General features: G+C 33.5%; 38 protein-coding genes. 22 read left to right on the forward strand and 16 right to left on the reverse strand.

Annotated features, from left to right (window positions below):
* Nucleotides 1–63: 63 nt before the first annotated feature.
* The 7 genes from Q0912_RS16915 to Q0912_RS16945 form a co-directional block, all read right to left on the reverse strand.
* Nucleotides 64–375 (reverse strand): antibiotic biosynthesis monooxygenase, encoded by a 312-nt coding sequence (locus Q0912_RS16915; RefSeq protein ID WP_299117331.1) that lies wholly within the window; start codon nucleotides 373–375, stop codon nucleotides 64–66.
* A gap of 33 nt (nucleotides 376–408) precedes the next feature.
* Nucleotides 409–1263, reverse strand: coding sequence for an SH3 domain-containing protein (locus tag Q0912_RS16920; RefSeq protein ID WP_299117335.1), 855 nt, complete (start codon nucleotides 1261–1263; stop codon nucleotides 409–411).
* 102 nt (nucleotides 1264–1365) lie between these two features.
* Nucleotides 1366–1785, reverse strand: a complete 420-nt coding sequence (locus Q0912_RS16925; protein ID WP_299117337.1) for a hypothetical protein — start codon at nucleotides 1783–1785, stop codon at nucleotides 1366–1368.
* Nucleotides 1786–1848: 63 nt separating this feature from the next.
* Nucleotides 1849–7437: an MG2 domain-containing protein gene (locus Q0912_RS16930; protein ID WP_299117339.1), complete on the reverse strand. Its 5589-nt coding sequence runs from the start codon at nucleotides 7435–7437 to the stop codon at nucleotides 1849–1851.
* Between the two features lie 184 nt (nucleotides 7438–7621).
* On the reverse strand, nucleotides 7622–8317 hold the full coding sequence (locus tag Q0912_RS16935; RefSeq protein ID WP_299117341.1) for a DUF6090 family protein: 696 nt from the start codon (nucleotides 8315–8317) through the stop codon (nucleotides 7622–7624).
* A 47-nt stretch (nucleotides 8318–8364) separates the two neighbouring features.
* Nucleotides 8365–9177, reverse strand: a complete 813-nt coding sequence (locus tag Q0912_RS16940) for a cyclase family protein (protein WP_299117343.1) — start codon at nucleotides 9175–9177, stop codon at nucleotides 8365–8367.
* A 134-nt stretch (nucleotides 9178–9311) separates the two neighbouring features.
* Nucleotides 9312–10391, reverse strand: coding sequence for an isoaspartyl peptidase/L-asparaginase (locus tag Q0912_RS16945; RefSeq protein WP_299117346.1), 1080 nt, complete (start codon nucleotides 10389–10391; stop codon nucleotides 9312–9314).
* Nucleotides 10392–10510: 119 nt separating this feature from the next.
* Between Q0912_RS16945 and Q0912_RS16950 the strand changes: the two genes are divergently transcribed.
* The 4 genes from Q0912_RS16950 (at nucleotide 10511) to Q0912_RS16965 (ending at nucleotide 15053) form a co-directional block, all read left to right on the forward strand.
* Nucleotides 10511–12064, forward strand: a complete 1554-nt coding sequence (locus Q0912_RS16950) for an aldehyde dehydrogenase family protein (RefSeq protein ID WP_299117348.1) — start codon at nucleotides 10511–10513, stop codon at nucleotides 12062–12064.
* A 5-nt stretch (nucleotides 12065–12069) separates the two neighbouring features.
* The gene (locus Q0912_RS16955; RefSeq protein WP_299117351.1) at nucleotides 12070–12321 is read left to right on the forward strand and encodes a hypothetical protein; all 252 of its coding nucleotides are present in this window, start codon (nucleotides 12070–12072) and stop codon (nucleotides 12319–12321) included.
* 168 nt (nucleotides 12322–12489) lie between these two features.
* On the forward strand, nucleotides 12490–13863 hold the full coding sequence (locus Q0912_RS16960; RefSeq protein ID WP_299117353.1) for a DUF1800 domain-containing protein: 1374 nt from the start codon (nucleotides 12490–12492) through the stop codon (nucleotides 13861–13863).
* Nucleotides 13864–13865: 2 nt separating this feature from the next.
* Nucleotides 13866–15053, forward strand: coding sequence for a DUF1501 domain-containing protein (locus tag Q0912_RS16965; protein WP_299117355.1), 1188 nt, complete (start codon nucleotides 13866–13868; stop codon nucleotides 15051–15053).
* A 225-nt stretch (nucleotides 15054–15278) separates the two neighbouring features.
* On the opposite strand, the gene Q0912_RS16970 is transcribed toward Q0912_RS16965, so the two are convergent.
* Genes Q0912_RS16970 through Q0912_RS16985 form a run of 4 tightly spaced genes read right to left on the reverse strand, consistent with a single transcriptional unit; the run spans nucleotide 15279 to nucleotide 18745 of the window.
* A complete protein-coding gene (locus tag Q0912_RS16970) occupies nucleotides 15279–16412 on the reverse strand; it encodes an ATP-binding protein (RefSeq protein ID WP_299117408.1) in 1134 nt (377 codons plus the stop codon).
* 32 nt (nucleotides 16413–16444) lie between these two features.
* Entirely contained in the window at nucleotides 16445–17074 is a 630-nt protein-coding gene (locus Q0912_RS16975; protein ID WP_299117357.1) for a hypothetical protein, read from the reverse strand.
* Nucleotides 17071–17829 carry an SDR family NAD(P)-dependent oxidoreductase gene (locus Q0912_RS16980; RefSeq protein WP_299117359.1) on the reverse strand — a complete coding sequence of 253 codons (759 nt, stop codon included), beginning with the start codon at nucleotides 17827–17829 and terminating at the stop codon, nucleotides 17071–17073. The genes Q0912_RS16975 and Q0912_RS16980 overlap by 4 nt, the downstream gene beginning before the upstream one ends.
* A gap of 52 nt (nucleotides 17830–17881) precedes the next feature.
* Nucleotides 17882–18745, reverse strand: coding sequence for an aldo/keto reductase (locus Q0912_RS16985; protein ID WP_299117361.1), 864 nt, complete (start codon nucleotides 18743–18745; stop codon nucleotides 17882–17884).
* A gap of 104 nt (nucleotides 18746–18849) precedes the next feature.
* Here Q0912_RS16985 and Q0912_RS16990 point away from each other — a divergent pair, with 104 nt between their 5' ends.
* From Q0912_RS16990 to Q0912_RS17055, 14 genes are all read left to right on the forward strand, one after another.
* Complete coding sequence (locus tag Q0912_RS16990) at nucleotides 18850–19419, forward strand: DUF4382 domain-containing protein (protein WP_299117363.1); 570 nt, start codon at nucleotides 18850–18852, stop codon at nucleotides 19417–19419.
* A gap of 161 nt (nucleotides 19420–19580) precedes the next feature.
* Entirely contained in the window at nucleotides 19581–20582 is a 1002-nt protein-coding gene (locus Q0912_RS16995; RefSeq protein ID WP_299117365.1) for a MoxR family ATPase, read from the forward strand.
* A 74-nt stretch (nucleotides 20583–20656) separates the two neighbouring features.
* The gene (locus Q0912_RS17000) at nucleotides 20657–21523 is read left to right on the forward strand and encodes a DUF58 domain-containing protein (protein WP_299117367.1); all 867 of its coding nucleotides are present in this window, start codon (nucleotides 20657–20659) and stop codon (nucleotides 21521–21523) included.
* A gap of 16 nt (nucleotides 21524–21539) precedes the next feature.
* Nucleotides 21540–23222: a hypothetical protein gene (locus Q0912_RS17005; protein WP_299117369.1), complete on the forward strand. Its 1683-nt coding sequence runs from the start codon at nucleotides 21540–21542 to the stop codon at nucleotides 23220–23222.
* Nucleotides 23222–24226 carry a VWA domain-containing protein gene (locus Q0912_RS17010; RefSeq protein ID WP_299117371.1) on the forward strand — a complete coding sequence of 335 codons (1005 nt, stop codon included), beginning with the start codon at nucleotides 23222–23224 and terminating at the stop codon, nucleotides 24224–24226. The genes Q0912_RS17005 and Q0912_RS17010 overlap by 1 nt, the downstream gene beginning before the upstream one ends.
* On the forward strand, nucleotides 24219–25256 hold the full coding sequence (locus tag Q0912_RS17015) for a VWA domain-containing protein (RefSeq protein WP_299117410.1): 1038 nt from the start codon (nucleotides 24219–24221) through the stop codon (nucleotides 25254–25256). The genes Q0912_RS17010 and Q0912_RS17015 overlap by 8 nt, the downstream gene beginning before the upstream one ends.
* Before the next feature lie 59 nt (nucleotides 25257–25315).
* Nucleotides 25316–26146, forward strand: a complete 831-nt coding sequence (locus Q0912_RS17020; RefSeq protein WP_299117373.1) for a tetratricopeptide repeat protein — start codon at nucleotides 25316–25318, stop codon at nucleotides 26144–26146.
* 98 nt (nucleotides 26147–26244) lie between these two features.
* Nucleotides 26245–28014: a BatD family protein gene (locus Q0912_RS17025; protein WP_299117375.1), complete on the forward strand. Its 1770-nt coding sequence runs from the start codon at nucleotides 26245–26247 to the stop codon at nucleotides 28012–28014.
* Nucleotides 28014–28772, forward strand: a complete 759-nt coding sequence (locus tag Q0912_RS17030) for an SH3 domain-containing protein (protein WP_299117377.1) — start codon at nucleotides 28014–28016, stop codon at nucleotides 28770–28772. The genes Q0912_RS17025 and Q0912_RS17030 overlap by 1 nt, the downstream gene beginning before the upstream one ends.
* Before the next feature lie 101 nt (nucleotides 28773–28873).
* Nucleotides 28874–29116: a hypothetical protein gene (locus Q0912_RS17035; protein ID WP_299117380.1), complete on the forward strand. Its 243-nt coding sequence runs from the start codon at nucleotides 28874–28876 to the stop codon at nucleotides 29114–29116.
* Nucleotides 29117–29219: 103 nt separating this feature from the next.
* Complete coding sequence (locus tag Q0912_RS17040) at nucleotides 29220–30812, forward strand: SulP family inorganic anion transporter (protein WP_299117382.1); 1593 nt, start codon at nucleotides 29220–29222, stop codon at nucleotides 30810–30812.
* Nucleotides 30813–30822: 10 nt separating this feature from the next.
* Nucleotides 30823–31605, forward strand: coding sequence for a universal stress protein (locus Q0912_RS17045; protein WP_299117384.1), 783 nt, complete (start codon nucleotides 30823–30825; stop codon nucleotides 31603–31605).
* A gap of 91 nt (nucleotides 31606–31696) precedes the next feature.
* Nucleotides 31697–33559 carry a SulP family inorganic anion transporter gene (locus tag Q0912_RS17050; RefSeq protein WP_299117386.1) on the forward strand — a complete coding sequence of 621 codons (1863 nt, stop codon included), beginning with the start codon at nucleotides 31697–31699 and terminating at the stop codon, nucleotides 33557–33559.
* Nucleotides 33560–33576: 17 nt separating this feature from the next.
* On the forward strand, nucleotides 33577–34206 hold the full coding sequence (locus Q0912_RS17055) for a carbonic anhydrase family protein (protein WP_299117388.1): 630 nt from the start codon (nucleotides 33577–33579) through the stop codon (nucleotides 34204–34206).
* Nucleotides 34207–34258: 52 nt separating this feature from the next.
* Here Q0912_RS17055 and Q0912_RS17060 read toward each other — a convergent pair whose 3' ends face one another.
* Complete coding sequence (locus Q0912_RS17060; protein WP_299117390.1) at nucleotides 34259–34777, reverse strand: CvpA family protein; 519 nt, start codon at nucleotides 34775–34777, stop codon at nucleotides 34259–34261.
* Between the two features lie 70 nt (nucleotides 34778–34847).
* On the opposite strand from Q0912_RS17060, the gene Q0912_RS17065 reads away from it, so the two are divergent.
* Both Q0912_RS17065 and pheS read left to right on the forward strand, forming a co-directional pair.
* Nucleotides 34848–35204, forward strand: coding sequence for a hypothetical protein (locus Q0912_RS17065; RefSeq protein WP_299117392.1), 357 nt, complete (start codon nucleotides 34848–34850; stop codon nucleotides 35202–35204).
* Nucleotides 35205–35260: 56 nt separating this feature from the next.
* Entirely contained in the window at nucleotides 35261–36280 is a 1020-nt protein-coding gene (pheS, locus tag Q0912_RS17070) for a phenylalanine--tRNA ligase subunit alpha (protein WP_299117394.1), read from the forward strand.
* A gap of 308 nt (nucleotides 36281–36588) precedes the next feature.
* Here pheS and Q0912_RS17075 read toward each other — a convergent pair whose 3' ends face one another.
* The gene (locus Q0912_RS17075) at nucleotides 36589–36990 is read right to left on the reverse strand and encodes a hypothetical protein (protein ID WP_299117396.1); all 402 of its coding nucleotides are present in this window, start codon (nucleotides 36988–36990) and stop codon (nucleotides 36589–36591) included.
* Nucleotides 36991–37118: 128 nt separating this feature from the next.
* Between Q0912_RS17075 and Q0912_RS17080 the strand changes: the two genes are divergently transcribed.
* Nucleotides 37119–37514: a hypothetical protein gene (locus Q0912_RS17080; RefSeq protein ID WP_299117399.1), complete on the forward strand. Its 396-nt coding sequence runs from the start codon at nucleotides 37119–37121 to the stop codon at nucleotides 37512–37514.
* Nucleotides 37515–37545: 31 nt separating this feature from the next.
* Here the strand turns inward: Q0912_RS17080 and Q0912_RS17085 are convergent, their stop codons facing one another.
* Both Q0912_RS17085 and Q0912_RS17090 read right to left on the reverse strand, forming a co-directional pair.
* A complete protein-coding gene (locus tag Q0912_RS17085; RefSeq protein WP_299117401.1) occupies nucleotides 37546–38142 on the reverse strand; it encodes an RDD family protein in 597 nt (198 codons plus the stop codon).
* A 10-nt stretch (nucleotides 38143–38152) separates the two neighbouring features.
* Nucleotides 38153–39154, reverse strand: a complete 1002-nt coding sequence (locus Q0912_RS17090; protein WP_299117402.1) for an NAD(P)H-dependent glycerol-3-phosphate dehydrogenase — start codon at nucleotides 39152–39154, stop codon at nucleotides 38153–38155.
* 212 nt (nucleotides 39155–39366) lie between these two features.
* Between Q0912_RS17090 and Q0912_RS17095 the strand changes: the two genes are divergently transcribed.
* A complete protein-coding gene (locus Q0912_RS17095; RefSeq protein ID WP_299117404.1) occupies nucleotides 39367–40311 on the forward strand; it encodes a nicotinic acid mononucleotide adenyltransferase in 945 nt (314 codons plus the stop codon).
* A 258-nt stretch (nucleotides 40312–40569) separates the two neighbouring features.
* Here Q0912_RS17095 and Q0912_RS17100 read toward each other — a convergent pair whose 3' ends face one another.
* Nucleotides 40570–40794, reverse strand: coding sequence for an IS1 family transposase (locus Q0912_RS17100; RefSeq protein WP_366125141.1), 225 nt, complete (start codon nucleotides 40792–40794; stop codon nucleotides 40570–40572).
* Nucleotides 40795–40886: the final 92 nt, after the last annotated feature.

The following is a 40886-nucleotide window of genomic DNA, read 5'->3' on the forward strand; positions in this document are numbered from 1 at the left end:
TGAGTACGACGAACCAACATCAGGACAAAGAAAAGAGTTTAAAGCCCATTTTACCTTGAAACGTTAGTCGAGTTTAAATTCATACTCTCGTTCTACTTTACATATTCTCACATTATACCAATTATACCATTGTTCGCGACCTTTTTGTTGTGCAAATAGATGTTCTGTGTTTACCTTCCAATTCTTAATTGCCTCTAAACTTTCCCAATAACTTACTGTAATACCTACATCACTTCTTGCACTGTCAATTCCTAAATAGCCTTGTTGTAGTTTGGCTAAAGTTTCCATTTTTTCAGCCATTTCAGCATAGCCTTCAGTAATTTCAGTTTGGGTTGATGTAAATATTACAGCAAAGTATGGTTTAAAGTTTTTCATATTCATTTCCCATGAAATTGGGAATCTTTTTAATTAAGAACCCTTAGGCATTTCAAATTCTATGATTTTTTCTGTGACGTTATCTTCAAAATCTGTCAAGATAAATTTAATAAAAACACGATTCGTAGTAACACTCACAGGAAAATCTTTAATATTCTCTATAGTCTTAACATAATTAAACCAATCCTCACCACATTTATCTACAACATCATCTTTTAAATCTTTTGCTGCTGTTTCAATAAAATCAATCCAATCTTTCTCGGTATATGATAAAGTTTCAAATGTATTGGACTTTAATTGTTTTAATGGCTTCCATTCAGTGTCATATTGCTTCCACTCATTGGTGTTGCATTTAGCATCAGCACTCATAAATGAGAAACTATTTTCATAACGTTGAAATAGGCTAACTTGTTTGTAATCGTTATCAATCAGAACAATGTTTTTTCCTTCTGGTGAATCACTTATATCAACATTTATAATTGCTTTTTCTTCACCTTTTAAATCATGGGTTCTTTTATAATCACTAGTAGCAAGATTCTTAATTTCTACCTTTACGTTATCAAGGTTTAATCGAATAGTTCTTGCGATTTTATTCGGTGATAAGTAGCCATTAAAAACATATCCTATGTGGTTTCTGGTTTCTACTTTTACCCATTTTCCGCTAATTTTCTCACCTCCATCTAATACTACTAAGTTCTTATCTGTTTCTTCTAATACTCCTATGGCTTCTCCATAGGCTAATTTCGTCAACATTTTTCCACTAACATCAGGTTGATCTCTAAGAGATAATCCACTTTCTGCTGCCACGTAAGCTTCTTCTTGTTGTGCTGTTGCTATTGCTACATTGCATACCAACGCGATCGCTAAAATCTTTTTTAAATAGTTCATAATTTCTTGTTTTTAAGTTAAACATTTTAGCGGTTTGTTTTTCTTAGGATTCTTGCCTGTCGACCGACAAGTGTTTAGTTTATGCTGAACTTGATTCAGTATCTAGTTATTTAGTTTTTCATTTATATATTTAAATAGTTTTGGAAATTCGTCCTTTACATAGGTTTCATCCATTTTTCCATCGTAATTATTGTCTCCATATTCTAATCCAACTCTAATCATACCTCGTAAGTTGTTTAATTCTCTTTTGTCAAAGTCATTGAGCATTTTTATCGTTTCAATTTCGCCTATTCTGTAAATTATTTGCGTAATTATATACCCAAGATCATATGAACCCTCACCATCAATATTTGGAAAATGAATTAACTTATTAAATGCTTCGGAATCTTTCTTCAATGATAATTTAATCAACGAGACTATTTGTTTATTTACAGAATACTCTTGATGACTAACTAAAGTGTATTCTAGAATTATTCCATCAACACTGTCAGTCTTACATCCTAAAAAGAATGTTGAACTCAAAATTAGCGCTATATTTAAAATTATTTTTTTCATAGTTGTCAGATTCCTGCCTACGCAGGAATTTTACTTCTCTACAGTGATCCATTGGCCTTTATTTCTTACTAAATAATCATCATTATCATACATGGCTTCAGCCTGTGCTCCTGGTAAATAATAAGTGCCTAAATAAGATGCGTTCAGCATTACTGTAAAGGTCTTCGTACCATATTTCCCATTTCTACTCATATCAAAATAGAAATTCACTCGGTCGTCTCGTATATCTGTAAATCGTGCTTGGCTCACGGTCGTATCCCCAAAATCTGTAAATCGTGTATTAACGATATCCCAACCTGATGGGAAAATTTGTGTTAATGCTACATCATTGACATAATCTCTGGTTAGGTTTGAAACACTAACCGTGGCCACAAAATCCTGACCTTGTTGTAACTTAGTCACATCAATTTTGTTGCCTTGTAAATCTTTATAAACGGTTGAGATAGAAAAGCCGCGTTGTTCAGCTAGTTCCTCTCCTAGCTTTAGTTTTCCAGAATTTAAAATGCGAATATAAACCCGATTATCTTTTCCGTTTGAAATACTTATTTTGTTTGCTCCATCATTTACAGGAATATTGCGCTGTGCAATGCCATTTTTGGTATCGATAGTTTCAGTTTTACCATTGATGGTGTAAGTGACTTTTAAATCTTTACCACCATTTTGCCTAATCATTTTTCCTAAAGCCAATAGGTTATATGCTGTAGTTTGCGTACTCATCCAACGGTCACTAGATAGAGATTTAGCAATGCTCTTTGCTAGATCTGTTTTCTTAGGATGATTAGTTAATAGCATGGTTTCAAGAGCCATTGCTCTATTTCTATATGTGGAACCATATGTATAATTATCCGCTTCATCAGCAACAAAATCAATGTTAGCCGATTTTGAAATGGCATCACTGGCTTCTTTTTGTCCTGCTAAGGCGTAAGCTGCCGCTAATCTCCATTTGGCATTGTTAGATATTTCCTCAAACTCTCGTAATCGATTCATACTCGCCAAATCAGGATTTCCTGCCAAAGCTAATGTGTATAGGCGATACGCTTGCGCAAAATCGTTATTTCTATTTCTATAGCTTGGTCTCCAGTTACGAGCTGCTTGCCTTTGATAGTTAATCCAATTGTTTTTAAAACTCAATGGTAATACAAATCCTTTTTCCTCGGCTTCAATCATAAAATGACCAGCATAACTTGTGCCCCAATCATTTACTGAGCTTTCACCCATCCAATATCCTAATCCCCCAGTGGCATTCTGAAAACGTCCTAACTTGCCAATAGCAATTTCGACATTGCGCTGCACTTGCTTTTTCTTTTTCTCTGTTAAATCAAATACATCTGCTAAGTATAATTGTGGAAATATACTAGAGGTCGTTTGCTCAACACAACCATGAGGATAGCGAATAAGATATTCCATGCGTTTTGAGAAATCCATTGGTGGTAAGGTTGAGAACTCAACAGTAGCATGGTTACTTCCTAGTACACCAAAGGTTGAAAAGTTTATCGTTTGGTTTCCATTGGCTTGTAATTCCTTATCAATAACACGAGAGGTCATTGGGTTTGGATTCTCAACATCAATTTCAATTTTATAGGTTGATTTCTCTCCATTTCCTGTTGCGACAACTTCAATTGTATTGATGCCTTTTGCTTTGGTCACATCCAGTTCAAAATAGACCATTTTTTCATCTGGTTTACTGAATTGTAAGGACTGTGTTTTGTTTCCTTTCACCGTAATTCCATCACTAAGTTTTACGGACAAATTCACGTTTTTCACTTTGTCCTCCATGGCAAAAACGGTAACTGGAAGCGTCACTTTTTCACCTGGACTTAATTTACGTGGTAAAGTCGCCAGAACCATTAATGGTTTTTTAACTTTTACTGATTTTTCAGTACTACCATAAGCTTCAGTATTATTATTTCCTGCTACAACCATAGTACGCACCGAGCCAACATAATTTGGCATTTTGAGCTGATGCGTTTTTATCTGCCCTTCTTTCAATAGGAATGGCCCTAAATACGTCACCACAGGTTTAAAGCGATTGGCTTTTTTATTCTTGCCTTTGGCAGCAGCTCCATCTCCACCAATAGCGAATACCTGATCTATGCTACCAGAATAAGCTCCTATAACATCATCAAAAATATCCCAGGTTTTTACACCTAAGGCTTCTCGTGCATAGAAATTGTTCCAAGCGTTTGGTGTTTTGAAACGCGTTAAATCTAAGAGTCCTTCCTCTACTACTGCAATGGTATAGGTCATCGCTTTGTTATTCTTTTCTGAGACCTTAACTTCATAAGGTTGTTCGGGTTTTATCACATCTGGCATATTGATTTGTGGCTCCAATTTTGTTGCTGGATTTTCTACCATCATTGGAATGACACCATACAAACGAATCGGCAAATCATTTGAGGTAATAGCATGTGGCTGTAATAATGAAATATTAACAAATACATTTGGAGCCATGCCTTTTGTCACCGGAATATCAATTGTTGTTTCACCTTGCTTAGTTTTTACCCATTGGTGTTGTAATACTTCAGTACCATTTTCTATGCTTACTAAGGCTCTGCCTTCAGTACCCGATGGGAAGGTTAATTTAGCCGTATCACCAACATTATAGTTTTCTTTATCCGTTGAGAAGACTAACATTTTAGCGGCTTCCTTGTCACCTGAAGATGAATTAGACCACCAGTTTTTATAGAAATAAGCCGTACGTCCCGTGGCATGTCCACTTGCAGGATCAAACACTCTAATTAAATAACGACCTCTGTCACTTTCTGGAATGTTGACTTTAAAACTCGCTTTTCCTTTGGCATCTGTATTAATAGAATATTGCTGAACAGGTCTATGATAATTACTAGATACATAGCTCGATAGGTTGTCATATGAGGAATTCCACCACCAACGCCATTCAATTCTATAAACTTTTACTTCTAAGTTGTTGCGTTGAATCGGTTTGCCATCTGCAGTTACGGTAGCTATATCAAAGGTGTGATCTTCGTTTGTATAATATGAACTGTAACGACTTGCTTTAGGTGAACGTAATCCCACAAAACTCTCGTAAGGTGCGTATGGTATGGTGAAAGCATCGAGTGAGAAATCCCCTCCATTCTCAAAAGCTCTGACTAGGAATTGCGCATTTAGCATACCTGGAGCATTATGTCCAATGTTTAATTCTGAATCTACTTTAGCATTTCCGTTAGCATCGAGATTGCCTTCAAAAACATTGGTTTCTTCAGTGTTGAATTTCTTTGTAGGGTCATTAAAGACATAGTTATTGTACCCTTTAAAACTTGTATAGGTTGTGGTGAATTTTGCCTTGACTTCTGCTTTTAAGTTTTTTGCCGGAGCACCATGCAACCAAGCAACATTTAAGTCACCTTCTAAAGTTTCTTTAACCTTTAGAACTTTCTCTTTAAAGTCCATTTTAATTTTGAGACGATTCGGTTTAACCGTTTCAATTTTTAGGTTTTTAGTAAAGTTGGCTCCACCAACAGACACTTTTGCATTGTAGTTTCCGGTTTTGTAATCTGAAGACGTAGGCACTTTAAAATCATAGAAGTTATTGATATTATCTACGGACACTTTTCTATACACCAGTTTACCAACAGGATCTGTGATTTCTAGCTTTACAGGATGACGTTTTGGTAACTTATTCGCTTTATCATTAAGCACAAAGGTTAAGAATAAACTATCTCCTGGTCTCCAAACACCACGCTCTCCATAGATGTAACCTTTTAGGCCTCGTTGTAAGCGCTTACCAGATACATCAAACTTACTTAGGGATAAAGAATTACCATCAAACAATCTTATATAGCTTACATTTTTACCTTTAGAAACAATGGCAAATGCAGCTCGTTTTTTAGAATCGAGTTCTATAATACCTTCACTATTGGTATTGCCTTTTGTCAATTCTTGTTGTTGATAGTTATATAAAGTGACTGAGGCACTTGCTTCAGGGTTTGTAGACAAAATATTAGTTACAGCAAAGAAGTAGGTATTATCATTGCCTTGCTTGGCAATAACACCAAGATTAGAGCCAATTATATTAAGTGATGCTGTTCTGTTACCATAATTAAAATACGAATCTGTACATGGATTGTTTCGATCTCTATATCTGTAATTGGTATTTCTATAGCTATAAGTTAAGTTATCCCAATAACGCTCTTCTCTTAATTCTTGTTCTTCTTCTGAAATATCGTCAGAAGCTACGACATCTTCTTCGTAATAATCATCGTAATAGTCATCATAGTAATCGTTTTCATCCACTTCTGTCGTTTCGGATTTAGAGGAACAATCGTATAGTGAATAGTATTTTTTATAACTCAATTCCACACGATAAATAGCACCAGCATCTGCTTGTAAATATTTAGATAAATCGATGCTATACGCCTTCCACTTGCCTGTATTTTGAGACTCGTCTTGTATTAAGGTAATGGTCTCTTTTGCAATACGACGACCCACATGTTTTATATGATACTCATTGTTGCTGTTCATATTGTTTTCCTGAAGGAATTGCAACACATTGTCTTCAATAATTTTGATGATACGTACATCAACTTTACTCAGGTTAACAGCTTCGAAATTGAATTTTAAATCTTTTGAATTTGGCAGAATAGAACCATTGCTTATTAAACGTACTTGTGGCTTAAGCTCTTCAAAGGTTAGTGTTTGCGTAAATGGATTTTTGAGTTTAAAGCCGTCCGTGTTTTTAATACCTGTAAACACATCCACTCGTATATCACCTACCAATTTGTTGTCTGGATAAACTTTTAAAACATTACCCTCGACAATATATCTTGGGTTTTTTACGTTTTCAATCGTCACCAAACCTGCAAAGTTTTGTTGCTTTTTTAAAGGATCTGAAAAATTAAGTGATAGGTATTGTTCGGGATTTTGATACACATTAGTTTCTACAATACTAAAGTTGTTTTTACCAGGAATAGTGATAAAATTTTCTCCTTTATTTTCGGCCTTAATGGCTTTACCATCCCAAGCAATGTCGATTTTACTATCCTCTATCTCACGTTTAATACTGTCTATTCTAAATTCAAAATATTTAGAAGGTTTTGGTTCTTCTAGCCAAACAATATTTAAGTCTTTTTTCTTCTGTTTTGCAGTTACTAATTGCTTAGCCTCTTCTAAAGTGATAGCATCTGAAGAGCGTAATTGTCCCAATACATATTGCCATTCCTTGCTATAGGATTGCAAATTGTTGGTCATAATGGTAAAACTTGGAGTTATGGTTTTAAATTCAAAGGTGTAGTTTTTAAATTCTTGAGGAATATCTTTATAAATGTCACCTAGTTTTACAGTAACCCCATAGGCTGTAGCAGGCTCTAGAGATTCATCTGGAGTAAACAATAGTGTGTGTTTGTTTAGCGCTTTTAGCGTTCCTTGTATATAAGGTCGTGTTTTAATTAAACTAACATCTAGTTCTTGCTCTGCTTCCCAGCCTTCAACATCTTGCGCCAAATTAATTTTAATAAGTGTTTTTACTGAAACCACACCAGAAGTGGTATAACTTATATAATCCCTATACTTAAAGATGTTATCCGTTTCTACGGGCTTTTTTTTACATGAAATAGCGATTACAATTAGAGCTAGGAAGGCAAGGTGCTTTTTGATTTGCATAGTGATGATGGTATTAAATAAAACTTCAGTAAAAAGAAGGGTAGGTACTTTCTTGTTAAATAAGTACGCCTATTTTTATTCGTTTAGATTTTGGGCCGTTGTTAAATTGTTCTTAAAGTTACAATTTATGCGTGTTACTAGTACAAAAATGCTATGGGATTTTTACTTGAAGTACCTGAAGGATTTAATCATTGTTTTTAGGTTCAGTTAATCTAACAATACCATTAATCATGGTTACAACTCCTTCCTCTTCCACGGTACTTATATTATTATGCAAATCGCCTATTCTTTGATTTATGAAGTTTCTGTGCCTTTTACTAAAAAAAGTCTTAGTGTTTTCTGGATCGTCTGTAAGATCAGGGTCAAAACTTGCTCTTGCCCAAGGACCATATTCATTAGTTAAAAAATTAACTGCAAATTGCTCCTCTTCTAAATAATCTTGCAAAACGTCCTTCCATGAAATTAAGTAACGTCTTAAAGTATCGTTTTTAATGAGGTCAAAAGAAGATGAATTTAAAAGTGCTTCAACGGTTCCGTTTTTAGGGTTGAAAGATTTGTTTCTCCACACCAAACGGTTATAAAACCTCATACTATCAGCAAAATGTGCATTAGAAACATTTCGTTGAGGGTTGTTTAAATCAAAAGTTCTTATAATTTTCTGTAATCTGGTGGCCGCATGTAAACTTACTTTGTTGAAACTAATTATTGAATCTAACTGTGCTTTGTTCGATTTAAAGTCTAAGTTTATTTCTTTCAAAAAAGCCTGTTCTTTTGAGCGTTCTTTTTTTTGCTCATTCCAGTTGTTAATTTGCAGTGCAATCAAAATTCCGATTACAACTAGAAGAATCTCGCCAATGGCGTATTTGAAGTATTTAGCCATTTGATTTTTTTGGATTAGTGAGCGGCGCATATGTTGGAAGAATTTAATCATAAGGATTCCTTCACTTTAGCAATAATGCGTAATGGTGCTCCACTACCGTCTTTTATTTTCATGGGTAATGCTATGACTTCAAAATCTTTTAATGGTAATTGGTCCAGATTTGTAATATTTTCAAAGGCTGGTATATTCTCTGAGAGTAGGATAACATGGCTTTTAAAATATTCAGATTGTCCATAATCAATACTAGGTGTGTCTATACCAATAGCACTTATACTTCTATTCTCAACTAGCCAAGTTGCAGCTTCTGGCGAAAGTCCAGGGAAATGCAATAGCTTAATAGCTTCTGGTCCACGTTGGTCTGTCCCCAGATATTTAAGCTTATCAGGATAGTGTTTAGAATGGCCTGTATCCAAAAGAACTATGACCCCTTCTGGGATTTGACCATTTATCTTTTCCCAGTTTGTGAAATCCTTTACACTTACTAAATAATCTGGGTTGTTATTAGTATTTGCTGTAACATCAACTTTTATGGCCTGGCCTATTAACTTTTCTAATGGAATTTCTTCAACTGATTGTTTTCCTTTTGAGAAATGTATAGGAGCATCTATATGTGTTCCGCCATGTTCAGCAGTTTCAAAATTGTTTGCGGCATAAAAAAAACCCTTATCGGTATCTCCTTTTGCTACTACATCTAATTTAAACTCTTTAGCGGTAACCCAATACACGGTTTCCTCAGAAAATGTATGGGTTAAGTCTATAATTTTAGTCTTAACGATTTGCCTTTCTTCTTGGTCTACAGACTCATTACAGGAAAAGGTTACACATAGAAAAGCGAATAAATAGTACGTGTTGAATTTCATATTTCGGAAATTTTGGTGTAAAAAGTTGATACAAAATATATGGTCACTTGTTTAGGATAAACAAGTAAATTAGGTTGATGGTATGTTTGAGGTCAGTTAATAATATGTGTATGAAGATAATGAAATGTTACAGATTATTGTTCGTAGATACCAATAGTCAACTCTCCCTTATCATTCATTGTAGCGCGATACATCCCTTTAGTATTAAAATTTGCAACCATATTACCATTCTTATCTACCGCTACGATGCCACCATCACCGCCTAATTTTTTAACCTTATCTAAAACTTGTTCAGTGGCTTCTTTTAAACTCAGGCCTTTATAATCCATTAGTGCAGAAATATCATGGGCTACCTGAGCTCTTATAAAGTATTCCCCCCAACCAGTACTCGATACTGCACATGTGGCATTATTAGCATAAGTACCAGAACCAATAATCGGCGAATCCCCTATTCTACCATAGCGTTTGTTAGTCATACCACCAGTAGAAGTACCAGCTGCTAAATTTCCATCTTTATCTAATGCAGCACAGCCTACCGTTCCGAATTTAGAATTTTTAATATGGGAATCATAGAACTGAAAATATGCAGATTCTGTATCTATTTTCCCTTCCTTTTTTGCTTCTCTTTCTTTAACACGTTTTAGAGATTCTAAGCGCCTATCGGTATGAAAATATTTAGGTTCTACTAGTGTTAGACCTTGTTCTTCAGCAAAGGTTTCTGCTCCTGTTCCAGAAAGCATTACATGCTTAGATTTTTCCATTACAGCTCTTGCTAAATTTATTGGGTTTTTTACAGTAGTTGTACCAGCAGACGCACCAGCATTTAGTGTTTTTCCATCCATTATAGACGCATCTAATTCGTTTGTTTCGGCATTAGTAAAGACTGCACCTTTACCCGCATTAAACAATGGAGAATCTTCCATGACGTTGATAGTTTTGGTAACAGCATCTATACTACTTCCCCCGTTTTTTAAAGCCTCATAACCAACTCTAATCGCTTCTTCTAGTTTTGCTTTGTATGCCGCTTCTTTTTCTGGCGTCATATTCTTTTTTAGAATCGTACCAGCCCCACCATGTATAATGATAGCAAATTCTGCTTTTTCAGAGCTTTGTTCTTTTTGTTCTTCAGCTTTATCTGTAGCAATAGAAGCGCTTTCATTTTTACAAGCTAAGCATGCGAATAGGATAAGAATGAGGGGAATAATTTTTTTCATGTCGGTTAGATTTATATATGCTTTAAAGTTACATTTTTAGAGTTCAAGCTTCAAGCAAAACTGAGTTTTTATTAGTAACTTCGCGTCAAAATTTAATAATTCATAAAAAATAAACATATATGGAAGCAGTTGCTACCGATTTCGGAATACATGAAGCTTTAAACCAGTTAGGTCTTAAAGAGATAAATGAGGGAACTTCAACAGGTTCTAATAATTTTTCTAATGGCGAAATTATTGAATCATACTCCCCAGTTGATGGTCAGTTAATTGGCAAAGTAAAATCAACAACCAGAGCAGATTACGATAAGGTAATGGATGCTGCAACTAAGGCATTTTTGGCTTGGCGAGACGTACCTGCACCTCAACGTGGTGAAGTGGTGCGACAGTTTGGAAATAAGCTAAGAGAATTAAAAGAGCCTTTAGGTAAATTAGTCTCTTACGAAATGGGTAAATCATTGCAAGAAGGTTATGGCGAAGTACAAGAGATGATAGATATCTGTGATTTCGCAGTAGGTTTATCCAGACAATTAAATGGGCAAACCATACCATCTGAACGTCCAGGGCATGTTATGAGAGAGCAATGGCATCCAATTGGTGTTGTTGGCATTATATCAGCATTTAACTTTCCTGTTGCTGTTTGGGCCTGGAATACAGCTTTAGCATGGATATGTGGTGATGTTTGTGTTTGGAAAGCCTCAGAAAAAGCACCTCTATGCTCTGTTGCTTGTCAAAATATTATTGCTGAGATTCTTAAAGAAAATAATTACCCTGAAGGGATTTCTTGTATTATAAATGGTGATTATAAAGTTGGTGAATTCTTAACTACTGATGCTAGAATTCCTTTAGTTTCTGCTACTGGCTCTACCAGAATGGGTCGCATTGTTGGCGCAACTGTTGCTGAGCGCTTTGGAAAATCATTATTAGAATTAGGAGGTAATAATGCGATTATTATTACACCATCTGCTGACTTAAAAGTTGTAGTTCCTGGTGCTGTTTTTGGTGCTGTTGGTACATGTGGTCAACGTTGTACAAGTACACGTCGTTTAATCATTCACGAATCTGTTTACGATAAAGTACGTGATGCTATTGTTGGTGCATATAAACAATTAACGATTGGTAATCCTTTAGATGAGAATAATCACATAGGTCCCCTAATCGATAAAGATGCCGTAAACACTTATTTAGCGGCTATTCAAAAAGCAAAAGCTGAAGGTGGAAACGTATTAGTAGAAGGCGGTGTTTTAGAAGGAGAAGGTTACGAAAGTGGTTGCTATGTTAAACCTGCAATTATTGAAGCTGAAAATCATTTTGAAATTGTACAACACGAAACCTTTGCTCCAATCCTATATTTAATGAAATATTCTGGTGAAGTAGAAAATGCTATTGCAAAACAAAACGGAGTTGCGCAAGGTTTATCTTCTGCGATTATGACCAACGAAATGAAAGAAGCCGAAAAATTCTTATCATATGCTGGTTCTGATTGTGGTATTGCTAATGTAAATATCGGAACTTCGGGTGCAGAAATTGGAGGCGCTTTTGGTGGTGAAAAAGAAACAGGTGGTGGGCGTGAGTCTGGGTCTGATGCATGGAAAGTTTATATGAGAAGACAAACTAATACTATAAACTATTCTGACGAATTGCCTTTAGCTCAAGGCATTAAATTTGACTTATAGTTATAATGAAAAGAAAAGACATCTTAATATTAATTGCAATAAATATTGTTTTAACAAACATCTTCGCCTATTTTGATTATGATGGAGAAGGTTTTAATTATATTATTGAGATGTGGCATCTTTTATTGATTAGTTTGGTAGTGTTTATGATTTTACCAATGGTACTCCTATGGTTTTTTAGAAAATCTAAATACAGGATATTAATTGCAAGTATTGGTTTTTTACCAGTCTTATTTTTAATTGGGTACTTATTGTAATAAAAACCAAACTAATTTCAAAATAGACATAACTGTTTTTGAAATAAGTAAAATAAAAAACCGTTTCTAACTTTAGGAACGGTTTTTTATTTATAGCTTTAAAAACTAAAGCTTCGGAATAGTTATTGTAGTGGTTAAACCATAACGTATATTCTAAGTCTAATCTACATGACACAAAAAGAGCTTCAGCATTTATATTGGCGTTCAGGTTTTGGTATAAACCCAAAACAAGAAATGTCTGGCAGCAATAATAGAAAGCAAGTTGTTGACAGGCTTTTTGAAAGCTCCAAAAACACGAGTAAACTAGACATCGATTTATCATATCTTGATGGTATTAACCCAATAGACCTAAAAAAATATCCTTCATTAGCCAAAGAACTTAGGGAAAAGAACAAAGCGCGTATACTAGACCTTAATCATGCTTGGATTGAACGGTTGATACACCCAAAAGAGCTTTTACGAGAACGCATGACCTTATTTTGGGCTAATCACTTTGTGTGCAGAGATAGAAATCCACAACATGCACAGCAATACAATAATACGCTTAGAATACACGCTTTAGGTGACTTTAGAACTTTTGTAAAAGCTGTTTCTAAGGAAGCAGCAATGCTAAAATATTTAAACGGAAAACAAAATAGAAAACGCAAGCCAAACGAGAATTTTTCCAGAGAGTTAATGGAACTTTTCACCTTAGGTGAAGGCCATTACTCTGAAAAAGACATTAAAGAAAGTGCACGCGCTTTTACAGGATATAACCACAATTTTAAAGGAGAGTTTGTATTTAGAAGGTATCAACACGATTATGGTTTTAAGACCTTTTTTGGTAAAACAAGTAAATATGATGGTGATACTATTATTGATAAAATACTCGAAAACAAACAATGTGCAAGATTCATATCAGATAAAATCTATCGCTATTTTGTCAACCCTACACCAAATAAAACACATATAGAGGCCATGGCAAATATTTTCTATAAGGACTATAACATAGAAAATTTGATGCGTTTTGTATTTATGTCTGATTGGTTTTATGACCAAGCCAACATTGGCGTAAAAATAAAATCCCCAATTGAGTTTTTGATTGGTATGGTAAAAACAGTTCCTGTAACATTTGAAAGGAAAAAAGATTTACTTGTTATTCAGAGGTTATTAGGTCAAATGTTGTTGGATCCTCCTAATGTAGCAGGCTGGAAAGGTCATAAAGCCTGGATTGATGCCAATACTATTATGACACGACTAAAACTGCCTTCTGTTTTGCTCAATAATGCTTTAATTTCTTTGAAGGAGTATGGTGATTTCAATGATAAATTTAAAAAACAATATTTTAAAAGAAGTAAAGGAAAACTCCCTTTTAAAACCATACCAGATTGGGAAGCGTTTTTAAATAATTTTAAATCTGTTAAAACGGATGATCTTGCTGATATAATTATTCAAGGTTCAATTAATAATGGCATAGCAGGTTATCTAAAAACATTGAGTAAATCCTCTAAGCGCGATTTTTGTGTGCAATTAATGTCCTTACCAGAATATCAAATGTGTTAGTTATGGATAGACGTAAATTTATAAAAGATTCGACATTAGCAAGCAGCTTGTTTTTTATACCAAGTTTTGTAAAGGCTTTCGAGTCTGTTGCTTCAGAGAGATTAGGTTATAAGCGATTGGTTATTGTACAATTAGCTGGCGGAAATGATGGGCTAAATACTATTATTCCCTATAACAATGATATCTACTTTAATGCAAGGCCACGATTAGCCATTACAAAGGGCATTATAAAATTAAGTGATGATTTAGGATTTCATCCCAGCTTAGCTCCCCTACAATCTTTGTTTGATAATGGCGAATTGTCTATCATCAATAATGTAGGTTATCCAAATCCTGTACGTTCACATTTTAGGTCAATGGATATATGGCAAACAGCGAGTGACTCAGATGAGTATTTACAAAGTGGTTGGCTAGGACGTTACTTAGATAAGCATGGTAAAAAACCTTATAATGCTATTGAGATGGATGAGCAATTAAGTTTGGCAATGAAAGGCGAGCGTTTTAATGGTATTGCTACAAATGATTATAAAGTTCTTTATAAGACCGCTAAAGATCCTTTTTTCAAAAGTGTACTGACCCATTATAACGATGCACATTTAAGCGAGCATAATTTAGGCTATCTCTATCAGACCATGATTGAAGCTAAGTCATCGGCTAAGTATATTTATGAGACTACTCAAATAAAAGCATCCCAACAAGACTATCCGCAGAACAAATTTGCTAAACAACTTAAAAATGTAGCTCAGTTTATAAGCTCAGACATAGATACAAAAGTATTTTACACATCTTTGAACGGATTTGACACACACGCTAATCAACAAAACACACAAACCAGATTATTAAAGCAATATGCCGAAAGTGTATCTGCTTTTGTAAAAGATTTAAAACACAACCAAAAATTTGAAGATACTTTGATTTTAACTTTTTCTGAATTTGGAAGACGCGTTAAACAAAATGCAGCTAATGGAACAGACCATGGTGCAGCAAACAATGTATTTGTTATTGGTAAAAACTTACGTAAACCTGGTTTTTATAATGATCTGGTAAGTTTAAGTAATCTAGACAGTAATGGCGACTTAAAATATGAGATTGATTTTAGAACTATTTACGCTACAATTTTAAGTCATTGGCTTAAGGCCGATGATACTATTATTCTAAACAACAATTTCGAGAAGCTTAATTTTATATAGACTTAACCTGTTTAATTAAATAAAAAACCTTGTTTCAAAACTACCTTAGGCAGTCGAAACAAGGTTGTATAATTGATTAATAGCATATCAAAGATGCAAGTAATTTTTATTTGTGCTTAAATTTTTTGATGAATGGTCGAAAAAAATGTATAATCTGTAGTGTTTTTGCAAGTGCTTCGATAAGATGCGAAAAACACGGATTAAATCTATGTAAATTCCGATAAACTAATTATACTTTACTTTCCGTAAAATTCTAATCGTTTCTTTATAAGACTTATAAAGTTCAGAATCATACTTTTTAATGTAAGGTTTAGCGTAATCTAATTTAGGTAAAGCATCATCAAAACCATTGAGATAGCAAATTAAATAACTCGCAGCTAAGTTTTCTAAATCTACCAGCTCATGATTACCTAATGTTATGCTCTTTTCGAGTTTTTCGAGAATAACATTATTGGTATTATAAATATGGTGCAGTACTTTTTTGTCAAATTGTGGTGGTTCAAAAACTAAATTAGCCTCTATAGAATAGTTGGCATTATTATCAAAGTGAATGGTTTTTTCTTCAAGTTTATAATATTTATACGATTGCTGAAGCCCTAGCCTAACATATTCAACAATTTTAAAGGAATCATCATCATAAAAAATAGCAACTTCGTCTAATGCCGAATAAAACAAACGTACTTGCTCGTTAATTAATTCAATATCTACACGAGAATAGAATATTTCGTCTTTAACATGCTTTTTATCACCAGACCAGCAGAGCACAAAGTATTCTTTAAAGACTTTGTATTGTGGGTTAAAATCTTTGCGTTTGTTCATAAAATCGAAAACACCATCGAGTGTTAATTGAATATTGTTTTGAGCATGATTTTCAATTGCCGAAACGATTTTTGAGTTAACGTCTTTAATTTCAATATCAAAAACTTTAGGCATACTCATACTACCATCTCTAAAAAAGACGGAACCTCCATAATACTTCCATATGTTTTTTCTTAGTGCTGTAATAGCTTCATTAGATCTAATAGTAACTAAACCAACCACCTTATCATCTGGTAAGTGTGGAAAAGGAATATTTTCGTATTGTACAATTGGGGGATTAGTTAAATACGCATTAATAAGGTTTTGAATTTTACTGTCATCAAAAAAATCAACACCAATAATTTTATTATCCTCGTCCTCAACACCAATAACGATATACGAATTATTTTTAGGATTACTATTAGAGAGTGCGCAGATATGCTTTAAGAACTTAGCTTTCCCTTCTTTATGACTAATATCTACCTTTCTTTTTTTATCATAAAAACTGTTCTCATCATTGTGAGCTAAAAGATTTTTTATAAGAAGGCGTTTGTTAATCATATGCATTTCCCTAGAAAGAGGGAACCTCATTATTAAAGTAGTTCAATTTCTTTTTTTAAATTCTTTCTAGCCTGATTTTCAAATTTCATTTTATAGGCTTCAGTAAAGTACAATGTTTTGCGTTCTAAAAAATGCTGAAGTACTTTTTTTCGATCTGGTCTATACATAAAATTAGGATAGATCTTATATTCTTTTCTAATTTGTTTCGTGTAATTTTCATAAATATTCCATTCGCTTCCAAGAATAGATAAATCAAAATCTAAAAGGTAGGCGTTGTCCTTATTGTTATTTAAAATAATTTCATGCTTTTTGGTCGAAATAATCAAATTTTGAATATTTTTTAGTCTTTTTTCTTCATAATTTAAAGTTCCAAGAGCTTTTTGGGCAAAAAGTGCACTTTTATTTTCGTTATCTTTTTTAGTAGATTTATAAATAACATCGTGGTACCAAATTGCAAAAATCAAAGCTTCATAATCTTCAATATTATTTCTAAAACTTTCTGCTTGTAAAAGCATATTTTGTATGTGTGAAAGGTTATGGTAATATCTGTTTTTATCAGAATAATGCTTTAAAAGATCATCCCAAAGTGCAGCAATTCTGGTTTGGTCTTCGGTGTATTTTGAAAACAAATCGAACCACTTAGATTTTAACTCGGTAATCATTGAGACTTCTTCACAATAGTAGAACTAGCCTGAGCAGTACAAAACATCAACACATCAGCAATATTAACATGTACAGGTCGCGATATAGCAAAATAAATAACCTCAGCCACATCTTCGGCCTGCAAAGCTTTATAACCTTTATATACATTATCAGCCATAGCATCTCCTTTAAAACGAACTTCAGAAAATTCGGTCTCTACCAAACCAGGGTTTATGGCGGTAACTTTTATTCCAAATGGGTTTAAGTCAATACGCATACCTTCTGTTATAGCTAAAACAGCATGTTTACTTCCACAATATACATTACCGTTTGGATAAACTTCCTTGCCTGCAGACGAGCCAATATTTATAATATGCCCAGATTGCCGCTCGGTCATTCCAGGAATTACGGCCTTACTTACATAGAGCAACCCTTTTACATTAATGTCCATCATAGCATCCCAGTCATCTAGATTACCCGATTGTATTGGATCTAAACCATGTGCATTACCAGCATTATTAATTAGGATATCAATATCTTTAAATTCCTCAGGTAAGGACGTTATAGATTCCAGAGTTTTTTCTCTATTACGTACATCAAAGTTTAGAGTATACACTTCGGTTTGTTTTGAGAGGGTTTTCTCAATACTATCCAGCCGTTGTTGTCTGCGGCCACACAAGATTAGGTTAATACCATGCTTTGCAAATTCTTCTGCAGTGGCTCTACCTATTCCGCTGGTAGCTCCAGTTATTAGTGCAACTTTTCTTTTATTCATTTTATGTCAGTTTAAAAGCCCTTTCTCATGGAGAGGGTTGAGATGGACCTTTCTAAGGTACTTTATGTCCTTGACCAGCAACTAAGATTAAAAACCAATCTTCTAGTTCGAGATCAATATTTGCTGCTTCTACTGCTTGAGTCAAACGTTCTTTATTTGTTGTTCCTATTACGGGATGAATACCTGCAGGATGTTTTAATATCCATGCTAATAATAACTGATCTTCAGTGGCATTGTACTTATTCATTAACTCACCCAATTGCTTGTGAATACGTCTGGTTTGCTCGTTATCTTCCCTAAAAACTGAACCCAAAGGAGACCACGCCATAGGTTTTATACCACAAGTTGTCATATAATCTAGTGTACCATCATGCATGGCAGAATGTTGCGTCAATGAAAATTCTATTTGATTAACATCGATATCCATGCGCAAACCAATCATATCCATTTGAGGCGCTGTGAAGTTGGATACCCCAAAATCTTTGATTTTTCCTTGTTTCTTTAAAATGGTAATCGCTTCTGCAATTTCTTCAGCTACCATTAACGGACTTGGTCTATGTAACAAGAGTAAATCCAGATATTCGGTTTCAAGGTTTTTTAAGGACGCTTCAACTGACCAGATGATGTAATCTTTACTATAATCATAGTGCTTTACCTTATTATCTCTATCATCGCACATATATTGAATACCACATTTAGAAATAAGTTGAATGTCTTCACGCTTTACTCCAGAATCCATAAAAGCCTTTCCAAAATCAGCCTCTGTAGTATAGGCGCCATAAATATCAGCATGGTCAAAGGTTGTAATGTTATTAGAAATACAGTGGTGCATTAAAGCGACCATTTCTTTTTTTGAGAGTTGTTTACCCCAACTTCCCCAGGTCATTGTACCTGCAATTAATCGAGAATATGTCACTTTTTTTTCAGTTTATATCGGTTTTTCTGCAATTGGTGTATAAAAATACTCAAAACATAAGGAATATAGTATTCTTGTTATGTAATTATTCCATTGCCCAAATCATGAAACATTTACAGGCTACAAAAGCACTACTTTATATACTACTTTTTTTCGTTTGTTTTACCAGTTGTACTAAAGACGATATAAGCAATTCTGAAGCTGCTGCCAATATTACGGTAAAATTAAAAAGTACTATAGGTCAACTCAATAAAGTATTTATAGATATTGAAGATGTACAGCTTAAAGTAAAAGAAAATGAAGACTTGCCAAATGCTTGGATGAGCTTAAATATAATTAACCAAGGCACACATAATGCATGCACTTTAAATGAAGCTGATCCATTATTATTAGTTGATCACATAAAAATTGAGCCTACTTTTGTTCATAAAATACGATTGGTACTCGGTGATAATAATTTTATAGATCTTAATGGACTGCTTATGAGTCTAGATGTTTCAAATTTAGGTAATGCTACACCATCAAATTTGATAAGAACTGAGCTTTTAGCAAATAAAACCTATGAGTTTGTAATTGATTTAGATATAGATGAATCTATCCATTTTGATGAAGACCAAAACATGATGATATTAAACCCAAAATTATACACTGCAATACGACAATTTGAATATTAATTAACATAATCCATAATTAATCAATAAAAAAGGGCAACACAATAATCGTTTTTGCTCTTTATTTTTTTAACCAATTGTTAACAGCAACTACCGAATAATTTTAACATTTTGCACTTCTTAAAGAACCCTAATAATGGTTTTATATATAAACCTTAAAACATATGGAAGAAACGAGTACAATTGACATTAAATCAATTAATGAAAAGATAGAAAAAGAAAGTGCGTTTGTTGACCTTTTAACCTTAGAAATGAATAAGGTTATTGTTGGTCAAAAGCACATGGTAGAACGTTTATTGATAGGCTTACTTGGGCAAGGTCATATTTTATTAGAAGGTGTTCCTGGTCTGGCAAAAACCTTAGCAATTAACACCTTATCTAAAGCTATTGAAGCAAGTTTTAGTAGAATACAGTTTACCCCAGATTTATTACCTGCAGACGTTATAGGTACTTTAATTTACAATATCAAGGAAAATGATTTCACCATAAAAAAGGGACCTATTTTCGCCAATTTTGTCTTAGCAGATGAGATTAATAGAGCTCCAGCCAAAGTGCAATCAGCTTTATTAGAAGCTATGCAAGAAAAGCAAGTCACTATTGGTGACGAAACTTTTATTTTAGATAAGCCGTTTTTGGTAATGGCAACTCAGAATCCCGTTGAGCAAGAAGGAACCTATCCTTTACCTGAAGCTCAGGTAGATCGTTTTATGCTAAAAACAGTTATTGATTATCCAAAAATTGACGAAGAGCAGCTTATTGTTAGAGCCAACTTAAAAGGAGCTTATGAAATGGTAAATCCTGTGGTCTCTATTAAACAAATTCTAAGTGCACAAGAAGCAGTTAGAGAAGTTTACATGGATGAGAAAATTGAAAAGTACATTCTGGATATCATTTTTGCAACTCGTTACCCTGAGAAATATAAACTTGGAGATTTAAAAGCCTTAATTTCATTTGGAGCTTCACCTCGTGGTAGTATCAACTTAGCAACTGCAGCAAAATGTTATGCATTCATTAAGCGAAGAGGCTACGTTATACCTGAAGATGTAAGAGCTGTAGTACATGATGTATTACGCCACAGAATTGGTATTACTTATGAAGCTGAAGCAGAGAATGTAACTTCAGAAGATATTATCAATAAAATTGTAAACGAAATCGAAGTACCATAAGATTTTAGGTTTTAGAATAACGAATAACGATTTAAGAGATCGTCAATCAACAATCTTCAATCGAAAATTGAAACATGGACACCAAAGAACTTCTTAAAAAAGTACGAAAAATAGAGATTAAGACACGTCGTCTGTCTGATCATATATTTGGAGGCGAATACCACTCGACTTTCAAGGGTCGTGGTATGACTTTTTCAGAAGTTCGTCAATACCAATATGGTGATGATGTAAGGAATATCGATTGGAATGTTACTGCACGATATAATGAACCTTACATAAAAGTTTTTGAGGAAGAGCGTGAGCTAACCATGATGCTCATGGCAGATGTTTCTGGCAGTAAGCTCTTCGGAACTAAAAATCAGTTCAAAGATGAAATTGTTACAGAAATAGCAGCAACTCTAGCGTTCTCAGCAACTCAAAATAATGACAAAATAGGTTTAATCTTATTTTCAGACGATATTGAACTTTACATTCCCCCAAAAAAGGGACGTTCGCATGTATTAAGGATTATTAGAGAATTATTAGAATTTAAGCCTAAAAGTAAAAATACAGACATAGCTCAAGCGCTTAAGTTTTTGTCAAATGTGATGAAAAAGAAAGCGATTGTATTTGTACTGTCCGATTTCATTGCAGATGATTATAAGCAAACCTTAAAAATAGCCTCAGGACGGCACGATATTACAGGTATAAGAATATATGACAAGCACGAAGAGATGATTCCTAATATTGGAATGGTACAAATGGAAGATGAAGAAACAGGTGAATTAATGTTAGTGAACACCGCTTCAAAAAAAGTAAGATTGGGATATAGAAAATTTTACAATGATAAAGTCAACTATTTTAAAGACAGTTTTACTAAATCGGGAGCTGGTACAATTGATTGCCGCGTAGACGAAAGTTATGTGAAGAAGTTATTGGGCTATTTTAAACGAAGAGGATAAAAGGATTTTAGATTATATGAATACTAATTATAGATTTGAGAACATAATACCTTTTGGTTTCCCTTACAGGTCATCAATTATTAGACTATGTGCTTTCTTCTTTTTTCTATGTTCTTTTTACTCTTTTTCTCAAGTTAAAACTGAAGTTGATACAACTAAAATCCGAATTGGAGAACAAATCAATTATAAAATAAAAGTCGAAGTCGATTCGTCTGCACTGGTTGTATTTCCTGAAGGACAAACATTTACGCCTCTGGAAGCTGTTGAAGCTCTAGACATTGATACCACTAAAAAAGATACTAAGTTTTTATTATCTCGGGTATATAAGCTTACACAGTTTGATTCGGGTTCATATACCATTCCTAGACAAAAAATTATAATAGACGAAAAACTGTTTTTTACAGATTCTCTTCGAATAGATGTCAATACCATAGAAGTAGATACTACTAAACAAAAGCTCTATGATATTAAGCCTATAATAGAGGTTGAAAAAAGTGGAAGTAATTGGTGGAAATGGTTACTAGGAACATTAGTTGCTATTGCGCTAGTCGCTTTTTTATTATGGTGGTTTATATGGAGACAAAAACCATTAACAGAAGAAGAAGAGATAGCACTGTTACCGCCTTATGATCGTGCAAAATTAGCTCTGCAAAAATTAGATGAGAGTCAATATTTAATACGCTCTGAGGTTAAAGAATATTATTCAGAACTAACACTAGTCATAAGAAAGTATCTCGATGAAAAAGTTTATGACCGTTCGCTAGAAAGTACAACAGACGAATTGATCTCAAGATTACAGCTATTAAAAGAAGGTAATCAATTCGACTTTTCTAAAGAGACTTTGAATAATCTCGAAACTATTTTAAAGCGAGCTGATTTAGTAAAATTTGCTAAATCTGCACCAGATACTGCACTTATTGAAATGGATAGATCAACCATTGAAAAAGAAATAGAAAGTTTAAAAGCGTGCCTGCCAGAACCTACTGAAGAAGAGAAACTATTAGATCAGCAGTATAAAGAAGCACAAGAACGTAAAAAGAAGCGCCGCAAAATTATTTTAACTGTAGCGATTTCTTTATTCCTACTCATTGCCACATTTATAGGCTTTGGTATTAAATACGGTTTTGGTTATGTAAAAGATACGATTATTGGTCATGAAAGTAAAGAATTACTAGAAGGCGATTGGGTAGAGAGCGCATATGGTTATCCCCCAGTTTGGGTTGAAACACCAAAAGTATTACAACGTTACGAACCAGAAATCCCAGCCCACCTTAAGGACAGCATTAACATGACTGTTTTCCAATATACAAGTGTTATGAATTGGTTTTATATCAATATCAGCACAACCAATAAGCTAAATAAGGAAAGTACCATAGAGTTTAAACAAGCACCAGAAGCTGCAATAAAAAAGCTCGAAGAAAGCGGAGCAAAAGATATTGTAGTAAAAGGAGAGCAATTTATTACACCTAATGGCGCAGATGGCTCAAAGACATACGGAACAATGAAATTCAGCATCCTCGGATCAGATGAATTAATTGATGGTGAGTATGCTATCTTCCATTTTATTGCTGAAGAAGTAATGCAACAAATCATAATTAAGTGGAAATCAGACGACGATTATGCGGATGAAATCGTAGAACGTGTTATAAACTCAATAGAAGTTCTTCCTGATGAAATCCAAGAAGAAGACGAAAAATAATGTTTGAGAATATAGAATTTTTAAATAGAGAATTGTTTTGGTTTCTATTGCTTTTGCCAATAGCCATAGCTTGGTATGTCTTTAAACACAACAAACAAACAGCAGAACTAAAAATATCTAGCATTAAAGGGTTTAAAACCACCTCATCGTTTTGGTCAAGGTTTAGACATGTGCTTTTTGCTTTGCGTCTCATCGCTTTAGCCTTATTAATTACAGCATTAGCAAGACCTAGAACTGTAGATGTTTCTACAAAAACTAAAACTACACGAGGTATAGATATTGTGATGTCTATAGATGTTTCAGCAAGTATGTTAGCTAAAGATTTACGACCAAATCGTTTAGAGGCACTAAAGGAAGTTGCAGCAGATTTTATAGATGGTAGACCTAATGATAGAATAGGTTTGGTAGAGTATGCTGGTGAAGCTTATACAAAAACACCAATTACCAGTGATAAATCTATTGTACAACGCTCACTTAGAGATATTAAATACAATACAATTATCGAAGGTGGTACAGCTATTGGTATGGGGTTAGCAACTTCAGTAAACCGATTAAAAGATAGTAGAGCAAAGAGTAAAGTCATTATTCTACTGACCGATGGTGTTAATAATTCTGGATTTATAGATCCTAAAATTGCCAGCGAATTAGCTGTAGAGTATGGTATTAAAGTATACACCATTGGGCTGGGAACTAATGGAATGGCTTTATCACCAATTGCCATTAATCCTAATGGAACCTTCAGGTATGGACGTCAACAAGTAGAAATTGATGAAGACTTGTTAGAAGAAATAGCAGAAGTAACTGGAGGAAAATATTTTAGAGCAACCAACAACAAAAAATTAGCAGAAATTTATAACGAAATCAATAAGCTCGAAAAGACCGAGATAGAAGAAAAGAAGTATTACAATTACGATGAAAAATATAGACCTTTAGTAGTATTAGCAGGTTTATTATTATTAATTGAAATACTATTACGAAATACAATATTTAGAAGCTTTGTTTAGACTCGATGAAAAAATATGGTTTTGGACGTTATTGGCTATTCCAGTAATCATTTTACTATTTGCTTTATTGCAAATATGGAGGCGTTCTGCGCAGAAGAAATTTGCAGACTCGGCTCTATTAAAGCGTTTAAGCCCAAATCAATCACTTCTAAAAAGTGTATTGAAAATATTGATACTAAGCAGTGCTTTTGCGTGCTTGTCACTGGCATTAGTAAATCCAAAAATTGGCACCAAGCTCGAAACCGTACGTAGCCAAGGAGTTGATATTGTCTTTGCTGTAGATGTCTCCAAAAGTATGTTGGCAGAAGATATCGCACCAAACCGATTAGAAAAATCAAAACAACTGGTTACACAAATCATTAATAGTTTAGCAAGTGATCGTGTTGGTATTATTGCCTATGCAGGCAAAGCCTTTCCGCAATTACCTATTACAACAGATTACGCATCTGCAAAAATGTTTTTACAGAATATGAATACTGATATGCTGTCGTCTCAAGGTACAGCTATTCATGAAGCTATTCAACTGGCAAAAACCTATTATGATGATGAAGAACAAACCAATAGAATATTAATTATTATTTCTGATGGTGAAGACCATGGTGGAGAAGCCATTGATATTGCAGAAGAGGCTAATGAAGAAGGGATTAGAATTTTAACTATAGGGGTAGGAGACAAAAAAGGAGGTCCTATACCAATAAAACGAAATGGTGTAGTGCTCAATTACAAAAAAGATAGTAAAGGAGAAACTGTTATTACACGTTTAGACGAAACCACTTTAAAGGAAATAGCAGAGGAAACCAATGGAGTTTACATTAATGGAAGCAATACAACCGAGGTCGTAGAAGCTATTAAAGAGGTACTTAACAAAATGGATAAAAAAGAGTTTGAATCTAAACAAATTGCTGATTTTAAAGACCAGTTTCAATGGTTTTTAGGTTTGGGCATTCTATTGTTATTCATAGATTTATTCTTTTTAGAACGTAAAACAGCTTGGTTAAAGAAACTAAACTTATTTAATGAAAATTTTTAAATTTTCTTTAACGCTAATAAAACATTGGGTTTATTACTTTTAAATTAAAGTACAAAAACATGAAATTTTACTTAGTAATATATATAACATTAATAGGGCTTTCTGGGTTTTCGCAAGAAGGTGATAAAGCACGAGTAAAAGCTGAGAAAAAAGCAACAAATCTAGTATATAATGCTAATGAACTGCTTGAAGAAGATAATTATGTCGAAGCTGAAATGGAATATAGAAAAGCCATTTCTAAAGCACCAAATAAAGCTGTTGGCGCTTATAATTTAGCACATTCGTATTTTAGAAAAGGAAATTTTGACGAAGCGCTATTTAGAAGCCAGGAAGCAGCCAAGAATGCAACCACAAAAGACGAAAAACATAGAGCATATCACAACATTGGTAACATTTTAATGCAGAATGAATTGTGTAAAGAAGCTGTAGAAGCGTTTAAGAGTGCTCTGAGAAATAATCCTACAGACGAAGAAACACGATATAATTTTGCCTTAGCTAAAGAGTGCGCAGAAAAGCAAAAAGATGGTGGTGGCGAGGATGATAAAAAAGACGAAAACAAAGACGAGGAAAAGGATAAAGAAAACGAAGAAAAGAAAGAAGACGAAAACAAGAACGAAAAAGATAAAAAAGACGAAGGGGATAAAGACAAAAAAGAAGGAGACAAAGAAGAAGACGAAAAAGGAAAACCTAAAGATGATAAAAAGGATGGTAAAGGTGATGATAAAAAAGACAAGAAAAACCAAAAACCAAAGCCAAAACCTGGGCAAATGTCACCACAACAAATAAAGAATATACTTGAGGCTATGCAAAATCAAGAACAAAAAGTACAAGAAAAGATGAACGCTGAAAAGCAAAAAGGAGCAAAGGTAAAAACTGAAAAAGATTGGTAATTCAGCTGATAATAACAGTATTCCGATTTCTGCATCTTGCAAGATTGTGATAGCTATAAAAGCCTTAGTCTAAACCAGCAGGTATAGTAGAACATGTAATGAAATTCGCAAAACACATATTAATAATATTTATATTACTTGTAACAGGTATAGCTTCTGCTCAGGTAAAATTTGAAGCTAAAGTCAGTAAGAAAAAATTGGGCGTTAATGAGCGTTTGCGTATAGATTTTGAAATGAATAAAGATGGGGACAATTTTGTACCACCAAGTTTTAAAGATTTTACCGTAGTAGGTGGACCAAATACATCTTTAATGAATTCTTATGCAAATGGAAAAAAGTCTTATCTAAAAACTTACAGTTATTTTTTAGCTCCTAAAAAACGTGGTAAACTAACTATTAAGCAAGCCACAATTGAGATTGATGGAGAAGTCTATAAAACATTTCCAGTAACTGTTAATGTTACAGCTGCTGTAGACCGACCAAACGCTCCTCCGGGAGCATCAGAAATTGCCTCAGAGAATATTCATTTGGTTGCTGAAGTTTCTAAAACCAACCCATACTTAAATGAAGGATTTACAGTGGTTTATAAGCTATACGTTTCACCAGAAACTGGAGTAAGTAATTGGAGAGAAAAAGACAATCCCAGATATAACGATTTTTGGAGTCAAAATATAGAAATTAAAGGGCTTAATATTCAAAAGGGGTTATACAAGGGAGAAGAATATCGCTATGTTGTACTTAGAAAAACAGTCCTTTATCCTCAAAAAACAGGAAAATTAAAAATTGAACCGTTGGTTTTAGATATTACTGTAGAGGTACCCACTGGCAGGGCTGATATTTTTGGTCGTGCAATAATGACCAAAGTGCCCAAGACAGTAACGGCTGGTAGTAGAACCATAAATGTAAAAGCATTACCAGAACAAGAAAAACCATCTGACTTTAAAGGTGCAGTTGGCGATTTTTTATTTAAAGTAACGACCTCAAAAACAGAGTTAGACGCTACAGAATCGCTTCAGGCAAAAATTGAAGTCACTGGAAAAGGAAATCTAAAGCTCTTTGAACTTCCTAAGCTAACCACTCCGAGCTCCTTAGAGGTTTATGAACCAGAACACAGGGAAAATGTACGTACTAATTTAAGTGGTATGCAAGGTCGTATTTCAGATACTTACACTATAGTACCGCAATATCGTGGAAAATATCCCCTACCACCTATTTCGTTTTCTTACTTTGACCTAAAAACAGAAAGCTATAAGCGTATTACCTCAGATGAAATAGTAATTAATGTTTTAGAGGGACCTACAGCTGCAAGTACAAATAATACATCTACAACTAATGCCTCAAAGCAAACCGTTAGACCAAATACCAATGCTTTTGCCTTTATAAAAACAGCAACTAATTTCTCTAGTATAAAAAATACGCCGTTTTTTAAATCTAAGGGGTTTTGGTTCTTATTATTATTACCGTTTTTGGCAATTCCGTTAGCAATTATAATTAGAAAGAAAAAAGACGAACGCAATGCAGATGTGCAGGGTAATCGTATTAGAAAAGCAGACAAACTAGCTCGGAAATATTTAAGTGAGGCTAAGAAAAACTTAGGACAGAAAGAAACATTCTATGAGTCTCTGGAGCGAGCCCTTCATAATTACTTAAAAGCTAAGTTACATATTGAAACCAGTGACTTCAACAAAGAAAAAATTGAAACATTACTTTTAAAACGAAAAGTGGATAATGCTGTAATATTAGATTTTATTTCAATTTTAGAAAACTGCGAATTGGCGCGTTATACACCAATAACTCAAGTTACTATGCAAAATGATTATGATAAGGCTGCAAAAACCATTTCATTAATCGACAAACAAATAAAATAATGAAGCCATTTATTTTTATGTTATTATGTTGTTGTAATCTTTTTGGGTTTTCTCAAAGCGACAAGCGTTTTGAGAATGCTAACACTTTATATAATGAAGGAAAATATGCCGAAGCCATTGATAGCTATTTATCTATATTAGATTCTGGTGTACACTCTTCAGAATTATACTATAATCTGGCAAATGCTAACTATAAACTCAATAATATAGCACCAAGTATTTTCTATTATGAAAAAGCACTTCTACTTAACCCTAATGATGACGTAATAAAAGACAACTTGTCTTTTGCTCAAAAAATGACTATCGATGCTATTGATAAAGTACCAGAAGTTGGTTTTTCTAAAATCATTAAAAACGTAATAAACACCTTTAGTACTGATACTTGGGCAAAACTTGCTATTAGTGGTGTCTTTGTATTTGTATTACTGTTTTTAATGTATCATTTTTCTTATAACACATCAAAAAAGCGAATTGCTTTTATTACAAGTATTGTGGGCTTATTGCTTGCTTGCTTTTCTGTACTTATGGCATTTCAAAAAGAGCATTTAAATAAAAAAGACAATCCCGCTATTGTATTTGCCCAAGAAAGTAGAGTAAAAACTGATCCCAATAAAAATTCTGAAGAAGTGTTTCGTCTGCATGAAGGCACTAAAGTACAAGTTTTGGACAGCTATGAAGATTGGTATAAAATTCAATTAGCAGATAATTCTACAGGGTGGATTTCATCAAAGGATATTAAATTATTGAAAGCTTTTTAGAACTTATTAACAGGGTAGTATGTTTCAAAAGTGTTATATTTGTTTTAGCACAACCTATGATTTCGAAAAAAAACTTAGCACTTTTTTTCATGATACTATTCATGTCAATAATAAGTGCACCAACCGTAATTGCATCATTAGACAACTCTTTTGATACATCGATCTTCTTTAACATTAATGAAGAAGAAGAAAAGGAAGGTGTTAAACTTTTACTTGAAGATGTATCACTGGATTTAGAAAATTACTTTTTAGATAATCTAAAAACAGATAGTGATGGCTATACTTATAAAAAGTACTCCAAGCCACACCTCAATTTAATTTCTCCACCTCCAGAGAGAATTTAGCATAACTCCTTTTTTTTATTACTAATGACCAATAACTCGTGTAATGGTCTAAATCATTAATTCTGTTTTAGGACGGTTTTCCTAAGACGCAATCTTTTATATTATGTTTAAAACATTAAAAAACGACATACCTGCAAGTATAGTTGTCTTCTTTGTAGCACTCCCTTTATGTTTAGGAATCGCTTTAGCTAGTGGAGCTCCATTATTTTCAGGCTTAATTGCTGGTATTATAGGTGGTATTATTGTAGGGTTTTTAAGTGGATCTCAAATTGGCGTTAGTGGTCCAGCTGCTGGACTCGCAGCTATTGTATTAACTGCTATCACAGCACTAGGAGGTTGGGAAAACTTTTTAGTTGCAGTAGTATTGGGAGGTATAATTCAAATAGCCTTTGGAGTATTAAGACTCGGAATTATCGGTTACTACTTCCCGTCATCTGTTATTAAAGGGATGCTTACAGGAATTGGTATCATTATTATATTAAAGCAAATACCTTATTTCTTCGGAATCGATAAAAATCCTGAAGGGGACTTTGCATTTTTACAGATAGATGGCGAAAATACTTTTACCGAATTATTAAAAGCTTTAAATGCTTTACTAAGCGGTAATTTTGATAAAGGTGCTACTATTATAGCGCTTATTGCTATAACAATACTTATTTTATGGAGTAATGTGCTCAGTGATAAAGGCAAATTTTTTAAACTTGTACAAGGGCCTTTAGTTGCTGTAGTAGCTGGTATTGTCTATTTTTTACTCACAAGAGATTCAAGCTTATCCCTTAGCGCTGATCATTTAGTATCTGTACCTGTCCCTGAAAGTTTTTCTGATATAAAAGCTCAACTTGCTTTTCCTAATTTTGAAGTTATTACAAGGACTGACGTTATAATAACCGGATTTACTATTGCATTAGTAGCTTCATTAGAAACCCTCTTATGCGTTGAAGCTACAGATAAGTTAGATCCTCAAAAAAGAGTAACGCCAACCAATCGAGAATTATTAGCTCAAGGTACTGGCAATATTGTGTCTGGCTTAATTGGTGGTCTCCCTATTACTCAAGTTATTGTTCGTAGTTCTGCCAATATTCAATCAGGAGGGCGCTCAAAATCAAGTGCTATTATTCATGGGTTTTTATTATTAATCTCTGTAATTACTATTCCACATATTCTAAATTATATACCATTATCGGTTTTGGCCGCTGTTCTATTCATTGTAGGATATAAATTGGCAAAGCCAACATTGTTTAAAAAGATGTATGAATTAGGATGGAAACAATTTATACCATTTATTGTTACTGTTGCAGGTATTGTATTTACAGATTTATTAACCGGAATTGGTATGGGGCTAGCCGTAGGTATCGTAGTTATTCTTATAAAGAGTTACCAAAACTCTCACTTTCTCCATATTGAAGATAAAAGTAATGGAAAGCACAAAATTAAAATGACACTAGCAGAAGAGGTAACATTCTTTAATAAAGGTGCAATTTTAAAAGAGTTAGATAGCTTACCAATTGATACTTATCTTGAGTTAGATGTTAGAGAAACCAGATATTTAGATAATGATATTATTGAAATTCTTGATGATTTTGCATTTAAAGCGAAAGAACGAAATATAGACATAAAACTAATTTCTGAGAGAGGTATTGTAGAAAACCCTGAGAGCTTTATTGAGTTTTTTAAATTAAGACCAAAACCCGATTAAAAATTGAATTATGAAAGACAGAAAATATAAAATTTTAGTTCTATCAGATTTAAAAGAGTCAACCCAAGTTACACTTAAAAACACTATAGGCTTGGCGAAAATGATTAATGGCTCTATTGAGTTTTTTCATGTTACAAAACCAACAGATATTGTAAATAGTGATAGTCAATTATCGGCTAAGCGTAATATAAACAGACAATTTATTGCTACAGATAAAAAGATAAAACAATTATTAGATCCTGTATTATTAGATTATGATATTAATATCAAACACAAATATGCTATAGGTAATGTTAAAAGTGAAATTGAAAAACGTATAAACGCACTAAAACCAGATATAGTTGTATTAGGAAAAAGAAAACCTAAAGTATTAAATTTTATAGGTGATAATGTAACCGATTATATTCTTAAACATTATAAAGGTGCGGTTATGATCGCATCAAAAGATAATATTATTGACTTTGATTCGCAATTATCTATTGGTGCCCTTAATGACTTTGAAGAAGCTTTTAACAAAGACCTAACAAAAAGTTTGATTGATAGTACTGAAGTTCCTTTAAAAGCGTTCAAAATAGGGAACTCTAATACCAATAAAATAAAAACAACTGATAATGAGAAAAACATAATAGAATATGTTTTTAAGGACAGCCCAGGTGTTGTTGGTACATTATCTGGTTATATATCTAAAAATAATATAAACCTTTTATATCTCGATAGACAGACAAAACACACAAAAGAGGCCTATACAAAAGACCTCATCGATAAAGTTGAAGTCTCATTATTAGTCACTTAACAGCAATGATAAACCACAGCTACCTTGAAGTTAAAATTCTAATTTTTTATCGCTAAATTTAGCTACTTAGATACTTCGTTAAATATAATGCATGAAGAATTTTTTCTCAAATATAAAAGGTGACGCTTTTGGCGGTATAACAGCAGGTATTGTAGCACTTCCACTCGCTTTAGCATTTGGTGTATCCTCTGGGCTTGGACCAAGTGCTGGGTTATATGGTGCTATTTTTATAAGCTTTTTTGCAGCACTTTTTGGTGGTACAAATACTCAAATTTCTGGGCCAACTGCGCCAATGACAGCAGTGAGCATGGTCATTATTGCTGGTATTATAGCTACCAATGATGGTAGTGTTGAGAAAGCCCTTCCTGCGATTCTAACCGTCTTTTTGCTCGCCGGATTAATGCAAATAGGTTTAGGTGCTATTGGCCTGGGTAAATACATACGCTATATACCTTACCCTGTAGTTTCAGGTTTTATGACAGCTATTGGTGTTATTATTTTGGTGACACAAATTTTACCTTCAATTGGTTATTACCCTAAAGAAGATGTCGATTATGTTGAGAAGTTCAAACCACAAGCAGAAGAAGTTATTTTAGAAAATATTTTAAAAGAAGAAGCTGCAGAAGACATTTTAGTCTTAGAAGATTTTAAGGAAACTATTTCTAGAGCAGAAAAAATTACTCAGGCAGATATATTAAAGGAGTCACAAACACTAGCAGCAAAAAATGCTTCTGGTGTTTTGGGTGCAATTAAAGTTTTACCTAGAGCATTAAAAAATATTAATTGGTTAGAGCTGGTTTTAGCACTTTTTACCATAGTTATTATATATGGCTTCAAAAAAATTACCACTAAAGTGCCTAGTACTTTAGTAGCATTAATTGTGATGTCTACGGTAGCTATTTTAGCGAATCTAGACTATAGACCTATACCTCAAATTCCTCAAGGCCTTCCTGAGTTTAAGTCAGAAATCTTTACCAATTTTAATTTAGCAAGTATTAAACCCTATATTTTTACTGCATTGGCATTGGCTTTATTAGGAGCCATTGACTCCTTATTAACAAGTATTGTTGCAGATAATATGACAAAGACCAAGCACATGCCTAATAAAGAATTAGTAGGACAGGGTATTGGGAACAGTATTGCAGCATTATTTGGGGGGATTCCTGGTGCAGGAGCAACTATCCGTACAGTAGTAAATATCAATTCTGGAGGTAAAACAAAATTATCGGGTATGATTGCGGGTGTTTTATTGTTTATTATTCTTTTGGCCATAGCACCATTAGCTTCTAAAATCCCTGCTGCTGTTTTAGCAGGCATATTAATTACCGTTGGTATTGGAGTTATGGATTACAAAGGTTTACGTGCTATCCCAGCAATGCCAAAAGATATTAAAATAGGACCATTAAAATTAAGCTCTGAGGTTTTAATTATGCTTGTTGTCTTGGTTTTATCCTCTGTATGGGATTTAGTATATGCCGTTGGTATTGGTTTAGTTATCGCCTCATTAATGTTTATGAAAAAGATAGGTGATTTAACCGCAGAACGATCTGATGTAAAATCACTGAAAGAGGAAGCATGGGCTGATGAAGGTGATTTTCCTATCAATTTAAAAGAAGAAGTTTTTGTAAAACACATTAAAGGACCGTTGTTTTTTGGATCAACAAGCGATTTTCAGGCTTTGGCGCAACAGATTCCTGATACAGCATCTATAGTTATTATGAGGTTAGACCGTATGCAATATATGGATCAATCTGGTCTCTATGCTATGGAAGATATGTTACAGGATCTAAAACAAAAAGATGTTGAAGCTTTGTTTGTTGGTTTACTTAAACAACCTCGATATATGATGGAGCGTATAGATATAATTCCAGATTTTATTCCAAATGAACATATATTTACAGATTTTGAATCCAGTCTACATTGGATTAAAACAAATGTAGAAGACAAATATTAATATAAAATAAGACTAATATGAAAAATACAGCAATCACAAAAGATGTACAAAGTGCTTTAACACCAAATAGCGTGTTACAAGATTTATTAGAAGGTAATGAACGATTTATAAACGGAACACCCGAAGGAGCTGATAATGCTGCCCTTGTAAACCAAACTACAAATGGTCAATATCCAAAAGCCGTTGTCCTATCTTGTATAGATTCTCGCGTACCTGTAGAAACTGTATTAGATCAGGCAATTGGTGATATTTTTGTTGCCAGAGTGGCTGGTAATTTTGAAAATGCTGATATTTTGGGAAGTCTGGAATACTCATGCAAAGTTGCTGGGAGTAAATTAGTGTTAGTATTAGGTCATGAGTCTTGTGGTGCAGTAAAAGCAGCCTGTGATGGTGTAGAACTAGGAAATATTACACATTTATTAAGTAATATTTTACCTGCCGTACATCAATCTGCTGAAGAAGTAGAAGGAGAAGCAAATTCTTCTAATAAAGCTTTTGTTGCAAAAACAGTAGAAAACAATGTAAAGTTGACAATAGACCGTATTAGAATTAAAAGCCCAATATTAAAGGAGATGGAAGACCATGGTGAGATCTCTATCGTTGGTGGAGTCTATAGCCTTCATACCGGGAAAGTAGAAATGCTTTAGAGTATGTATTAAATACGTCTACTATAAAAAAGCCACTATTTTGTGGCTCTTTTTATGCTTTGCTTTCTGGGTTTTCTTCTTGATCCACATCACTTTTTATAAGATTAGGAAAAATCATAGGCGCTAAAGACTTTACAGGTTTATAGAGCATACTTTCTTCCAAATCTTCTTTTTCCATAAATGGAAGTGTATTATTCAATTTATTAAAAACTATAAGTAAAACACTTAAAATTAGACCAATCTTAAGTGTCCCAAAAATACCACCAGCCAATTTATTAATGATTCCTAATGCTGCAAAGTCTGCAAGTTTTGTTAGTGCTTTTCCTGCAAGGCTTATCGCTAAAACAATAATAACAAAAGTGATTGCAAACGCAACAATATTGATCGTTTTTGGGCTCCAATCGACTTTAGATTCTAATACTTCGGCAGCAAATCCACTGAAGTGAATGGCTCCATATACACCCAAAACTAAGGCAACTAAAGAAGCGACCTCTACAAAAAGACCTTTCATGGCTCCTCTTACTAATCCAAATAATAACAAGGCTCCTAAAACAATATCAATGATACTCATAATACTAGCGGTTTTAGCAAATATAAATTAACTTTGCTAATTCTATAACGTAGATAGTGTTTGATAAATTATGGCTAGAGACAAACAATTAAAAGAACGATGGGAGCTGGTAGTAGAAAAACTTTCTAGTCAGTTTGCTGATGGCGACCGATTAGATTTAGATGCTATTATATATCTAATTGGTGTTCAGGAACTAGGACAAATACACAGAACATACAAAAAAGACCATAAATTAGACCTTATGCATATAGCAATATGTAAACTGTTAGAGCCTTATGGTTTTTATGAATTTGATTTTGTTGATGACGATGGTTGGCCACATTATAAGGTAAAGGAACAATTACCTCACCTCAAGGCTGGCGAACAAAGTGTATTAATGAAAGAAGCCATTGTCAACTATTTTGTTGAAACAGAGTATATCGACTAAGATTTTTTAAATTTGCGGTCTTGAAAAGAAAGGTACTGAAATAAATTCAGCGTAAAATGATAGATAAGTTAAAAGAACTCATTGCAGAAGCCGAAGTATTTACTACACAATCTAAGGAAGAGGTTGAGGCTTTCCGTATTAAATATTTAGGATCTAAAGGTTTATTAAAACAGTATTTTGCTGAGTTTAAAAATGTAGCCAACGAGCACAAGAAAGAATTTGGGCAAACCATAAATCAGCTCAAGAAAACTGCTGAAGATAAGGTTAATGCTTTAAAAGAAGAGCTCGAAGGCAAAGAAGATAACAAGGGTATTTATGGAGATCTATCGCGACCAGGAGAGCCTATTACCTTAGGAGCACGCCATCCAATTTCTATTGTTAAAAATCAGATTATTGATATTTTTTCGCGTATTGGTTTTAATGTTAGTGAAGGGCCTGAGATTGAAGACGATTGGCATAACTTTACAGCATTGAATTTACCTGAATACCATCCTGCTCGTGATATGCAGGACACCTTTTTTATTCAGACCAATCCTGATATTTTATTACGTACACATACCAGCTCTGTACAGGTACGTTATATGGAAAACCATAAACCTCCTATTCGTACGATTTCACCAGGTCGTGTGTATAGAAATGAAGCTATTTCTGCGCGTTCGCACTGTTTTTTTCATCAGGTTGAAGGGTTATATATAGATAAAGACGTCAGTTTTGCTGATTTAAAACAAACACTTCAATATTTTACTACTGAGATGTTTGGCAAGTCTAAAATTAGGTTGCGCCCATCGTATTTCCCATTTACTGAACCAAGTGCCGAAGTGGATGTCTATTGGGGACTTGAAACAGAAACCGATTATAAAATCACTAAAGGTACAGGTTGGCTGGAGATTATGGGCTGTGGTATGGTAGATCCTAATGTCTTAGAAAACTGTGGTATTGACTCTAAAGAATATTCTGGTTTTGCTTTTGGAATGGGTATCGATCGTATTGCGATGTTACTCAATCAAATTAGTGATATTAGATTGTTGAGTGAAAATGACGTTAGGTTTTTAGAACAGTTTAAGTCTGCACTATAATTGAATGATTTTCATTTATATTTTGGATATTTTGATGTTGTAATTTTTTTAATTTTAGTTGTACTTAATATTGTAATTAGAAAATTTCCAAATTCAAGTAGCTGTATTTTTCCAATTATATTTTCAATCCTTTTTGGTTTTCTATTACCATCTGTATCTATGTTTATAGAAATAAAGTTACATAGTCAACCAGGTGATGATGCATTCAATATGCTTTACACATATCTCAGGTTTCCGTTATATTGGATTTTTGGATTCCTTCAGTTTATAATTATATATTTAAGAACCAAAGATTGAATCTCTATATGTTACTCTAAATGTTTAGCACCTTCAACGCTAAACACTGATTTTCTGAACTCGGAGGGTTCTTTCTTACTTAGTAGTTTTAAGTCACCACTAGCTTCTATGAGTTCTCTAAAATGAGCTTCACGTTTTTCAAACTGCTTTTTATTTGAATAGGTTGTGATTAAAATTAAATGAAAGGGTGTCTCTTCATTATATGAGGTTTTCAATAACTGATAAGAATGGATATACCCTTTATTAACTGCTTTAACTCTTAGTTGTTTCCAGTTGTTTTGAAAATAATAGACAGCTTCATCTGTACTATTATTTAAAATCTCTACAGTTTCTATTGTGGTAATTTTTTCGTTGGTTTGACTATAACCTATATAACAGAAAAGTAAAACTAGAGAGAGTAATTTGAGTTTCATTGTTGCTGTTTTTGATAATGAGTTTCTAAATTAAAGAATTCACTTTTCATACTTTTGTATTTAATTTATAATTAACATAAACATATTCCTGCTTTCGCAGGGAGATACTGAATCAAGTTCAGCATAAAATGAAAAAAGATATCCGAATTCCAGAAGTTAAAGATGTACATATTGCAGTTGTGCAAGAAGAGCATTTAGAATACAAAACGCAAGATTGGAATGCCTATATCATTAATAATAGTGATGTAGATCTAGATACAGTTCTTATTGTATCTCAAGGAACATCTGAAACTAAGATGACACCTCCAATGCGGCATACCATTGCAACACTGCCAGCAAGAAGTTATGCTAAGATTGAGTACTTGCAGGAAAAAGTCCTAGAGCTCAATAATTCATTTAAGGTTACTTTTTTTGAAGGCAACCAAATGTTTGATAAAACTTATCTGTTTAGAAAAAACACTATCAATGAAAAGGCTTTGCAGAACCTACCTTTAATGCAGTTAAAAGGTGTTTTGGTGAAGTAAATAGTTGCTGTCAAAAGAATTATAAAATCAACTAGTTTGCGGAGTTATCAGTGCTGCTATTTCTTGAAAGTTTTCTAAAAATCATTACAAAACCACTCAAAATAGCTAGAATTAATAATACTAGTACAAAAACATCAATGAATGCCTGTCTAGGTTTGTCATAAAAATAATAAGCGAAGTAAACCAATATGGTTTGATGAAAAAGGAAAATCAGAGGTTGCTTGAATTCGATTTTCTTTAATTTTTTATCTTTAATAACAAACGTATTAGAGGTATAGTCATGAATAGCTTTTTCATCATCACTAATTCCAGAAAACACACTGACAAATCTGCTTAAAGTCCTTATAATTAATTGAATCTTTGAAGGAATATATCCGTCCTTATCAATGACCATGGTTTGGGTTTGATACTTTCCAAGCGTACGACCAGTATACATTTCAAAAATGAAGTAATAAAAAAATCGCACAATATAATAAACTGCAATTGCAGAAATCAAATCATAAAAAGTCAACCATGCAACAAGAACACCGAGTAATGAGGAAATGACAAAATCAATTATGAGATTATCGCCTCTATCATTCTCATTAGCTAAGTTTAGATTTGTATATATCTCGTTTGTAATCTTCATATGCCACAAATCAATCTAACTTCTCCGTCAGTTTTTTAAATACCTTTTTGGGGTTCTTATTTTCATAAAGTACAGCATAAACCGCATTTATTATAGGTAGCTTTGTCTTTTTAAGGTTTTTTTCATTTAATAAATATGCACTTTTAGCAGCATAATACCCTTCGGCAATCATGTTCATTTCCATCTGGGCAGATTTAACCGTGTAACCTTTGCCTATCATATTACCAAACATTCTGTTTCGGGAAAATACAGAATAACCGGTTACTAATAAATCTCCTAAATACGCAGAGTTATTAATATTGCGCTTCATCTTATGCATTTTTTTGATAAAGCGTTTCATTTCTCTAATGGCATTACTCATAAGTACACTCTGAAAATTATCTCCATAACCTAAACCATGTGCAATTCCGGCTGCAATTGCATAGATGTTTTTGAGCATTACCGCATACTCTACTCCGATAATATCATCACTAATCTTAGTTTTTATATATCTACTCGATAAGTTGTTAGCTAAAGCTTGAGCTTTGTTTGCATCAGCACAAGAAATAGTAAGATAAGATAAGCGTTCTAAAGCCACCTCTTCTGCGTGGCATGGCCCAGCAATAACAGCAATATTCTTAAAAGGAATTTTATAAATATCATGAAAATGCTCTCCTACTAATAATCCAGATTCTGGTATAATCCCTTTTACAGCAGACACCACAACTTTATTGCTAATATCAGTCGATAACTTTTCTAATTCAGTATGCATAAAAGCCGATGGAATTACAAAAATGAGCACATCTGCCCATTCTGCAATTTCATCAATATTATTACTGAGTTTTAATTGTTCTGTATGAAACTCAACAGAGCTTAAATAACTTGGATTATGCTTCTCTTTTAAAATGTGTTCCTTCGCATAAACACTACGCATGTACCAGCCAACCTCATCTAAGTTTTCGCAAAGCATTTTTACAATGGCAGTTGCCCAACTTCCTGCTCCAAAGACCGCATATTTTTTGGTGTCACTCATAGAAATAGTTTCGTTTAAGTCATCCAAAAATAAGCAAATTTTATAGAAGATAAATGAAGTTATTGTATCACGCTGAGCGTAGTCTAAATGCTTTGTTTCATATACTTTACAAGGTTTAGATTATGTTTAGCCAAGCTTAGAGCAAATCTGTTTTTCTGACTTTGGCATACGTTTTGAAATTATAAAAGTAATAACCCTAAAACTGTTAGATTATGAAGACGATAAAATTACTACTAGGATTTGCACTCAGTGCCACATTATTTACTTCGTGTTATACGGAAGAAATAAATATTAATGACAATGGTCCGACAATTTCATTAAACCAATTGCTGCAATCTTACGATTTGTGGTATGTAGATATTAATGCCACCCAAGGTTATGGTGAAACTCCATTTTTGCAGATTGCTTTTACACTAAGCTTTAATAATGGTCGCGTATACGCTAATAACAATTTAGTGGGTATTGGTAGTCAAGGTGGTGGATTGGGAGTACAAATAGGAAACTACGACACCTATAACATGGTCTTGGATATTAATCACGTGGTTGATGGGTTTGCGTCTTTTGATGTTTACCAAATAGATAACCATACTATTGAGCTTTACAATCCTTTTAATGATACGTCCTATTTTTTAGATGGCTATCAACGTTCTGGTTTTGATTATGATTTTGTGTTCTATGATAACATTCACTATTTCTTACAGGAGTATGAAGCCTGGGAAAAAGTCTATACAAGTGATTTTGGTGCTTTAAATGAATTTGACAACGAAAACTATTTACAGTTTTTATCTGGCGGAAACGATTCTACATTTAGAAGCTCACAAGATATAAATGTAAACAATCCAAACGCTATTTACTGGGATTACACAGGAGTTTATGGTGTAGGAGATGTTATAAGAAATAGGTATCTAAAAACATTAACATTAGATTATGATTTCTTTGACAATGAATTCTTTGAACTTAGCGTTATTAATGACGGAACTATAGAGTTGTTCCATGCAAATTCTGGTACAGTCTATGAATTTGAAGGACGTGGCTACATCGCTTATTACAGAAGTTCTGATACGCAAGGCAAGATTACTGAAAAGAAAGAAATGCCTAAAAAGCGTAAGCAAAAAACGCCTAAGGTAGACAACCCTAGAGAACATACAAGGAGCTAAATTTTGGTTGGTTATTTAGTTTCAAAACGCTCAGTCGATACTTGTTGACTGGGCGTTTTTCTTTTGTAACTTAATGATTAAATGCCCCTTATATAAAGCCAACAACTTGAGAAAATAATAGTGCTGCAATTAACGGAATTATGAAAGCACCAGCGGGTGTTAGCACTTATACTCACGGTCTTTTTTGTTTAACACTAGCGGCATCTTAAATACAGCTAATTTCCTACAATATAAATCAAGAACTCATTAGAAACAGTACTATCCCCAAAAATAAATTTTCAGATGTGCTTCAAGATAGATCTTGCTCTTAGAAAAACAAATCGTTTTTCTACTTAATCTTTTAATATGTGTTCTAAGCGTTAGATTATGTCGCTCAATTATATTAGTACAGTATTGAAACTGTTTATGAATTACTTCAGGAATCATACCAGGATAGATATTCAATCCATCTGTGTAAATCCTGTTTGGTTTTAGCAATAACAATTTATTGATTATTGGTGTATGTCTTCAAATAAAGTTGAACTTTTCTGTTAGAAATTTAAGCGAGAAGTTTTACTAATTTAAGCTAAATTTTT

The sequence above is a fragment of the uncultured Winogradskyella sp. genome (assembly GCF_947498345.1).
Lineage (GTDB): Bacteria > Bacteroidota > Bacteroidia > Flavobacteriales > Flavobacteriaceae > Winogradskyella.

Coding starts and splice junctions, on each gene's coding strand:
- Q0912_RS16915 (WP_299117331.1), bottom strand. CDS start 375: ATGAAAAACTTTAAACCATACTTTGCTGTAATATTTACATCAACCCAA.
- Q0912_RS16920 (WP_299117335.1), bottom strand. CDS start 1,263: ATGAACTATTTAAAAAAGATTTTAGCGATCGCGTTGGTATGCAATGTA.
- Q0912_RS16930 (WP_299117339.1), bottom strand. CDS start 7,437: ATGCAAATCAAAAAGCACCTTGCCTTCCTAGCTCTAATTGTAATCGCT.
- Q0912_RS16935 (WP_299117341.1), bottom strand. CDS start 8,317: ATGGCTAAATACTTCAAATACGCCATTGGCGAGATTCTTCTAGTTGTA.
- Q0912_RS16940 (WP_299117343.1), bottom strand. CDS start 9,177: ATGAAATTCAACACGTACTATTTATTCGCTTTTCTATGTGTAACCTTT.
- Q0912_RS16945 (WP_299117346.1), bottom strand. CDS start 10,391: ATGAAAAAAATTATTCCCCTCATTCTTATCCTATTCGCATGCTTAGCT.
- Q0912_RS16950 (WP_299117348.1), top strand. CDS start 10,511: ATGGAAGCAGTTGCTACCGATTTCGGAATACATGAAGCTTTAAACCAG.
- Q0912_RS16955 (WP_299117351.1), top strand. CDS start 12,070: ATGAAAAGAAAAGACATCTTAATATTAATTGCAATAAATATTGTTTTA.
- Q0912_RS16960 (WP_299117353.1), top strand. CDS start 12,490: ATGACACAAAAAGAGCTTCAGCATTTATATTGGCGTTCAGGTTTTGGT.
- Q0912_RS16965 (WP_299117355.1), top strand. CDS start 13,866: ATGGATAGACGTAAATTTATAAAAGATTCGACATTAGCAAGCAGCTTG.
- Q0912_RS16970 (WP_299117408.1), bottom strand. CDS start 16,412: ATGATTAACAAACGCCTTCTTATAAAAAATCTTTTAGCTCACAATGAT.
- Q0912_RS16975 (WP_299117357.1), bottom strand. CDS start 17,074: ATGATTACCGAGTTAAAATCTAAGTGGTTCGATTTGTTTTCAAAATAC.
- Q0912_RS16980 (WP_299117359.1), bottom strand. CDS start 17,829: ATGAATAAAAGAAAAGTTGCACTAATAACTGGAGCTACCAGCGGAATA.
- Q0912_RS16990 (WP_299117363.1), top strand. CDS start 18,850: ATGAAACATTTACAGGCTACAAAAGCACTACTTTATATACTACTTTTT.
- Q0912_RS16995 (WP_299117365.1), top strand. CDS start 19,581: ATGGAAGAAACGAGTACAATTGACATTAAATCAATTAATGAAAAGATA.
- Q0912_RS17000 (WP_299117367.1), top strand. CDS start 20,657: ATGGACACCAAAGAACTTCTTAAAAAAGTACGAAAAATAGAGATTAAG.
- Q0912_RS17005 (WP_299117369.1), top strand. CDS start 21,540: ATGAATACTAATTATAGATTTGAGAACATAATACCTTTTGGTTTCCCT.
- Q0912_RS17010 (WP_299117371.1), top strand. CDS start 23,222: ATGTTTGAGAATATAGAATTTTTAAATAGAGAATTGTTTTGGTTTCTA.
- Q0912_RS17020 (WP_299117373.1), top strand. CDS start 25,316: ATGAAATTTTACTTAGTAATATATATAACATTAATAGGGCTTTCTGGG.
- Q0912_RS17025 (WP_299117375.1), top strand. CDS start 26,245: ATGAAATTCGCAAAACACATATTAATAATATTTATATTACTTGTAACA.
- Q0912_RS17030 (WP_299117377.1), top strand. CDS start 28,014: ATGAAGCCATTTATTTTTATGTTATTATGTTGTTGTAATCTTTTTGGG.
- Q0912_RS17035 (WP_299117380.1), top strand. CDS start 28,874: ATGTCAATAATAAGTGCACCAACCGTAATTGCATCATTAGACAACTCT.
- Q0912_RS17040 (WP_299117382.1), top strand. CDS start 29,220: ATGTTTAAAACATTAAAAAACGACATACCTGCAAGTATAGTTGTCTTC.
- Q0912_RS17045 (WP_299117384.1), top strand. CDS start 30,823: ATGAAAGACAGAAAATATAAAATTTTAGTTCTATCAGATTTAAAAGAG.
- Q0912_RS17050 (WP_299117386.1), top strand. CDS start 31,697: ATGAAGAATTTTTTCTCAAATATAAAAGGTGACGCTTTTGGCGGTATA.
- Q0912_RS17055 (WP_299117388.1), top strand. CDS start 33,577: ATGAAAAATACAGCAATCACAAAAGATGTACAAAGTGCTTTAACACCA.
- Q0912_RS17060 (WP_299117390.1), bottom strand. CDS start 34,777: ATGAGTATCATTGATATTGTTTTAGGAGCCTTGTTATTATTTGGATTA.
- Q0912_RS17065 (WP_299117392.1), top strand. CDS start 34,848: ATGGCTAGAGACAAACAATTAAAAGAACGATGGGAGCTGGTAGTAGAA.
- pheS (WP_299117394.1), top strand. CDS start 35,261: ATGATAGATAAGTTAAAAGAACTCATTGCAGAAGCCGAAGTATTTACT.
- Q0912_RS17075 (WP_299117396.1), bottom strand. CDS start 36,990: ATGAAACTCAAATTACTCTCTCTAGTTTTACTTTTCTGTTATATAGGT.
- Q0912_RS17080 (WP_299117399.1), top strand. CDS start 37,119: ATGAAAAAAGATATCCGAATTCCAGAAGTTAAAGATGTACATATTGCA.
- Q0912_RS17085 (WP_299117401.1), bottom strand. CDS start 38,142: ATGAAGATTACAAACGAGATATATACAAATCTAAACTTAGCTAATGAG.
- Q0912_RS17090 (WP_299117402.1), bottom strand. CDS start 39,154: ATGAGTGACACCAAAAAATATGCGGTCTTTGGAGCAGGAAGTTGGGCA.
- Q0912_RS17095 (WP_299117404.1), top strand. CDS start 39,367: ATGAAGACGATAAAATTACTACTAGGATTTGCACTCAGTGCCACATTA.